This window comes from Mesorhizobium sp. M0062 (genome assembly GCF_040323125.1).
Lineage (GTDB): Bacteria > Pseudomonadota > Alphaproteobacteria > Rhizobiales > Rhizobiaceae > Mesorhizobium.
This window is the reverse complement of the sequence record NZ_JAMYUO010000009.1, coordinates 113,241-169,289: the sequence shown is the minus strand read 5'-3', so window position 1 is coordinate 169,289 and position 56,049 is coordinate 113,241. Positions and strand designations below refer to the sequence as shown.

Here is a 56,049-nt window from a genome sequence, read left to right as displayed (position 1 = left end):
CGCCGCTGACGCTCGCCAAGCAGGCCGGCATCTTCGAGAAGCATGGCCTCGACGTGACCCTGAAGAAGGTGCCGCAGGCCAGCCGGCCGCTCGCCATCGCCAGCGGCGATCTGCAATGCGCCGCCACCACGGTCGAGACCTGGCTGGTGTGGAACGCCTCAGGGTGACCACCAAGCAGATCTTCCAGCTCGACAAATCCTATGGCGCCGACGGCATTGTCGTGCGCAACGACATCAAGACCGTCGCCGACCTCAAGGGCAAGAATGTCGCGTCCTCGGCGCCGGGCACGTCGCCCTATTTCATGCTGGCCTGGGTGCTGAACAAGAACGGCCTGTCGACCAAGGATGTGACCGTCGTCAACCTGGAACCGGATGCGGCGGCGCAAGCCTTCCTCGCCGGCCAGAACGATGCGGCGGTCACCTATGAGCCGTTCATCTCGGCGGTGCGCGACAAGTCCGATCAGGGCCACATATTGGGGACCACGCTCGACTACCCGATGGTGCTCGACACGGTCGGCTGCACGCCTGAATTCCTCACCGCCAATCCCGACGCCGCCAAGGCGCTGGCCGACAGCTATTTCGAAGCGCTCGACCTGATCAAGAGCGATCCGCAGAGATCCTACGAGATCATGGGCGCCGACGTGAAGCAGTCTGCGAAAGAATTCGAGGATTCGGCGAAATACCTGAAATGGGCCGACAAGGCGGAGAACAAGCAGTTCTTCACCAAGGAATTCCAGGACTTTTCCAAGACCGCCGGCGAGCTTCTGCTGCAGATGGGGTTGATCAAGGAAGCGCCAGACGTTGCCACGCTGGCCGACACCAGCGCGGTGGCGAACTGACAGGCCTCGCCTTTGACCATTGTGCGGCGGCGCCTAGGGCCGCCGCTCTCTCCTGGACAAGTGATGATTTGACGATGCGGACGATCTGAAGATGCGCCCCTTGCATCCGGTGTCGCCGGGCATTCGAACCGTGCTTGGCATTTCCTTCTTCGTGCTGTTCGTCGCCTTCTGGGCGTGGATCACGCTTGGCGGCCACGTCAACCGCATCTTCCTCGCCGACCCGCTGTCGATGCTGCGGGATGGTTGGCGGCTGCTGGTCGAGGACCGCTTCTGGCTCGACATATTGATCACCATCTGGCGGGTCTTCGGCGGGTTCCTGCTGGCGTCGATCGTCGCCGTGCCGATCGGCATCGCCATGGGCGCCTGGAAACCAATAGAGGCGTTTCTGGAGCCGTTCGTCTCCTTCGCCCGCTACCTCCCGGCTTCGGCCTTCATTCCGCTGCTCATCCTGTGGGCCGGCATTGGCGAGCTGGAAAAGCTGCTGGTCATCTTCGTCGGCTCGGTGTTCCAGATCATCCTGATCGTCGCGGTCAAGGTGGGCTCGACGCGGCGCGACCTGGTCGAGGCGGCCTATACGCTGGGCTCGACCAACAGCGGTATCGTCAAACGGGTCATCATGCCGGCCAATGCGCCCGAGATTGCCGAGACGCTGCGGCTGGTGCTCGGCTGGGCTTGGACCTATGTCATCGTCGCCGAGCTGATCGGTTCGTCCTCAGGCATCGGCTACATGATCATCAACAGCCAGTCGCGGCTGGCGACAGGGCAGATCATCTTCGGCATCATCGTCATCGGGCTGATCGGACTGTTGTCCGACTTCGCCTTCAAGGCGTTCAATCGCTGGCTCTTTCCCTGGAGTCTGGCATGAGCAAGTTGCTTATCGAAGGCGTCTCGCGAACCTTCGCCGGCGTGCGCGGCGGGCAGCCGGTCAAGGCGCTGATGCCGGTCGACCTTGCGGTCGCGGCCAACGACTTCATCACCATTCTGGGGCCGTCCGGCTGCGGGAAGTCGACGCTGCTCAGGATCGTTGCCGGCCTGGAAGCGCCGAGCGAAGGCCGTGTGCTGCTCGACGGCAAGGCGGTGACGCGGCCGGGACCGGATCGCGGCATGGTGTTCCAGTCCTACACGCTGTTTCCGTGGCTAACGGTGGCGCAGAATATCGCCTTCGGCCTGCGCGAACGTGGCATGGCCGAAAAGGAGCGAGACGGGATCGTCGCTTCCTATGTCGACCTCGTCGGGCTCAAGGGCTTCGAGAACCATTGGCCAAAGCAGCTGTCCGGCGGCATGCAGCAGCGCACGGCGATCGCCCGGGCGCTGGCCAACGACCCCGAAATCCTGTTGCTGGACGAGCCGTTCGGTGCGCTCGACAACCAGACGCGCGGACTGATGCAGGAACTGCTGCTCGGCATCTGGGAGCGGCGCAAGAAGACAGTGCTGTTCGTCACCCACGACATCGAGGAGGCGATCTTCATGGCTTCGCGGGTGATCGTGATGAGCGCGCGGCCAGGCCGCATCAAGTCGGATGTCGCCATCGACCTGCCGCATCCGCGTCACTATACGCTGAAGACCAGCCGGGAGTTCTCGGCGCTCAAGGCGCGGCTGACCGAGGATATCCGCGTCGAGGCGATGCGCACAGTACAGGCGCAGCCCGCCGAAGCCTGAGTGCGTTTTCGGATCAGGCCGCCAGCAATTGCTTGCGGTCGACGCGCTCCTGCTGCGGCGAGCGGGCATAGAGTTCGCGGTAGCATTTGGAGAAATGCGACGCCGAGACGAAGCCGCAGGCGACCGCTACCTCGACCACCGGCATCGAGGACTGGATCAGCAGGTGCCGGGCGCGGTCGAGGCGGATTTCCAAGTAGTAGCGGGCAGGGGATCTGCCCATCTCGGTGCGGAACAGGCGCTCGATCTGGCGGCGCGACAGGTCGACATGGTCGGCGATCTCGATCAGCGACAGCGGTTCGGAGAGATTGCCTTCCATCAGTTCGATGATGGTCAGCACCTTGGAATTCTGCACGCCGAGGCGGGCGCGCAGCGGCAGGCGCTGGCGGTCGGTGGGGCTGCGCACGCGGTCGGTCAGCACCTGCTCGCACACGCGGTTGACCAGATTGTCGTCGAAATCGTCGCCGATCAGCTTGAGCATCATGTCGAGGGCGGCGGTGCCGCCGGCGCAGGTGTAGATGTTCTGGTCGATCTCGAAGAGGTCGGCAAAGACGTTGGCCTTGGGAAAGGCCTCGGAAAAGCCCGGCAGGTTTTCCCAATGGATGGCGCAGCGCTTGTTGGAGAGCAGGCCGGCGGCGGCAAGGATATGCGCGCCGGTGCACAGGCCGCCGACGGCGACGCCTCTGTTGTATTCCTCGCGCAGCCAGGCGAAGGCCGACCTATTCTGGTAGCGCTCGACATTCATGCCGCTGCAGACGATGGCCATGTTCGGCCGATCCGGCCCGGCCATTTTCTTGCGCTCTTCCTCGAGCGAGGTGTTGACGGCGCATTCGACGCCGTTGGAGGCGCGCACCGGCTTGCCGTCGATGCTGGCGAGGCGCCAGCGATAGGCCTCATAGCCGAGCATGCGGTTGGCCGAGCGCAGCGGGTCGAGCGCCGTCGCAAAGGCGATCATGGTGAAGTCCGGGACAAGGAAGAATACAAACGATCGCTTGATCGGATGCTTTACGGCGTTCAAGGGAACCTCACGCGGCCATGGCGCGAACAGGATGTCGCGAACAGCACAGCGACATCAGGAAAAACCATTCCTGTCAATCGGCTAGGGGGCTAAGCGGAAACTATATTTGCGACATGGGTCGCAAATGAGCAATCGTCCGGGATGACAGGCACGGGCTGCCGACGGATTGGGCATGGTGGCGGCGGCATAGGTGCCAAAAATGAGAAACGCCGCTTCGGTCAAGCCGAAGCGGCGCTGTTATCGACTATCGGCAGCGGCAGGGAAGCGCTGAGCGCTAGCCGTTATCTCAGGCAACGAAACCGAGGCGCACCGCATTCATGGCACCGGTCTGGCCGGGCATGGTATTGGCAAGGCGCTGGCGCTCGAGAGCGGTCGTCAGGTTCATTTCGCGGCGGGCAAAGAGGCGGGCAAAAAGCTTCATCATCATCTCCTATCGGTTGCTCAGACGGGTCGCCTTCGCTTGATGGAGTGGGGCAGCTCGTTTGCTGACGGTGATATAGGCCTGCGTGAGCAGAAACTAAATCGCAAATGCGAAGCGCTTGAATGGAAATGCGACATCGTTTGCGACATTATTGGGCATGGTGCCCAAAATTTACGATTACTTACAGTGTGTTACCGGCGACATTGAGGCGCCATGCAAGTGACGCATATGCGCCATGCAGCGGCGACACGGCTCTGAAAATCATTTGAGTGCAAATAAGTTGGAGAAAGCCTGCAGGGCCAATAGAGAAGGCCTGCCGGGCTGGTCTGCGCGGCAGGCCTTCAGCACAAGGTACACAATGGTTTACTTTGCTCCAGCCCAGGATCCGACGCCGTGGCGTGCACCGGTCTTGGTGTCGGCAGCTTCAGGCCAGCCGATATCCTTCTGCAGTTCGATCGGCAGCGAGCGGATCGCACGTTCGGTCTGGAAGCGGGCGCGGGCCGCGCTCAATTCGGTCGCAAGCCGACCGATGGATGACAGGATAGACATTTCATTCTCCTTTGGTTGTGGCACGTCCCGCATGAACGCGTTCCGTCGCCTGGATATTCCGCATCGAGTGCAATTCCGTGTCAGGAGCGTTGGAGCCATGGCACGTCCTGCCTTCGATGGAGTTGACTATCCTCCCAATCTGATGTTCAATCAAACGAAATGGAATGATGCTTCACATCAGAAAAATTGAAGGTCGATCCCGATGAACGCCCCACTCAATCATCCGCTGCCGCTGCTCGATCTCGACGTTTTGCGCACCTTCGTGGCCATTGCAGAGACCGGCAGTTTCACCACGGCGGCCAATGCGGTGTTCCGCACGCCGTCGGCGGTCTCCATGCAGATCAAGAAGCTCGAGGACATTCTCGGGCGGTCTGTTTTCGCGCGGGATGCGCGCTCGGTGACGCTGACCACGGATGGCGAGATGCTGCTCGGTTATGCCCGCCGGCTGTTGTCGATCAACCGCGAGGTGGTGTCGAAGTTCATCATCCCCGAGATCGTCGGCGTGGTGCGGCTCGGCTCGCCGGACGACTATGGCGAGCGCGTGTTGCCGCATGTGCTGAAGCGTTTCGCGCAGTCGCATCCGTCGATTGCCGTCGACGTCACCATCGACCAGAGCAGCAATCTGCGCCGCCGCATGGACGACCGGGCGCTCGACATCACGCTGCTGACCAATTCCTACAAGACCAGCGCACTCGGCGCCGAGGTGCTGCTCACCGAGCCGATCGTCTGGGCCGGCGCCAAGGGCGGCAGCGCGCATCTGCGCGAGCCTTTGCCGGTGTCGCTGTGGGAAGAGGGCTGCGCCTGGCGGGCCGGCGCGCTCGATGCGCTGAGCCGTGAAGGCCGCAATTACCGCATCGCCTATATGAGCGCCCACACGGCAGGCCAGCGCGCCGCCATCATGTCGGATCTCGCGGTTGCACCGTTGCCGAAGTCGTTCCTGGGCAACGACATGGTCGAGCTTTGCCCGAAGGACGGCATGCCCGATATCGGCACCTACAATCTGGCGATGGTGGTGTCGCCGGACGCCAGCGCGCCGGTCAAGGCCGTCGCCGACCATATCCGTGCGACGTTCGAGCTTTTCCGCGAAACCGGCAAGTTCTAGAGCGGTTCACCGTTTCACGGAAACGGCGAGCCGCTCTAACTCCTTGTTTTGACTCAATTCCCAAGGGAAAGCGCTACACGCTTTCCCGGGAAAACCGTTTTACACTTTTCCTGGAATTGCTCTGCTATTCCGCTGCTTGGGCGGGGCGCGCCGCGAGAGCGGGTCGCGCCGTGCGCCGCGCAGTTGCGCGCCGCTTGGTGGGCTCACCTTCAAGGAAGGCGACGATGCTGTCCCTGGCGCGACGCGCCTCCGGCATCTCGATCAGCGGCCAGACGTGGAACATGCCTTCCTCATAGACGACGTCGATATCGACGCCGGCAGCGCGTGCCTTTTTGGCGAAGATCAGATTGTCGGGGCTGAGCAGGTCGTGCGAGCCGGTCAGAAGCAGGGTCTGCGGCAGCACCGAGAGGTCGCCATAGAGCGGACTGATATGCCAGTCCCTGCGATCGATGCCGGCACTGTACATGCGGATCGCTTCCAGCCCGCCGGAAATGCCGAGCCACGGATCGTTGCGTTCCGCCTCGAACACTTCGGGGTTGGACAGCGACATGTCGAGGCCGGGTGAAATCAGCACGTGGCGCGACGGCAAGGGCAGGCCTTCCTCAGCCGCCATCATGGTCAGCACGACGGCCATGTTGCCGCCCGCGGAATCGCCCATGAAGACGATGTCTTCAGCGTCGGTCTCATCCAGCATCTGCCGGTAGACGTCGCCGACCATGCCGAACATGGCGTAGAAATCATGCTCCGGCGCGATGGGATAGATCGGCACGGTGATGCCGAAACCCAAGCGCTCGGCCACCTCGGCGATCAACCCCCAATGATAGGATGTGATCTGGAAGACATAGGCGCCGCCATGCATGTAGAGGATGCGCCTGCGTTCGCCGGCCTTCGGCGCGATTTCATAGACAGGGAAGCCATCGACGCTGCGCTCGGTGATATCGAGCTGCTCCCGCAGCAATGCCGGGGGATGATGATCCTCGGTCTTGCGGGCATAGGCGATCCAGCGCTGCAGGTTTTCCGGGCTGGCAAATGCCTTCTTGCGGCTGTGCCGGAGGATGAAGGAAACGAGGTGGCTTTTGAAACTGGGCATTCGCGTACACAAGCTCGGCCGCAGCCGACTAAGAGAATTCCCCCACTGTCTCGAAGATCGTACCTCCAGCCGAAATGTCAAGATTCTGGCCCAAGCCAACACGGTTGTTTGATCAGCCAGGTCCGCTGTTTTGCGCAGCGCGGCTCAGCGCCGGGGCAGCAGCGCGGCGCGCAGCTTGACGTCGGTCGCAGCCGGGACCATGCGGCGGCCCCGGCGCTTGGTCAGCAATTTGCACTTGTCGGCGAAGGTCATCAGCGGCCCGAGCCCAGGATCAGACGCGACAGGTTGGTCTGGGCGTCGATGCGCGGCGACACGGGCCAGCCGATGTCCTTCTGGATTTCGGGTGGCAGGTTGTTCATGGCGCGCACGGCCTGTGCATTCTTCATGGCCGCACGAAAACGGCCCAGGGTCTCGAACATCTCTATTCTCCTTTGGAGCGTTGTGGCGGCGGAATAGTCCGGTCCGCCATTCGATGTCCGTTAAATGCTTCACGTCTGTATCGGACGGATTGCGCCAAAACAGCGTTTCGGTTTCCAGATCGGTGCGATCTGGAAACATTTGCATACAAATGAAATTGGGCGAATTGGCGGCCTTCGTAAGGCGGCTTATTCCCGGCTGCGCCTGGCGGCATGGCCTTCGCGCGAACGCCGGCGCGGGGCGGCGTCGCCGGCGACGCCATCCTCGCTGACGGTCTTGCGTGGCGGCAATTTCACCGCCGCCGACAGTTTCGGGAACGGATCGACCTTGTTGGGAAGCGCCATGGCGTAGACGAAATGCTCCTGGAATTTCGGCTCCAGTGCGGTCTCGATCTTCTCGATGTGGCTGACCGTGTCCTCGATCTCGCGGCGATAGCCGCGGTTGAGCAGCGCCATCCGCGCACCGGCGCCGGCGGCGTTGCCGACGGCCGAGACCTTGTCGAGGTCGCAGTCCGGGATCAGGCCGAGCACCATGGCGTATTTCGGATCGATGAACGAGCCGAAGGCGCCGGCGAAATGGATGCGGTCGACGTGTTCGGTGTTCTGCTTTTCCATCAGAAGCTTGGTGCCGGCATAGAGCGCCGCCTTGGCAAGCTGGATGGCGCGCACGTCGGTCTGCGTGATGGTGATCTTGGGTTCGCCTTCCTTCAAGACATAAGAGAAGGTGCGGCCGTTGACCGTGACGCGCGGCGACCGCTCGGCCAGCGACCCGTCGATGACGCCATCCTCGGAGATGATGCCGGCGAGGTACATTTCGGCCACGATCTCGATGATGCCGGAGCCGCAAATGCCGGTGACGCCGGTCGCCTGCACGCTATCCAGGAAGCCGGGGTCGTCGGACCAGAGTTCAGAGCCGATGACGCGGTATTTCGGCTCCAGCGTATCGGGGTCGATGCGCACGCGCTCGATTGCGCCGGGGGCAGCGCGCTGGCCGCCGGAGATTTCCGCGCCCTCGAAGGCGGGACCGGTGGGCGAGGAGGCTGCGACCACCCGCTTGCGGTTGCCAAGCACGATCTCGGCATTGGTGCCGACGTCGACGATCAGCATCATCTCGTCCTGGCGATGCGGGCCTTCCGACAGCGTCACGGCTGCGGCGTCGGCGCCGACATGGCCGGCAATGCAAGGCAGCATATAGAGGCGGGCGCCCTGGTTGAGCTTCAGGCCGATATCGGAGGCCTTGATGCGCACCGTGCCCGAGACGGCGAGTGCGAAGGGCGCGCCGCCGAGTTCGGTCGGATCGATGCCGAGGAACAGATGGTGCATGATCGGATTGCCGACAAAGACGGAATCCAGGATGTCGTTGCGCTGGACATTGCCTTCCGCGCAGACCTTGTCGACCAGGCCCGAGATCGCCTCGCGTACGGCGACCGTCATGCCTTCGCGGCCGTCCGGGTTCATCATCACATAGGAGACGCGGCTCATCAGATCCTCGCCGAAGCGGATCTGCGGGTTGGAGGTGCCCGACGAAGCGGCGACGCGGCCCGACAGCAACGACACCAGATGCATGGCGATGGTGGTCGAGCCGATGTCGCAGGCCAGTCCATAGGCCTCGTTCTTGAGGCCGGGCCAGAGTGCTATGACGCGGGCGATGTCGCTTTCGGCATCCTTGTGGATGGCCGCGGTCGCGGTCCAGTTACCCTTGCGCAGTATGCCTTGCACCTGCGGCATCAGGTAGAAGTCGAATTCGAGGTTTTTAAAGCCCCAATCCTTCATCAAGGCGATCTTGAGGCGGTCGAGATCGCCCAGCGGCTTGTGCATGTCGGGCTCTTCGATCTCGACATAGCACATGCGGATTGCCGCATCGCGGGCGATGACGCGCGTGTCGGCATCCTTGCGGATGGTCTGGGCGTTGATGACCGTGTCCTGCGGCACGTCGATGACGAGGTCGCCGAGGATCTGCGCCGAGCAGGACAGGCGCCGCCGCTCGGGCAGGCCGCGGACGCGCTCATATCGCTCTTCCTTGGCGCCCTTGGGCGAGATGTGGTCGTTGGACGAGACGATCTTGTGCTTGGCGAAATTGCCTTCCTGCACTTCGATCTGGCAGCGACCGCAGGTGGCGCGGCCACCGCAGACGCTCTCGACATAGACGCCGAGCTGACGCGCGGCATCGAGCACCGGTGTGCCGACGGGAAAGCGCCCGCGCTTGCCTGACGGCATGAACAGCACGAGCGGATCAGTAATGTTTGCAGGCGAGTTCACGATTGCGCGCTTATCCCCTGGCCATGCGGGCTTCACGGCCGCCGCGCCGGCGACCGCCATTGCCGCCGCCTTCGCCCGGAGCGTTAACGGCGGTGGGCGCTGCGACCGCCTGGCCGCCTTCGGCCGGTTTGTAATCCTTGTAGGTGCGGATCCAGTTGGTGCAGTTCTCGTCGGTGCCGTTGAGCACATTGGCGCCGCGCACGGCTTCCATTTCCTGCGGGCGAACCGGGTTCATGATAGCGCTAGTCATGCCGGCGCCGATCACCATCGGGATGAAGGCGGCGTTGATGCCGTGGCGGTGCGGCAGGCCGAACGAAATGTTGGACAGGCCGCAAGTGGTGTTGACCTTGAGCTCTTCGCGCAGACGGCGCAGCAACGCGAAGACCTGGCGGCCGGCATCGCCGAGCGCGCCGATCGGCATCACCAGCGGGTCAACGACGACGTCATGCGCAGGAATGCCGAAATCGGCGCAGCGCTGCACGATCTTCTTGGCGACGGCGAAGCGCACATCCGGATCCATCGAAATGCCGGTCTCGTCGTTGGAGATGGCGACGACCGGAACGTTGTACTTCTTGACCAGCGGCAGGATGGCTTCGAGCTTTTCCTCTTCGCCGGTCACGGAGTTGACCAGCGGCCGGCCCTTGGCGACCTTGAGCGCTGCCTCGATGGCGGCGGTCACCGACGAGTCGATCGACAACGGCAAGTCGACAAGGCCCTGGACGATCTCCAGCGTCTGCACGAGCAGGCCGGGTTCGGTTTCGTTCGGATTAACGGAGGTGACGCCGGCATTGACGTCGAGCATGGTGGCGCCGCAGGCGGCCTGTTCCAGCGCATCCTTGACGACGGTCTCGAAATTGCCGGCGATCATCTCGGCGGCCAGCTTCTTGCGGCCGGTCGGGTTGATGCGCTCGCCGATGACGCAGAAAGGCTGGTCGAAGCCGATGATGATCTCTCGTGTCGCCGAGGCGACGATGGTCCGGGTCATGAAGTCTCTCCGCCTGATATAAAGATTTCTTTATATCGTTGTCTGGTTTCATTCAAGCGAATGGCTGGCCGTCCGCGCTGTCAGTGCGCGGTCTTCACCATATCCACCTGCGTTTCGGTAATGTCGTCGTGCAGTATGCTCTCGAGCCGGTCGGCGACCATCTGATCGTCGTGGCGGATCTCGCGTTTCCATGGCTGGCGGCCTTTCAGCACACCCGATTCATCGACGATCTCGGCGACATATTCCTCCTGGCGGTAGGCCATCACATGGATGCCGGAGACACCAGGAATTTCCTTCACCTCGTTGATGATGTCGGTGCAGAGCTGCTTGCCTTCCTTCTTCTGGTCCTGCGCACCTTCCAGCCGCTTGATGATGGCGTCGGGAATATGAATGCCCGGCACGTTGGAGCGGATCCATTTGGCCGTCTTGGCCGAAGCCAGCGGGCCGACGCCGCACAGGATGAAAACTTTTTCCGTATGCCCCAAGTCCCGCGCCCTCTGCATGAAGGTTCTGAACATCGGCACGTCGAAGCAGTATTGCGTCTGCACGAATTGCGCGCCGGCGGCGATCTTTTTGCCGAGATGGATCGGGCGGAAATCGAAGGGTGGCGCGAAGGGGTTGACGGCGGCGCCAAGGAAAATTTGCGGCGGCGTCGTCAACTTGCGGCCGGACAGGAACTTGCCGTTGTCGCGCATAATGCGGCAGGTTTCCAGCAACGACATGGAATCGAGGTCGAAGACAGGCTTGGCGCCGGGCTGGTCGCCGGCCTGGACGCCGTCGCCGGTGAGGCACAGCATGTTGGCGACCCCCATGGCGGCACCGCCCAGCACGTCGCCCTGGATGGCGATGCGGTTCCTGTCGCGGCAGGCGATCTGCATGATCGGCGCGTAGCCCATGCGGGTGAGCAGCGCGCAAATGCCGACCGACGACATGTGGCAGTTGGCGCCGGAGGCATCGACGGCATTGATGGCGTCGACCCAGCCGTCGAAGATTTTCGCCCTGTTGTAGACGTCTTCGGGATCGGCGCTGTCGGGCGGGTTGAGCTCGGTGGTAACGGCGAATTCGCCGCGTCGCAGCACGCGCTCCAGTCGGCCACGCGAGGAGTGGCCGGGCAGGGGATCTAGCGGCAGATGGATGCCGGCCGGGTTTTCATCGCGCTGACGGCCGATCACGCGCCCGCTCCAGTGTTGGCTTTGGCCGCTGCTTCACGGGCCGCTGCCGACTGGGCCGTCACCCGCAGCCAGGCCGAGGTTTCGCGCAGCGACTGGTCGACCGGCTTCTGCACGGTCAGGATCCTGTCGCCATGCTCCATGTTCCGCGAGCCTTCCCAGGCCTTGACCCAGACGCAAGGCATATCGGGCTCGACCTCGCAATTGCCGTTGGCGCGCACACCGCCGCAAGGGCCGTTGCGCAGCTGCTTGGGGCAGTTCATCGGGCACGACATGCCGGTCGAGGACAGGATGCACTGGCCGCACATGCGGCAGTCGAACATGAAGCCCTTGACGCGTTTTTCAACGAACTTGATCGGCGCTTCGACGCGGCCGTAGCCAAGGCCTTTCCACAGCGGATGGAGCAGCAGGAACATGTCTGCGAACCTGGAGTAGAACCATTCGAGCAATCGCGAATGGCGGATCGACCACAGCCTGATCGCAAACGAGCGCTGCACGCGCCGCTGCGGCGATACGTCGGCCGGCTTGTAGTCGGATTTCGGCGCTGCTTTCTTGACCTGAGTGGCCTGGGTAACCGGCTGGGTAACCCTTGGCCCCTCTTTGGCAGGAGTGGTTTCAGACATTTTCTTTCCCGCCCGCCTTGACCAGAGCGACCAGCCGCTCGCGGTCGTATTTCGCGTCGATGTCGCTGAATGCCTTCTCGACCTCGGCTTCGAGGTCGTCGCCGACGGGGATCGGATCGGCCTTGCGCCATTCGGCGAGGTAATCGTCGGTGCCGCCGGCGCCGGTGCGCATGGCGCACATGTCGATCGCCTCGGTGAAGCGCAGCGGCAGTTCGCGCTTGGCGTTCTGCCGGCCCTTCTTGACGATGACCTGGGCGGGGATGTCGCGCCAATAGACGACAATCAGATCGGCCATGAATTCTCTCACTCCCTGTAGAGCGCCGTGCGTCCATGAGGGAAACGACGCTCCACCACTTTGTCCAGCAGGTGCGAGCATTGCCGGATGCGCAGTGGGGCTGCTTGTTATGGGACGACGCGCGCGCATTCAAAAGCGACGCTATTGGACGTCGCAAAAAGAAAGGCAAGAATCTTTGACTTTGTTACGGGCTGAGATGGCCTGAGGCGAGGGTAAGAGGGTGCGTACAAACCGCCTGGCAGGGTGAACATCGCCGCTTTTCCAACAGCGTCGTCATTCGTCCTCGAAGCCGTTTTGTTTCAAATCCGCGATCCGAACAATCATGCTGCGTTTTGGGTCGAATGGGAGATCTTCAAAGTCGAAGGCGAGATAGAAGCCTCTTACATCATCATCGAGCGGATGCGTCAGGACACCGAAGCAGCCTATTTCCCTTGAGAACCGCACCGCTGTTCTCAAGGCGAAAAGGAGAAGCGAACGTCCACAGCCATGACCTTGATACCGCCGGTCCACGGCAAGCTGGCCGAGCAAGATAACTGGAATGGGATCGGGGCGGTTGCGTTGCGCCGATTTTGGCAGATGGGCGCGCTCGATTTGACCCGTGCTTAAGGTGACATAGGCGGCGATAGCCCCGGTCGCGAGATCACAAATGATGCTGGTGCGCGAGGTCCCATCCTGTTGATTGCGCCAGGCATGGCGGCGAAGCCAGTTGTTGAGCGACTCGCGACCGCAATCGAAGGCCTCTCTGTCGTCATCCGCCGCAAGAGGCCGGGGAGGCGTTAGTCCTGCCATACAGGTCGTGAGGCAGCGAGCCTCCGCAGCCCAGGACGGGTTTTCGCGGGAGACTTCGCCCACGCCTCGAACTTTTCCCAATCGGCGGCCGGAATCGTCACGATACGTCCGTCCAGTACCTCCATTTCGGCGGCTTCGACCGCCTTGCGCCTGATAAAGTCGCTGAGATTGGTGTTTGCCTGACTGGCGGCGGCTTCAAGAATGTCACGTTCATCAGAGGTGACGCGGACACTGAGGGGGGCCATATTTGACATCGGCAAACTCGCTTTCTGTATGACAATAGCGTACAAGCCGTCAGATTGACAGTGCCTTACCACACACCCCGGCGCACACCGGTCCAGAGATGGAACCAGATCGTCGGGTGGTACCATTGTTTCGACGGCAGGCCGGGGTCGATCGTGACAAGCTTGCCGTCCAAGGCACCGCGGACCGCCTCGACGCAGATGTCGCGCGAGAACGCCGCCTGGCGCAACCCATAGCTCGAAATTGTGGCGCGGGGCGCCGGGTTGCCGCGCGCCTGTTAAACCCCGCCGCGGGGGTCCACGCGGGCGTCGACCAGATGCACGGTGGTGCCGAAATTCTGGAGATCGCCGGAGGCCAGCGCCCAGTAGCCGCCATTCATGCCGCGGTATTTGGGCGCGATGCCGGCGTGGTAGTTGAGCACCGGGCAGGGCATTTGCGCCAGCGTCTGCCGGGACAAAATCCGGCAGCCGGCGAGCAGCACCACGCCCGGGCGGATGTCGGCGACCGCCTGCAGGCAATCGGGCCCGTCGGCGGAGGAGACGTGGATGATCTTTTGTCCCGGCCTCGGCTCTGTCTGCAGTTTTGCGCTGCGATCAGCCGCTCCGCGTGCCCGGCGAAGAGGCGTTTGCCGAGCCTGGTCAGCACCATCGTGCCAAGCTGGCCGATGGCCGAAAACAAGCCCTGGCGGCGCGCCCGGCCGAGCAGCAATTGTTTTTTGGATTCAGGGCTTTCGAGGATGACGCTGACAGGACCGAACTGGTCGGCGATGGCGTTGACGATGGCCCAGATGTGCGGCCCGCCTTCGGTGACGATGACGATCGCAGCACTTTTTTCAACCGCTGATGCCATGGCGCGCTTTCTTGCCGGCGCGCAGCCATTTGCCGTGCGCTGCCCGGCTCAATTCTGTGCCGGGCGAGGTTAAATCTTGATGACCGCCCGGCCAGCGAGAGACCAACGGATCAGCGCTTGAACTCGATGATGTCGAGTTTCGATTCGTAGTAGGGCGCCGGGAATTCGATGCGCCATTCATTGGCGCTGGTGCGGAAGGCATAGCCGACCTGGTCGCTTTCCGGGCCGCTGCCATAGGGTTTTGGCTTGTTGTCATTGACATAGCCGGAGCCGAGATAGATCGCGCGTTTTTCGCTATCGTCGAAGAAACGGCCCTTGGTGCGTTGCGAGCCGCTGACCTTTTCCAGCTGCCAACCGGAGCCATCGTCCGTGACCTTGCACTTGAACCAGCCATAGATGACCAGCGGGCCGGTCAGGCCCACCTTGATGGTTCGGCATTGCCAGTTGCCGCTCAGGTCCTTGTCGGAAAAGGCCACTATCGGCTTTGCCAGCAGCGCGTCGAGTTGGCTGACCTCAGCCGGGTCTCCCGCTTTTGCCTCGGCCAGCGCCGCCTTGCGGGTCTCGCCATATTTGTCGAGGCGAACCTTGTCGGCAGGCGTGATGATCTTCTGCACCTCGCCGTCGGCGCGAGCGGGCAAGACGAGGCAGAGGAGGCCAAGGGCGGCGAGCAGGACGCGAGGGGTCATCGGGACGTTCCGTGTTCGGATGGCTGAATCAGCCTGTTTGCTTATGGCTCACAACTTAACCATTCGCGGCGGCCTGTCATCTGTTCTCGACAGCGTCCCGGCTCAAGAACCGCTTCAGGCGTGGGCGGCGGCCTGCGCCAGCCCGGCCGTCAGGTCGCCATAGCCCGTCGAGCGGCGCTCATAGGCGAGGCCAAGCATCTTCGCGGCCTTCTCGGCGACCTTGTCGAGTTCCGGATCGTCGGTCTGGGCGATGTAGATCAGCTTCTGGTAGTTGCCGAAATAGTCCTTGATCAGCTCCGGGTGCTTGTCGAGGCCGAGCGGCTTCATGAAGAAGGCGTCGAACTGGCGGCACAGGAAATCGGTCATGTAGAACGACATCATGTCGGCGTCGGCGACCTTCGCATAGGCGTCCATGCCCTGGTAGAAGGCAAAGCAGTGCGGCCCGGCCATGCGTTCGACGCCGTGCTTCTCCAGAACCCGGTCGAGCATGCCGCCGGTACCGCAATCGGCATAGCCAACGAAGATGTTGCTATAGCCTTCCGCCTTGGCCTTTTCGATCGCCTTGTCCATCGCCGGTGCGATGCGGTCGGGGTAGAAATGGAACTCCGCCGGCAGGCAGGTCAGGTCGAGATGGTCGAGCTTGAGCTGCTCCTTGACGGCCAAAACTTCGCGCGCAATCATTCCACAGGCGATGACCAGCAGCCTGTCGTCCTGATTCGGTTTCGTTTTTTGCATTCTGGCCATGGAACCCGGTCGAAGCGGCCTTCGTTGCTGTGGGGCGAATCTATCGAGAGAGGGATAAACCGTCCATGAAACTGTTACGCGTTGCGCCGATTGCAATCCTTGCCTGCGTCCTGGCGCTTACGGCCTGTGCCAACACCGTCCGTGGTGTCGGCCGGGATATCAAATCGACTGCGAAAGCCGTCGACGACACCGTCACCAAACCCTGACGCAGCCATCCGTTCCAATAGCTGGGAACAAAAAAGCCGCGCTGCAAGGCGCGGCTTTCGATTGTGGGCCAGACGCCTTGCGGAAGAGATCAGGCTGAAGCGCGCATATTATGCTTGCGCTTCATGAAGTCCTTGGCGGTCTCGACCGCCACAGCCGCGTCGCGGCAATAGGCATCGGCGCCGACGGCCTTGCCGAATTCCTCGTTGAGCGGCGCGCCGCCGACCAGGACGACATAGTCGTCGCGGATGCCCTTTTCCTTCATCGTGTCGATGACGACCTTCATGTAGGGCATGGTCGTGGTCAAAAGCGCCGACATGCCGATAATGTCGGGCTGGTGCTGCTCGATGGCGTCGAGGTATTTTTCCACCGCATTGTTGATGCCGAGATCGATGACGTCGAAGCCGGCACCTTCCATCATCATGCCGACGAGGTTCTTGCCGATGTCGTGGATGTCGCCCTTGACGGTGCCGATCACCATCTTGCCCTGCTTCGGCGCGCCGGTGGCGGCCAGCAGCGGGCGCAGGATGAACATGCCGGCCTTCATGGCGTTGGCCGACAGCAGCACCTCGGGAACGAACAGGATGCCGTCGCGAAAGTCCTCGCCGACGATGCGCATGCCTTCGACCAGAGCTTCGGTCAGCACCTTGTAGGGCGCCCAGCCGCGCTCGAGCAGGATGTTGGTGCCTTCCTCGATCTCTTCCTTCAGCCCGTCATAGAGATCGTCGTGCATCTGCTGCACCAACTCGTCGTCGGAAAGCTCGGAGAGGATGATCTCGTCGTCGGCCATTTTTTCTCGGGCTCCTTGCCGCGCGGATGCGATCACGGCGGCTTAAAATAATCGCGTCAATACCTAACCCGGCAGGGGCAGGTATCCATAGCTGATTTGCGACTTCCCGCAAAAGGAAAGCGACCGCAAATCTATTGGAATTCTTGTCGATTTTGCGACAGGCGTTGGCGCTGGCGGGCCGTTTCGAATAGGGTGCATGACTACGATCCGGGCGAGAAGCCGCCATACGCGGCCGCAAACGGTTTTTAGGGAAAAAACGATCATGAGTGAAAACGCGTCAGTCGACCAGGAAGCGTCCAATGCGCGACGTGGACGTGCTGCCAGCGGCGGCGCGGCTGCAAGGCGGGCGGCGCGCTCGGGCGGCGGACCGGGCACCCAGCTCACCTATATCAAGCGCAAGATCAACATCTATGAGGTCCTCAACGAGGAAGGCCTGGCGATTATCGAAAACAACACCGATACGGTGCTGGAAGAGATCGGCATCATCTTTCGCGACGACGCCGAGGCGCTGCAGCTTTGGAAAGAGGCGGGCGCCGACGTCAAGGGCGAGCGCGTGCATTTTCCCAAGGGCCTCTGCCGCTCGCTGCTGAAGACCGCGCCGCCCATCTACACCCAGCATGCGCGCAACGCCGAACGTTCGGTGCAGATCGGCGGCAACGCCACCGTCTTCGCGCCGGTCTATGGTCCGCCCTTCGTGCGCGATCTCGACGGTGTCAGGCGCTACGCGACGATCGAGGATTTCCGGAATTTCGTGAAGCTCGCCTATATGGCGCCGTCGATTCACCATTCGGGCGGCACGGTTTGCGAGCCGGTCGACGTGCCGGTCAACAAACGCCATCTCGACATGATCTACAGCCACATCAAATATTCGGACAAACCGTTCATGGGTTCGGTGACGGCGCCAGAGCGGGCCGAAGACACCGTCGCCATGGCCAAGATCGTGTTCGGCGACGATTTCGTCGAAAACAACACCGTGCTGACCAGCCTGATCAACGCCAATTCGCCGATGGTGTTCGACGAAACCATGCTGGGCGCGCTGAAGGTTTATTCGCGTCACAACCAGGCTTGCATCGTCACGCCGTTCATCCTTGCCGGCGCGATGAGCCCGGTCACGGTGGCCGGCACGCTGACGCAGGTTCTGGCAGAGGTGCTGGCCGGCGCCTCTTTCACGCAGTTGATCCGTCCCGGCGCGCCGGTGCTGTTCGGCACCTTCGCCTCGTCGATCTCCATGCAGTCTGGTGCGCCGACCTTCGGCACACCGGAGCCGTCGCTGGTTTCCTACGGCGCCGCACAGCTTGCCCGCCGGCTCGGTCTGCCGTTCCGCACCGGCGGCTCGCTCTGCGCCTCCAAGGTTCCGGATGCGCAGGCCGCCTACGAGAGCGCCAACACGCTCAACTCGACCATTCTTGCCGGCACCAATTTCGTCCTGCATTCGGCCGGCTGGCTCGAAGGCGGACTGGCGTCCTGCTACGAAAAATTCATGATGGACATCGATCAGCTCGGCATGACGCAAAAGTTTTCCGAAGGCGTCGACCTCTCGGAAAACGGCCAGGCGATGGACGCCATCCGCCAGGTCGGCCCGGGCAGCCACTATCTCGGCTGCGACCACACCCAGGCCAATTTCCAGACCGCCTTCTACCGCTCCAGCATCGCCGACAACAATTCCTACGAGCAGTGGCTGGCCGAGGGCGAGAAGACAGCGCCGCAGCGCGCCAACGAACTCGCCCGCCGCTGGCTGGAGACCTATGAGGCGCCGTATCTCGATCCGGGCATCGACGACGGGCTGAAGGACTACATCGCGACGAAGAAGGCGTCGATGGCTGACGCCTTCACCTGAAAGGAGCCCGAGTCAGGCGGGGCTAAAGTCGCCAACATCATCCACAAGGAAGTCTGGCGGAGCGCTTTCTCCGACCCGGACAAGAAGGGATGATTGCGCGGCGCCGGGCTGACGAGATAGCGGCCGCGCTTTCCGCCGACGGCCTCATCCTGCGCGGCGGCTTCAATTTCGCAACAAGCGAAACGCCGCCGCATGGCCCTTCAGTTGCCCCCGCCAAATCCGTGCTGTTGGTGGGGCAGGCGGGAGCGGCACCCTGGCCGCATTTCCTGCGCTGGCGCGACCGGCAACCGCAAACCATTGCTAATCCGCTCGACACATGGTCGCGCGCAGTGATCGGTGCGGTGGCGGAGAAATTCGGCGCGCGCGCCGTTTCGCCTTCGGACAGACCTTATCTGCCGTTCCAGCAATGGGCGATGCGAGCGGAGGGGCTGAGACCGTCGCCGCTGGGCATCCTGATGCATCCGCAGTACGGGCTCTGGCATGCCTATCGCGGCGCGTTGCTGTTCGAGGATGAGATCGCGCTTCCTGAACGTCGCGAAGCGATTCACCTTTGCGACGCCTGTGTTGCAAAACCTTGCCTGAAATCCTGTCCGGTTGACGCCTATTCCGCGGATGGTTTCGCTCATCAGGCTTGCCTGGCGCATGTGCGGGGATCGAAGGGCGAACCATGCCGCGGCGGCGGCTGCCTCGACCGCAACGCCTGTCCGTATGGCACGGCCCATCGCTATCCGCCTGAGGTTCAGGCCTTTCACATGACGGCGTTTGCCGGCCTGTAGCCGGGTCGAAAGCCCGCACAAAGTGTTGAACGGGATTGTCAGGGAACGGCTTGCCCTGACGGTGCCTGCTTATATGTATCGCACGACATTTAACGGAGCGGGCCATGGCGAAGCAGGACATTGAGATCAAGACCGGGGACGGCGTGGCGAAAGCCGGGCTGTTCCGCTCGGCGACCGCTTCCTCGTCCAGGGCCGGCATCATTCTCTATATGGACGCTTTCGGTCCGCGACCGGCGCTCGACGCAATGGCGGAACGGCTGGCAGGCGAGGGCTATGCCGTGCTGGTGCCGGATCTTTTCTATCGCAAAGCACCCTACGGGCCGTTCGAGCCCAAGACCGCTTTCGTCGTCGAGGAGACCAAGGTCGCGCTGACGGCGTTGGTCCACGGCACGACACAGGACATGACCATCCGCGACAGCAGGGCGTTCCTCGACACGCTTACCGCTGAAGGTGTCACCGGACCGGTCGGTGTCGTCGGTTACTGCATGGGCGGGGCGCGGGCTTTGAATGCGGCTGCAACCTATCCCGATCGCATCGTGGCGGCGGCGAGCTTCCATGGCGGCAATCTGGCCAGCGATGCCGCCGACAGCCCGCACCGCAAGGCCGCAATGATCAAGGCGCGCGTCTATGTCGGGACATCGGGCGTCGACCGCAGCTTTCCGCCGGAGCAGTCGGCGCGGCTGGTCGAGGCGCTGCGCGTGGCGGAGGTCGACCACGCCATCGAAAACTATGCCGGCATGGCGCATGGCTGGTGCGTGTCGGACCACTGCGTCTTCAACGCGGCCGGCGCCGAACGTCATTGGAAGCGACTGACGACGCTGTTCGCCGAGACGCTGATCTAACGAGGCGTTGCCTGAAGTCGCAACGAACGGGTAGAGACTGCACGATTGGCGCGGCCTGTTAAAACAGCGCCAGTCGAGCGGGAACGAACAGCCTGATGCAATCCTATGATGTCGTGGTGATCGGCGCCGGTGCGGCCGGAATGATGTGCGCCATCGAGGCGGGCAAGCGCGGCCGCTCGGTCCTGGTGCTCGATCACGCGGCAAAGCCCGGCGAGAAGATCCGCATCTCCGGCGGTGGCCGCTGCAATTTCACCAACATCCACACCAGCCCGAAGAATTTCATCTCCGGCAATCCGCATTTCTGCATTTCGGCGCTCAGCCGCTACACGCAAGGCGACTTCATCGCGCTCGTCGAACGCCATGGCATTGCCTATCACGAGAAGACGCTGGGACAGCTGTTTTGCGACGGCTCGGCGCGCCAGGTCATCGACATGCTGGTTTCCGACATGCAGGATTGGGGTGTGGAACTGGCGTTGTCGACCGAGGTGAGGAACGTCAGCAAGACCGCGGACGGGTTTGTGCTGACGCTCTCCGCTGGCAGCGTCGCTTGCAGCTCGTTAGTCGTGGCTTGCGGGGGCAAGTCGATCCCCAAAATGGGCGCGTCCGGTTTCGGCTACGAGCTTGCGGCGCAATTCGGCCTTCCGGTGGTGGAAACACGGCCGGCGCTGGTGCCGCTTACCTTCGACGCAAGAACGCTGGAGCGGCTGGCGCCTTTGGCCGGCAATGCCGTCGATGCCGAAGTCGCCTGCGGCAAGACGCGGTTTTCAGAAGCGATGCTGTTTACGCATCGCGGCTTGAGCGGGCCTTCCATCCTGCAAATATCGTCCTATTGGCGCGAGGGCGACGAGATCCGCATCGCCATGCTGCCGGGGAGGGATGTGGCGGAACTGCTTCGCGCCGCCCGGCGCGTCAACGGCAGGCAAGCGGTGCAGACGGTGCTTGCAAACCATTTGCCGAAGCGCCTTGCGCAAGCAGTCGCCGAGCGCAGTGGGATCGATGGCAATCTCGCTGATTTGACAGACCTGCAAATGAAAACCGTCGAAGCCGCCGTCAACGACTGGCGCATCAAGCCGGCCGGCTCCGAGGGTTACCGCACGGCGGAAGTGACGCTTGGCGGTGTCGATACCAACGGGCTCGATCAGAAGACGATGCAGGCGAAATCCGTGCCGGGGCTGTTTTTCATCGGCGAAGTCGTCGATGTCACGGGCTGGCTGGGCGGCTATAATTTTCAGTGGGCTTGGTCGTCCGGCTGGGCCTCGGGCCAGGTGTGCTGATATTCAGGTGAGGCCGGCCTGCAAACGACGGCTTTCAGTGCTTCCGGTGCTCGCGTACCAAAAGTACGCTCCACTCCGGTTCTCGAAATCCATCGTTTTCGGCTCGGCCTCACCTGAATCTCAGCGCACCTGTTGCGCGTGCATCCGTCGCCTCGGAAAAAAATCTTTCCATAACCCCAAGGATTGGCCATTAGCCTTCGTCCAACAGGCAAATGATGGCGATGATGCTGGATGAAAGCGAAGCCTCCGACGCCGAATTGATCGGGCGGGCGAAGGGCGGAGACAGGGGTGCCTTCGGCAAGTTGCTGGAGCGGCACTACGACTTCGTCTATCGCGCCGCCTATCGCTGGTGCGGAAAGAAGGCCGATGCCGAAGACATCGCCCAGGAGGTCTGTGTCCGTCTCGGCAAGGCGATCCGCGACTACCGCGGCGGCGGCGCGTTTACGACATGGCTCTATTCCGTGACGCTGAACGCGGCGCGCGACATGATGCGCAAGACGACGCGCGAAAACGTCAAGACCGAGGCTTTCGGCGCCTACAGCATGATATCGGGAGAGGCATCCGCCGAGCCCGAAGATCCGACTGAGGCGCTCTGGGCAGCGGTGCGGCAACTGCCGGACAAGCAGCGCGATGCAGTACTTCTGGTCTATGGCGAAGGGTTGAGCCATGCGGCCGCCGCCGAGGCGATGGCAATCTCGGAGACGACGGTTTCCTGGCACATCCATGAAGCGAAGAAACGGCTGAAGACGTTGATTCGTTCAGCCGGGGAAGTGTGACCATGGTCGACGACAACGAACTCAACAGGCTGCGCGATGCAGCAGTACCTGCGCCGGGCGAGAGCGCGAAGACACGCGCCTTCGAAGCCGCCATGCGCGCCTATGATCAGGAAAATATTTCTGCCGTCACCCAAGGATCGGTCGGCGGGCTTCGTCTCACAGAGCGAGCACAAAAGCTCTGGAGCGAGATCATGCAAAAGAAACTCATCGCCACGCCAGCCATTGCCGGGCTCGTCGCCCTGCCGATCGCCGGATACGCCACCTTCCACATGCTGAGGGAACAGCCGTTGCCGTTCGGTAGCGACGAGAAGATCACCGAGACGCTGGCCGACAAGCCGGCAACCAATGGGCCGGCGATCAACGCGCCGGTAAAAGAAAAGCAGGCGCCTGAAGGCGACAAGAAGGCCGACGCCGATGTGCGAAGCCGCGACACCACTACGCCGCTTACGCCACCCGCGTCGCCGAAGCCCGAATCGACCGTTGCTGTCGCCCCGGCGCAGCAGGATGCGCTGGGACGCGGCGTGTTGGCCGAGCCTGCGCCAGTTGAGAGCCGCGAGTTGTCGCTTGACGGCACCGCTGCCCCGGCCGGCGGCGCGCGGGTCGACCGCATGGCCGGCGCGACCGAATCCAAGTACCTGGCGCAGCCTTCGACGATGCCGGCCGACCAGATAGCGCCGCAGGAGCCAAACCGCGACCGCGTCGAGGATTTCAAGACCAATCCTGTGCATGCAGCGCTTCAGGATCCGGTCTCGACCTTCTCGATCGACGTCGACACCGCTTCCTATTCCTTCGTCCGCGGCTCGCTGAAGCAGGGCTACCTGCCGCAGGCCGACACGGTGCGCGTCGAGGAGATGGTCAATTACTTCCCCTATGACTGGAAGGGGCCGGACTCGGCTTCGACGCCGTTCAATTCGACCGTCAGCGTCATGCCGACGCCGTGGAACGGGCACACCAAGCTGATGCACGTCGCCATCAAGGGCTTCGACATCAAGCCGGTCGAGCAGCCGAAGGCCAATCTGGTGTTCCTGATCGACGTCTCGGGTTCGATGGATGAGCCGGACAAGCTGCCGCTGCTCAAGTCGGCTTTCCGGCTGCTGGTCAGCAAGCTCAAGGCGGACGACACCATCTCGATCGTCACCTATGCCGGTGACGCCGGCACCGTGCTGATGCCGACCAAGGTCACCGAGAAGGACAAGATCCTCAACGCTATCGACAATCTGCAGCCGGGCGGCTCGACGGCCGGCGAGGCGGGTATCAAGGAAGCCTACAAGCTTGCCCAGCAGTCCTTCGTCAAGGACGGCATCAACCGTGTGATGCTGGCCACGGACGGCGACTTCAATGTCGGCCAGACCGATGACGACGATCTGAAGCGACTGATCGAGCAGGAGCGCAAGACCGGCGTCTTCCTGTCGGTGTTCGGCTTTGGACGCGGCAATCTGAACGACCAGATGATGCAGACCATCGCCCAGAACGGCAACGGCACCGCCGCCTATATCGACACGCTGGCCGAGGCCGAGAAGGTTCTGGTCGAGGATGCTTCCTCGACGCTGTTCACCATCGCCAAGGACGTCAAGGTCCAGGTCGAGTTCAATCCGGACAAGGTCTCGGAGTACCGGCTGATCGGCTATGAAACCCGCGCCTTGAACCGCGAGGACTTCAACAATGACGGCGTCGATGCCGGCGATATCGGCTCCGGTCATTCGGTGACCGCCATCTACGAGATCACGCCGAAGGGCAGTGGCGGCGAGCAGATGGATCCGCTGCGCTACGGCCAGGCCGCGGTCGACAATGGCGGCGTCGCCAACGCCGACGAATATGCCTTCGTGAAAATCCGCTACAAGCTGCCGAACGAAGACGTCTCGAAGCTGATCACCACGCCGGTGACGTCGGCCAACGAGGTCGCGTCCTTCGACCAGGCCAGCACCGACCAGCGTTTCTCCGTCGCTGTCGCCGCCTTCGGCCAGAAGCTGCGCGACGAGGATGCGACCGCGAAGTTCGGCTACGACAAGATCATGGAGATTGCCACCGCCGCCCGAGGAGCCGACCCGTTTGGGTACAGGTCCGAGTTCCTTTCGCTTGTGCGCCTTGCCTCGGCGCTCGGCGGTAACCGGTAGTGGCAATACAGCCGGTTCCTTTCAGACGGGGGTCGTTCTGATACGGGGAACCGGCTACGGGCGGGTGAGGCAGGCCGGCGGGGGAAACCCTGCCGGCCTTTTTTCGGATCGATTGATCCGAAGCGCACAGATGATCCGCCTGATCGTTAAATTGCGCAGCTTTTCCGGAACGTCATCGCAATGCCCTGCTATTATTGCATGGGGTCGGGACTGGGCTTGGGGAGCCGGGAATTGCAGATCATGAACATTGGAAACACGACGCCGGCGGTGAGACACACGCAGGCGTCGGGAACGCTGTCGCCAGAATCCAGGCGCATCATGGATGACGTCGACGCAGCCCGGAATACCGCAAAGTCGGCGCTGACCAATGACCGCTTTCGCGTCATGCTGGAGCAGATCGGCAATCCGCAGTCGTCGGGTGACCTGGTGACGATGAATGAAAGCGCCGACAGCACCGCCCTGGATTTCAAGACGGCGCTATCGCGTTACGCTGAAAACAGCGAATAAGTTCGATATCAGGCCCGGGTGCGGCGGCGTTCGCGGCGGGCTTCGCTGGTCTCGGCGGTGTTTTCCGTCGCCACCTTGTTGCGCATCGGACCGATGCGCTCGACGATCGCCGCGACGGTCGGGCGTTCGGATTTGGTGTGCGCGTCGAGCGCCTTGCGCATGGCGGCAAGGTGCTGGAACGACGTGCCGCAGCAGCCACCGATGATCTTCGCGCCGCCATCCACCGCCAGCCGGACATAGTCGGCCATCAGCTCCGGCGTGCCGGAATAATGGATCTCGGTGCCACGAAATTCGGGAATGCCGCAATTGCCCTTGACGATCACCGTCGCTTCCGGCTTCGCCTCGGTCATGTCGAGCAGCGAGGCCAGGATGTCGGAGGCGCCGACACCGCAATTGGCGCCGACACCGAGCGGTGTCTCTGAAAGTCCGTCGACGACGCCGTGGATATCCCTGGGCAGCAGGCCCATCATGGTGCGGCCGGCAGTGTCGAACGAACCGGTATAGGTGTAGGGCAGGCCGACGCGGATGGCGGCCTCCGCCGCGGCGCGGATTTCGTCCGGCGCAGACATGGTCTCGATCCAGGCGACTTCGGCGCCGCCTTCCTTGAGACCCTCGATCTGCTCGGCAAAAGCCTCGACTGCTTCGTCATAGGTCATGGCGCCGAGCGGCACCAGCAACTCGCCGGTCGGACCGACCGAGCCGGCGACGATGACTTTCCTGTCGGCCTTGTCGGCGACCGCGCGGGCAATCTCTGCGGCGCGCTTGTTCAACGCATGCACGCGGTCCTGCGCATGATGCAGCTTCAGCCGGTGGCGGGTGCCGCCGAACGAGTTGGTGAGGATGATATCGGCGCCGGCGTCGACGAAATTCTGGTGCAGGCTGGTGATGGTGTCGGGCGCTGTCTCGTTCAGCAACTCGGGCGCTTCGCCGGCCTCCAGACCCATGGCGAACAGATTGGTGCCGGTGGCGCCATCGGCGAGCAGCACGCCCTTTTCGGCCAGCAGAGCATCGATGGGATTGTTCGCGGTCATCGGATCGACTTTCAGATATTTGAATGGAATAAGGATATAAAGAAGTCTTTATGTCCAGTCAATGTGTTTGCGACCGGCAATGCCGCGCGGCGCACCTTTCCGGGGCGTTGGGGATCAGGCAGAACCCGATGGAAATGACGCGCCGGCCAGATTGCGCGCGTAGGCGGCGGCCTCATGCGGGTTGATGTCGGCGGCCCGGATCAGATTGTCGAAATGCTGGGTCAGCGCTTGGACCGGCTGGGTGGCGTTCAGCACGACATACATGTCGCCGACATAGATGGCGGCGCGGTAGGGACCGAAGATTGTCAGCGGGATCGAATAGCGCATGCGGCCGTCATAGAGGAACAGGCGGAAGGTGGGGTAGAGATCGTCAAGCAGCGTCGCCATATGGGCAAGCTGCTGCCGGCGGTCAGCCTCGGGAAAGCGGTCCCAGACGCCCAGGCCGCGGGCGAAAATCTCCAGCGTGTGGCGCGGCATGCAGACCTCCATATCGGTCTCAGGGCGCCGGTTGTACTCGATGCGGTACTGCGTCTCGCTGGCCTGCGCCAGACGGCTGCGGTTGGTGATGTTGGCTTCGTAGTCGACCAGCTGGCGTGTGCGCAGGAGATCGGGAATGCCGGCCGGCACATAGCGGATCTTGGTGCCTGCGGCTTCCGCGAACCATTTGGCGAGCAGCGTGCGGTCGAAGCCGTCGGGCGCCTCTTCGATCTCCAGGCTTTCGCGGATTTCGCCGGTGACGCCTTCGTCTTGGGAGAGGCCGAGCAGCCAGTCCAGCGAGATCTTGAATTCGGCGGCGATGTTGAGCAGCGTTTCGGCGCGTGGCAGGCGCGTCGAGGCGCCGGACATCAGTTGCGACAGCGCCGACCGGTCGATGCCGACTGCTGACGCGAAAGCTGACTGGTTGAGATCGGACCGTGTCAGGAGCAGCTTCAGGCGCTCCCGGAAGATTGCCGAAAGGTCCCGTTTGTCCACTGTTCGTTCTCCGCACTCTCTTAGGAAAAATTTGCGCCCGAGCCGTCGAATCAGCACTTCCAGCGTAAATGAATCCGTAGGGTTGTTTACAATGTATAACATCTGCGGTCGAAAATGCGCAATCGCAACATTTTGTACACTTTGTCTCGTTGAGCGGAATCGCTTCTCCTGACACTATGCTGTCAGGAACCAATTCCGGCGACTGAGGGACAGTGGTCGATAGCATGACAGGCAAGCGCATCAAGCGACGCGACGCAGCCGCCATCGAGTGGCCGACCGTGGTGCTCGCTTTCTTCTGTTACGGAATGTGGCTCGCTGCCGGGCTCCTGCTCTGGCCCTCTTATCCGATCCCGGCACTTCTTCTCCTCGGCTTCATCCTGGCCTTGCAGTCGTCGATCATGCACGAAGTGCTGCATGGCCATCCGACGCGCAGCGCGCTCATCAACGAAGCCTTCGTCTTCCTGCCGATCGGCCTGGTCTGGCCGTTCCGTCGCTTCAAGACGCTCCATTTGCGCCACCACGCCGACGAGCGCCTGACCGATCCGCTCGACGATCCCGAGAGCTATTACCAGGCGTTGTGGATGCATGACGATCTGCCGCCGACGATGAAATTCCTGCTCAAGATCAACAACACCATGGCCGGCCGTTTCTTTCTCGGCCCCTGGCTGTCCTGCATCGGTTTCTTCGTCGACGACGCCAGGCATGTGATTGCCGGCGATAAGGTGATCGGCAAGGCATGGCTGCTGCATGCGATCGGCCTCGGCATCGTGGTGCCGATCGTGCAGTTCGGCTTCGGCATTCCGGTATGGCTCTACATTCTGGTGCCGGTCTGGCTCGGCCAGTCGCTGATCGCGGTCCGGACTTTCGCCGAACATCAGTGGTCCGAGCACCCTGAAGGACGCACGGTGATCATCGAGCGCTCGCCGCTGTCGTTCCTGTTCCTCAACAACAATCTGCACTTCGTTCACCACAAGACCCCGACCGTTGCCTGGTACAGGCTGCCAAAAGTGTTTGCCGACCGCCGCGACGAGTGGCTGCGGATGAACAATGGCTACGCCTATCCGAACTATTTCGCACTGATCAAAGCCTACGCCTTCAAGGCCAAGGAGCCGATCGTGCACCCGGTGCTGCGCCGCCAGCCCGAGCCGGGCAGGGCGTTCAAGCCGCGCATCAGGGCGCGCAGCATCAGCGGGCTTGGCAGCGCGCCGGTTCCGGCCGAGCCGCCGAAGGAATAATCCCCGGACTTCCCGAACCCGTGTCGGCCAATTCTGATTGGACGCCGCGTTTTTGCGATCCTTTCCCGAGCCATGATGATTGAGTGTCGGCATGAGTGATTTGGTTGCGGCATTGCCGATGTATGACTGGCCCGAAGTGCGCGACGAGGTCGACGCGCAATGGGCAGCGTTGCGCGATGCTTTTCGGCACAAGGGCGTCGATGGGCCGCAGACAATCGTGCGCCGCAATGGCGACCTGCCGCCGGTGCCGGGCGGTATCCACGACGCCGAGGGCAGACTGATCGCGCCCGATCCGGCGATACTGCCGCCGGACGAACTCGACCATCACCAGCTTTGGCTGCATCCGGCGCTGCTGTTCGCGCAGACCTGCTGGGGGCCGATGGAACTCGGCCTGAGCAAGCATGTGCAGGTGGTCGGCCAGCCGAGCTACGACGCTTACGAGGGCGGCGAAGGCGAACTCTATTCGAGCGCGCTGGTGATGCGGACGGGCGAGGGACCGGAGGTTCGCTCGCCCGCGGATGGCAAAGCCTCGCTGCCGCTCGATCTGATGCGCGGCAAGAGTTTTACCTACAACAGCCTCGATTCGATGTCGGGCATCATTGCACTGGCGCGCGATCTGCAGGCCGCCGGCGAAAGCCTGGATATCTTTTCCTCGCGCAGCGAAAGCGGTGGCCATCGCGGCTCGATCGTCGCGGTCGCCGAGGGCAAGGCGGATATAGCTGCCATCGACTGTGAGAGCTGGGCGCTGGCGCAGCGTTTCGAACCTGCGGCAAACGCCGTGAAGGTCGTCGGCTGGACGGCAAGGCGCAAAGGCCTGCCCTACATCACCGCCAGGACGACGCCGGAAAAGACGCTCAAGGCTCTGCGCGAGGCGCTTGCCGGATCAGCCGAGCAACCTCGCATCCAGCTTGTAGGTTGAAAGCTGCTCGTTACCGGTCGCGGTGATCAGGATCTGTTCCTCGATCTTGACGCCCTCATGGCCGCCGAGACGGCCGATATAGCTTTCCACGCACAGCACCATTCCCGGCTCCAGCGCGCCGTCGGGCGTGTCCGGCGTCCAGTCGCTTGCATGCGGCAGGGTCGGGTACTCGTCGGCCAGGCCGACGCCGTGATAGAGCACGCCGTAGCGTGTCGGGAAGCAATCTCCCGGCGGCACCACGGAGCGTTCGACCAGGTCGCGAAAGGATATGCCGGGCTGCATCAATTGCGTGTTCTGGGCGATCTGGTCGGCGGCGATGCGGAACAGGTCGCGCTGCTCGTTCGACGGCCTGGCGTCACCGCAAAGCCAGGTGCGGGAGAGATCGGCGCAGAAGCCGTAGGGACCGATCAGGTCGGTGTCGAAGGCGACGAGGTCGCCTTCCTCGATCACCCGCGACGAGCATTCCTGGAACCACGGATTGGTGCGCGGCCCCGAGGCAAGCAGCCGGGTTTCGATCCATTCGCCGCCGCGCGCAATGTTGCCGCGGTGGAGTTCGGCCCACAATTCGTTTTCGGAAATGCCCGGCGTCAGCGCCTTCTCCATTTCACCCATCGCCGCTTCGCAAGCGACGATTGCGCGGCGCATGGCGAGGATCTCGTCCGGCGATTTGATCAGCCGCGCATTTTCCATCACCGCTTCGCCATTGCCGATCGAAATGCCGAGCCGGGCGAGTTCCTCGACGCCTTCCGGGTTGATGTGGTCGACCGCAATGCGGCTGTTGCCGCCGCCATGCTCCTTGACCAGATCGGCGATGCCGGCCGCCCAGCGGCGGACTTTGTGCTCGGTCAGCTCGCCGCCATAGAGATACATCCACGACACTGCCGGCCGCACCTCGTCGACGACGCCGGAATGATCGGACAGATGCTCGCAGGAGAAATAGTCGAACAGCACCACGGGTCCCTCAGTGGCGACGAAGCAGTGGCGGGTCGGATTGTGCGCGACCCACAGCTGCATGTTGGTCGAATCGGTGGCGTAGCGGATGTTGACGGGGTCGTAGAGCAGCGCGCCGGCGTAGTTTCGGCGCCTCAGTTCGGCGCGGAGGCGCTCGAGCCGGTATTTGCGCATCGCGGCAAGATCGGGCGCGGCGATGCCTGCCGCTTGCCATTCGGCTTCAGCCAGCGCGCCATAGCCCAGCACATGCTGGTTCAGCGACGCCGCCTTCTGGCGCGATGTTTCGCGCAAGGCTTCGACGGAGCCGGGCTCGAACGGCATGATCTTGCGATGACGACCGAACCCTTGTTTCTCCACCCGACGCCTCCCTGCCGACTTACTGTGGCGCTGCGCCCGCGGCCGCTTTCTTCAGCCGCGTGACCGTCAGCGTGCGGGTGGGCGGCTCGCTGTCGAACAGCATCGGAACGACCAACTGCTGCGGCGAGCCGTCAGCGACATAGCCGGCCTCGCTCAAGGCCCGCAGGATGCCCTCGGGAGGTTCCTTGTCATTGGCCATCACGAGCACCGCCGGCTCGATCAGCAAATGGCCGAAGTCCGGCATCTCGTCGTCGAGCACGACCAGATCGGGATCGACAAGACGCAGATTTCCCACCCAGTGCCAGCTCGATATCGCCGTGCGAACCGGACCGTTTGCCGTCAGCTGGCCATAGAGCGACTGGTAGTCGACACGCACGATGCTGCCGCGGCTGTCGCCGCCATTGAGGTGCGTGTACCAGGTCACCGGCAGCACGAGGATGGCAAGCGTTGCGCCGACAAAGACGACGACGTCCTGCACCTTCCTTCCCTTGTCGCCTCTGGCATCCATCCGCAAGGCCAGCGCGACCGGCAGCAACACAAGAATGGGAAGCATCCAGCGATCGCGAAATTGCGTCGTCCCGCTCGCCAGGACGAGCACGATGGTCATCGCCAGGGCAAAAGCGATGGTGCGCCACACCAGTTTCTCGGTCCATGGCGCCGGTTGCAGAGCCGGCGCCGGCTTTTTCCATGCGATGAGCAAAGCCGCGACGAATATGCCGGCCGGCAACACGGCGAAATACAGGATAGCCTTGCCCAGTCCGCGCATTCCGTAGAATGCGGTTTGTATGGCGCTTTCTCCTCTGCCCATGCCGAAGCCGCCGCTGTGCGACAGCAGCTGGTCGGTGTAGGTCAGGTTCCAGTAGAGCGTCGGCAGGCAAAGCAGCACCGCCACGACAAGGCTGATCGAAAACCGGCGGTTGAGGATGACGCCGCGCGTTTCGCGCAGCGACAGGGTGGACAGGATCAGCGCGCCGAGAAAGATCGCGTTGTTGTATTTCGACAGGATGGCGGCGGCCATCGCCACGCCAAACAGCACATAGGTGGCCAGGGAACGCCGCTGCACCAGTTCGACGAGCGCAAGAAACAGCACCACTGAAAAACAGAAAGCGGCGATCGAGTGGGTGAGGGCGTGCTGCATCTCCCACACCATCTGCGGAAACAACAGCAGGCCGAACAATGCGGCGGCGCCAGCGCGGCTGGAATAGCCCAGGCGGCGGACAGCGATGAAAACCGACGCCAGCGCCGCTCCGATCAGTAGGTACTTCACGATCTTGAGCGCGAGGATGTTCGTTCCGACCACGGCGGCGACGAGGCGGGCGAGCCAGGTGTAGAGCGGCGGCTGCGAGCCGCCATAGCCAGCCCAGAGGTAGCGCATGTACATCAGCTGTTCGGAATCGTCGACGCCGACACCGGTTCCCACGACATGGGACAGCAGCGCCATCACCACGATCTGGACGACGCAATAGACCGCGACGCAGACCAGTGCGGCGTTGAAGGGACCGACCTTGCCTTCGCCGAGCCAGTCCGTCCATTTCTCTAGATACTGCAAGGGGATCGTCTTCTCATCGAGGGAAATGCCTGCGGCCAACTGCCGAAGGCCCCTTACACGATCTCACGCTCCCTGTCGCCTTTTCAGGTCCGCATCTTCTCGCCGCTGGGGTCGAAGGGCGCCTCGACATTGATACGCGCCGGACGCCGGTGGCCGAGGATCTCGATCTCGAACAGTCCGGCACTTTCGTCCTCGGCGAGTGCCGCCGGCACATAGCCCTGCGCCATCGATTTCTGCACATAGTGCGCGTAACCGCCCGAGGTGACCCAGCCGACCACGCGCCAGTCGCCGTCGACGATGCCGCGCACGGCGGAAGCGCCTTCGGCAGCCTTCGAGCCACGCACTTCCTTGCCCGCCATGTCGAAGCGCGGCGCGCCATAGCCATGCGGCTTTTCCACCGTGCCATAGTCCTTGCCGACCTTGGCCCAGATCGGCTCGTCGCCCATGACATCGGCGTCGGCCGCATCGATGATGAAGGAGACACGGCGCAGTTTCGGTCCTTCCGCCTGTTCCTTGGCGGCGGCCTCGCGGCCGATGAAGTCGTTCTTCTCCAGCTTGATGAAGCGGTCCATCCCGCCTTCGAACGGGCCGTAGATCGGCCGCAGCTCGCGGTACCAGGTCGGGAAGTTCTTCTCCAGGCGCATGGAGAGCAAAGCGCGCATGCCGAAATCGACGAGGCCGAACTCCTCGCCGGCGTCCTTGATGGCCTTGTAGACCAGACGCTCATAGGCCGGCGCCATCCAGATTTCATAGCCGAGATCACCGGTATAGGTGATGCGGTTGACCATGCAGGGCGCGCCCCCGACCGCCATTTCGCGGAAATCCATGAAGCGAAACGCCTTGGTCGAGATGTCGACATCGACCAGCTTCTGCAAGAGATCGCGCGATTTCGGCCCGGCGATCGACAGGCCGACGAGCGTCTGATCGAAGCGGTGGATGCGCACCGAACCATCCTTCGGCAGGTGCTTTTCGAACCAGCGCATGTGGTACTTCTGCGCGGCGGACGAACCCCAGATCATAAATCTGTCTTCGCCTGCCTTGGCGATGGTGAAGTCGCCGATCAGCTTGCCGAACTCGTTGATCATCGGCGTCAGCACGATGCGGCCGATCTTCGGCATGCGGTTGGTCATCAGCCGGTTGAGGAAATCCTCAGCCGCAGGTCCCGACACTTCGTATTTGGCGAAGTTGGCGATTTCGGTGACGCCGACGCGTTCGCGCGTGGCGCGCACTTCCTCGCCGATAGGACCGAAATCGTTTGAGCGGTGGAAGGAGACGACGTCCTTCGGCTCCTTGCCCTTCGGCGCGAACCACAGCGGGGTCTCCAGGCCCCAGCTATCGCCCATTACGGCGTTGTTGGCGAGCATCGTGTCATAGAGCGGGGTGGTTTGTGCAGGGCGCGCAGCCGGCAGCTCTTCATTGGGGAAGCGGATGGAGAAGCGGCGCGAATAGTTTTCGCGCACCTTTGCGTTGGTGTAGCGCAGGCCGGCCCACTCGCCGAAGCGGGCGACATCCATGCCCCAGACGTCGAAGCCGGGATCGCCATGCACCATCCAGTTGGACAGCGCGAGGCCGACGCCGCCGCCCTGGCTGAAGCCGGCCATGACGGCGCAGGCGCACCAGAAATTGGTCAGGCCCTGCACCGGCCCGACCAGCGGATTTCCGTCGAGCGCGAAGGTGAAGGGGCCGTTGATGATCTGCTTGATGCCGGCTTTCTCGATGCCGGGGAAATGCTTGAAGCCGATCTCCAGCGACGGCGCGATGCGGTCGAGGTCGGGCGGCAGCAGTTCATGGCCGAAATCCCACGGCGTATTGACCGGCGACCAGGGTTTGCAGGCATTTTCATAGGTGCCGAGCAGGATGCCGTTGCGCTCTTGGCGGGTGTAGATCTCGCCCTTGAAGTCGAGCACGCCGATCATCTCGCGGCCGGTCGATTTGTTGAATTCCTCGACCTCGGGCATCGGCTCGGTGAGCAGGTACATGTGCTCCATGGCCAGCACCGGCAGTTCGACGCCGACCATGCGGCCGATCTCGCGCGCCCACAGGCCGCCGCAGTTGACGACATGCTCGGCGTGGACGGTGCCCTGTTCGGTGACGACGTTCCAGGTGCCGTCAACTTCCTGCGTCAAGTCGACGACGCGGTTGCGCAGCACGATCTCGGCGCCCAGCTTCTTGGCCGCCTTGGAGTAGGCGATCGTCGTGCCGGAGGGATCGAGATGGCCTTCGACCGGATCCCACATGGCGCCGACGAAATTGGTCTCGTCCATCAGCGGGAACATCGCCTTGGCTTCGGAGGGCGTGATCAGCTCGGTGTCCATGCCGAGATAGCGGCCCTTGGCGTGGGCCAGGCGCAGAAAATCCATGCGCTCGGGCGTATCGGCCATCATCACGCCGCCGGTCAGATGCAGCGAGCAGGACTGGCCGGAGATTTCCTCGATCTCCTTGTAGAGCTGCACCGTATAGGCCTGCAGTTTGGCGACGTTGGGATCGCCGTTCAGCGTGTGGAAGCCGCCGGCTGCGTGCCAGGACGAGCCGGAGGTGAGCTCGGACCGCTCGATCAGCATGATGTCGGTCCAGCCGGCCTTGGCCAGGTGATAGAGCACCGAGCAGCCAACGACGCCGCCGCCAATGACAACCGCTTTTACATGAGATTTCATGAGAGATAGGTCCGTTTTTGCGTAAATTGAATCAGGTGTGTCGGTTGGCGGGATGCCGCCAGTTGCTTGCCGATCAAAAATCGGTCGGCGCGCCGCCTTCGGCCGTGCGCTTTTCGACGAAGTCGTTGAGCTCTTCACGGATCGCCGGGTCCATATAGGGTTCCTCGTAGGATGCCAGCCGCTCCTTCCAGACCTTGTTGGCCTTTTCCAGCGCGGTCGGCGATCCGGCTTCGGCCCAGGTCTCGAAATTGCGCCAGTCGGAGAGGATGGGCGAGTAGAAGGCTGTCTTGTAGCGGTCCTGCGTGTGCTGGGTGCCGAAGAAATGGCCGCCGGGGCCGACCGACTGGATGGCGTCGAAGCCGAGCGCTTCGTCGGACAGGTCGAGCGGGGTGAGGAACTCGGCCACCATCTGCAACAGGTCGATGTCCAGCATGGTCTTCTCGTAGGAACAGCGCAGGCCGCCTTCGAGCCAGCCGGCCCCGTGCATCATCAGATTGCCGCCGCCCTGGATGGCGCCCCACAGCGAGAACACACTTTCATAGGCTGCCTGCGCGTCGACGGTGTTGGCGGCGCAGGTATTGGAGGTGCGGTAGGGGATCTTGTAACGGCGGGCAAGCTGGCCGCCGACAAGCTGCGCCTTCATATATTCAGGCGTGCCGAAGGCCGGCGAGCCCGACTTCATGTCGACATTCGAGGTGAAGCCGCCATAGCCAACCGGCGCGCCCTTTCTCACCATCTGGGCAAAGGCGATGCCGGACAGCGCCTCGGCATTTTGCTGCACCAGCGCACCGGCGATGGTCACCGGCGCCATCGCGCCGGACAGGGTGAAGGGCGTGATGACGACGACCTGACCCTTGCTCGACATCTGGATGATGCCTTCCATCATCGGCACATCCAGTTTCAGCGGCGAATTGGTGTTGATGATGGTGAAGACGGACGGCTCTTCGAGCATCTGCTCATGGCTGATGCCGCGGGCGATCCTGGCGATCTCGATGCCGTCGACATTGCGCTCCTTGCCGAGCGAATAGATGTGGAACACCTTGTCGGTCAGCGTGGCGAGGTCGCGGATGCATTCAAGGTGGCGCACGGAAGGATGGATGTCGGTCGGCTCGACCGGATAACCGCCGGTGCAGTTCAGGATGTTGTGCATCTGCGCCAGACGCAGGAAGTTGCGGTAGTCCTGCTGGTTGCCCGGACGGCGGCCGCGATCGAGGTCGGAGCAGTTCGGTGCCGACGCCATCATCGACAGGATCACATTGTTGCCGCCGAAGCGCACATTGTGCGCCGGGTTGCGGGCATGGAGCGTGAATTCCGACGGGCAGTTGGAGATGAGATCGAGGATCATGTCGCTGTCAAAGCGCACGCGCTCGCTGCCCTCGCGGACATCGGCGCCGTTTTCCTTCATCATGCGGCGCGCTTCGTCATGCAGCACGTCGACGCCTATTTCCCTCAAGACGCGCAGCGAGGCGAGGTGGATCGATTCCAGCTCGTCGTCAGAGACCAGCTTGGTCGGCGTCAGCGGATTTCTCAGTTGCCGAAAAGCCGGCTGTTCGAAGGCGGCCGAGCCGCCGGCGCGCTTGCCCGCACGGCCACCGCGACGGGCACGGTCGGTTGCCAAAGGCGGTTCGGCTGGATGCAGGGCGGCGGTCATGATGGTCCTCGTACGATGCTGGTAGCGGGCGGCATAATGGACCGGCGGCTGTCCGACCATTGCGGAGGCGGCGACCACTAGGACGAGGGAAGCGACATGCCCGAACGGCAGTCCGATAGCTGACAACCTTGCCGGGGATTGGCGGACAGGACGCGCCCACTGCGGCTCTTGGCGCAAGGGGATTTCAGGCGCGGCCCTTCCTTTCCCTAAATCGAACCGCTAGCTCAGTGGTTTGCCGCTGGATGGGCCGGCAATTCATGTGGAAGGCATCATGGCTGCGACCGGTTCGAGCGATGGCGAAGCGGGGACGCAATGGGCGGCGCTTGCCGGCGTAACTGCCGCCCTCGCGATGTTCGGTGCGGCGCAAGGGCTGAGCTCGCCGCTGTTTACGCTGCTGATGCAGAAGCAAGGCATGTCGCCGGCGCTGATCGGCTTGTCGGCAGCGATGATGCCGCTTGGCCTGATCCTTTCGGCCTCGTTCGTGCCGGCAGCCATTCGGCTGGTCGGCGCGCGCAACCTGGCTGTGGGTTGCTCATTGATTGGGGCGCTGTGCTTCCTCGGCATCGGCTACCTGCAGGACTGGGTGGGCTGGTTCGTCATCCGCTTCATCATCGGTATCGTCATCAACCCGCTCTATATACTGGGCGAAGTATGGGCGCTGTCGCTGGCGCCGCCGTCGCGCCGCGGCAGGGTGATGGGGGCATTCAACACCGTGCTGGGCGCTGGCTATGCTGCGGGGCCTTTGGTCCTGACCGCGGCAGGGATATCGGGCTGGGTTCCTTTCCTGGTCGGCATGGCCGGCTTCATCCTGTGCGCCGCGATCCTTCGTGCTGTTTCGTCAAGCCTCGCCGGCTTCGAGGATGACGGCCAATTGCCCGGCGGCTTTTTCGGTTTCGCCAGGCTGGCGCCGGCGCTGTTGTTTGCCGTGCTGGTTTCGGCGGCGGTCCAGCAGGGCACCTACGCTTTGATGCCGGTCTTCGGTGCCGCCTATGGCCTGCCCGAAAGGACGCTGGCGGCCCTGGTGATGGCACTGTCGCTGGGAAACATCTTCCTGCAGATCCCGCTCGGCCTGCTGGCCGAGCGTTTCGGCGGGCGGGCGATGATCATCTTCTGTGCGTTGGCGACAACGACCTGCGCGGTTTTGCTGCCGTTGCTGATCACGACGCCGGCGATCTGGCTCGTCCTTCTCGTCATGGGCGCTGTTGGCTACGGCGTCTACACCATGGCGCTGGTGGAGCTCGGCAGCCGCTTCAGGGGAACCGTGCTGGTCGCCGGCAACGCCGCCTTCGCATTGATGTGGGGCGCCGGCGGCATTGTCGGCCCGCCTGGCGCCGGTGCCTTGATGCAGACCATCGGTCCGCTCGGTCTGCCGGTGGTGATCGCCGGACTCGACGCGCTGCTGGTGAGCTTCGCGCTTTACCGATCGTTCAAGCGCCAAACTCCTGACAGGCCCAAAAACTCCTGACAGGCCCAAACTCATGACAGGCCTTCTCTGGAGCAAACGGTTTTTCCCGGGGCGGGGCTTACCCGCGTCGGACAGAAAAGCTAGTCCTGAATCTGGTTTAGGTCCCAATGATGAACCTGGCGGAAGCTGACAACGAGAAGATGCAGTGGGCGGCGATCAGCGGCGTGATCGCGACCGTCTCGGTGTTCGCCATCGCGCAAGGCCTGTCCTATCCGCTGCTGAGCTTCATCCTGCAACGCCAGGGCGTTTCGCCGGCCATCATCGGGCTCTCGGCGGCAATGACGCCGATCGGCTTCATTGTCTCGTCGCCGCTGATCCCGGCACTGGCGCGCCGGTTCGGGGCAGGGCGCACCGCGCTTACCTGCGCGGCGTTTTCGGCTATTGTGCTTGCGCTGATCGGCTGGACGCAGAATGTCTATCTGTGGTTTCCGCTGCGCTTCTTGATCGGGGTGGTGACCAATCCGCTCTATGTCTTGAGCGAAATCTGGGTCATTGCACTGGCGCCGCCATCGCGCCGCGGTCGCGTCATGGGTGTCTATTCAACCATCATCTCGGCCGGCTTCGCTGCCGGGCCGCTCTGCCTGCTCGCTGTCGGCACCGTGGGATGGCCGCCATTCCTGGTGGGGATCGCCGCCTTCATCTTTTGCGGCGCCTGCCTCGCGCTGGTGCTGCCGCGAATGCCGAAGGTCGACGAAGCTGGGCGCCGGGTTTCGGTCATGGGCTTCGTGCCACTGGCATGGCTACTGCTGTCGGCGGTGGTCGTTGCCGCCGGTTTCGAACAGGGCGTGCTGGCGCTGCTGCCGGTCTACGGCACGCACTATGGCATCGCGGAAGCGCGCATGTCGGCGCTGCTGTCGGTGATGATCGCAGGCAACATCGCCATGCAGGTGCCGCTCGGCTTGCTGGCGGAACGGCTGACGGCGCGGCTGGTGCGATTCGTCTGCGTCGTGGTGACTGTGCTGGGCTGCGTGCTGCTGCCGCTGCTGATCGAGACGCCGTTGATCTGGCCTTGCGTCTTTATCTGGGGCGCGGTCTCCTATGGCATCTACACCATGTCGATCATCGAGCTCGGCGAGCGCTTTACCGGCTCGGCGCTGGTCGCCGGCAATGCCGCCTTCTCCCTGATGTGGGGCATCGGCGGCATCGTGGTGCCGCCGCTGGCGGGTGGCGTCATGGATGTGATCGGCGCCTCCGGCCTGCCGATCACGCTGGGCACAATTTGTCTGGCACTGGCTGTGGCCACGGTCCTGCGCCGGCGGATGGTTTGAGGCCGCATTCCCCCGATGACCTGACGTCACCATCTTGAATAAAACCGCTTGCAACGCGATGTAGGCAGGGCTGCCCGCCACTAGCCTGGAGACCATGCGTGACCCAATCGATGACAAAACGCCAGACGGATGCCACCGCGGAGGACAAGTTCCTCTGGCTGGAGGACCGGACCAGCAAGGAATCGCTCGACTGGGTGCATCGCCAGAACGAGATCACCGTGGCCGAACTACAGGGCGATCCGTCCTACCAGGCGGCCTTCGAGACGGCGCTCGACCTGATGACGGCCGAGGACAACATTGCGGCCGGTGCCGCGCTCAACGGCCAAGTCTATAATTTCTGGCAGGACAAGACCAATGTGCTCGGCCTCTGGCGCCGCACGACGGTTGCTTCCTACAAGACCGAGAAGCCTGCGTGGGAGACGATCATCGACTTCGACGTGCTGTCGGCCAAGGAGGGGGTGAAGTGGGTGTTCAGCGGCGCCAGCCGCCTTTACCCCGATTTCAACCTTTGCCTGGTGGCGATGTCGCCGGATGGCGGCGATGCCAGCGAGATGCGCGAATTCGACATCGAGACCAAATCATTCATCGAGGGCGGCTTCCGCGCTCCCGCCTCGAAATCCGGCTTTTCCTGGCTGGACAAGGACACGGTCATTGTCTCGGCTGCCTTCAATGAAGACGACAAGACCCAGTCCGGTTATCCGCGCGTCGTCAAGCTGTGGAAGCGCGGCACCCGGTTGGAGGAGGCGACGCCGATCTTCGAGGCCGAGAAGCAGGATCTCGCGGCCGGCGCGGGGGTCGAGCATGATGGCGACAGGCAGTATTTGTTTCTGGCCCGCACGATCGCCTTCTTCTCCTCGCACAGTTTTCTGCGCCTGCCGTCGGGCGAAAACCGGCGCATCCCGCTGCCGGACGATGTCACCGACACCGCGCTGTTCAAGGGCCGGTTCGTGTTCGGGGTGCGCAGCCCATGGACGGCGCCGGGCGGCACTGAGTGCTTGCCGGACGGCCTCTATTCCTTCGATTTCGAACACTGGATGGACACCGGCGACCTGGGCCCTGTTGAAACCATGCTCGCGCCAGCGCACCGTGTTTCGGTCGCCGGCATTGCCCGCACTCAGGACCGGCTGTTCATCAATCTGATGGACAATGTGCGCGGCAAGGTCGTTGTCGCCGAGCGCAGCGGCGACCGCTGGTCGCTGAAGCCGGTGGCGCTGCCCGAGAACGGCAATGTCGGCATCGCGCATGCTGAGCATTTCGGTTCCAGCGTCTCCTTCTCCTTCACCGATTTCCTGACGCCGAGTTCGATCATCTGGTCGGATGATAACGGGGCGACGCTGGCCACCGTGAAATCGCAGCCGGCTCGGTTCGACGCCGCGCCGCTGGTCTCCGAACAGTTCGAGGCGCGCTCGAAGGACGGCACAATGGTCCCGTATTTCGTCGTCAGGCGGCGCGACCAGAAGGGTCCGGTGCCGACGCTGCTCTACGGCTATGGCGGCTTCGAAATACCGCTGCTGCCCGGCTATGCCGGCGTGCGCGGCAGGCTGTGGCTGGAAAAGGGCAACGCCTATGTGCAGGCCTGCATCCGCGGTGGCGGCGAGTTCGGGCCGGCCTGGCATCAGGCCGCGCTGAAGGGCAATCGCCAGACTGCCTTCGACGATTTCGCCGCGGTGGCTGAGGACGTCGTCAGGCGCGGCATAGCCACGGCTGCTTCCCTCGGCATCCAGGGCGGCTCGAATGGCGGCCTGCTTACCGGCGTTTCCCTGACGCAGCATCCCGAACTGTTCGGCGCCGTCATCATCGAGGTGCCGCTGCTCGACATGCTGCGCTACACCGAACTGCCGCCAGGCGCCTCGTGGATCGGCGAATATGGCGATCCGGCAAAACCGGAAGAAGCCAAGTGGCTCGCCGCCTATTCGCCGTACCATCATGTCTCGGCCGATGCCGACTATCCCCCGGTGCTGCTCACGACATCGACCGCCGACGACCGCGTCCATCCCGGCCATGCCCGCAAGATGGCCGCGAAGCTGCAGGAAGCAGGTCACGGCAAGACGTTGTTCTTCGAGGAGACGGAAGGCGGCCATGGCGGGCGCGGCGACCGCCGGCCGCAAGCGGCGCAAACCGCCATGAAATACGTGTTCCTGCAAAGGGTATTGAGCGGCACCGCTTGAATTCCGGGCCTCGGGCGGCATAGACTGCCGCCATGGTCTACATGAGCACATCCGGCGCCTTCGGGGTCGCGGTGACACCGTCGCCGCGCACGCTGCGCGCCGAACTGCTCAGGCTGTGCGCCCGCATCGGCTATTCGCCGCCCGCCGTCCTCTGACGAAGTCGCCCCGGCAGCTTGCCGGTTTGATTCCAGAGGAAAGAGCAAACCCATGACTTACCAGAACTATTCGCTGAAGCAGCTTCAGCAGATTGACGCCGCGCATCATCTGCATCCCTTCACCGACCACAAGGAATTGCGCGAGACCGGCTCGCGCATCATCACCCACGCCAACGGCCCGTTCATCTACGATGCCGACGGCACCGAAATACTCGACGGCATGGCCGGGCTGTGGTGCGTCAATGTCGGCTATGGCCGCGACGAGCTGGCCGACGCCGCTTACGCGCAGATGAAGGAATTGCCCTACTACAATTCCTTCTTCAAATGCTCGACGCCGACGCCCGTGCTGCTGTCGAAGAAGCTGGCCGAGCTGGCGCCCAAGGGCATCAGCCAGGTTTTCTACGGCTCCTCCGGCTCGGAGGCCAACGACACGGCGCTGCGGCTCGTGCGCCACTATTGGGTGCTGGAAGGCAAGCCGGAGAAGAACCGCATCATCTCGCGCAAGTCGGCCTATCACGGCTCGACCGTCGCCGGGACGTCGCTGGGCGGCATGGATTTGATGCACAAGCAGCTCGGCGGGGCGGTTCCCAACATCGTCCATGTCATGATGCCCTATGCTTATGAGTTGGCGCTGCCCGGCGAAAGCGACCATGATTTCGGCCTGCGCGCGGCCAAGGCCGTCGAGGACGCCATCCTCGAAGCCGGTGCCGACAAGGTGGCGGCCTTCATCGGCGAGCCGGTGATGGGCGCGGGCGGGGTGAAAATACCGCCGATGAGCTATTGGCCGGAAGTGCAGCGCATCTGCCGCAAATACGATGTGCTTTTGATGCTGGACGAGGTCATCACCGGCTATGGCCGCACCGGCGAATGGTTTGCGGCGCAGACCTTCGGCGTCGAGGCTGACACCATCACCACGGCCAAGGCACTGACCTCGGGCTATCAGCCGCTGTCGGCGCTGCTGGTCGGCGACCGTATCGCGGCGACGCTGGTCGAAAAGGGCGGCGAATTCTACCACGGCTATACCTATTCGGGTCACCCGGTGGCCTGCGCGGTGGCGCTGAAGAATCTCGAGATCATGGAGCGCGAAGGCTTGGTCGACAGGGTCAGGAACGACACCGGACCTTACTTCGCCCAGGCGCTGCAAGAGCGCATTGCCGGCCACGAACTGGTCGGCGAGGTGCGATCGATCGGGCTGATGGGCGCGATCGAGATCGTCAAGGACAAGGCGACCAAGGAGCGCTTCCTGCCGGCGGGCAGTGCCGCCGTCACCGTCCGCGACCACGCCATCGCGCAAGGCCTTATGCTGCGCGCCACCGGCGACACGATGATCCTGTCGCCGCCGCTGATCTGGACCCGCGCGACGATCGACATGGCTTGCGATCGCATCGCCAAAGCGCTGGATCTGGCGCAAGCGGATTTGCGAAAGAAGTAGATGGAACGAGCGCCGGGCGCCTTGCAAACAGGGCGCCCGGACTGTGCGCCTGCTTATCGTCAGGGTCGACGGGGTCAGCGCACCGATCGTGCTGGTCAATAAAGGCCATGAGACAATTCCGAACGCTGCAATCGGAATAATAATTCAGACCGAGCAGTATAGTACTGCAAAACGCAAAAACCGCGCTCCATAGGAACGCGGCTTTGCCAGATACGCATGGCATTTCGCCAACAATACACTTGCGAAACTTACGGGCTCCGGTACGCGAGACCTGATCCGGAGCGCCGGGCGGATGCGATATGTCCGCCTCGCCATCCGTTATATAGGCACATCGTTACCGCCGGGTTATCGAGAGCTTAAGCAAATCTAAATTTGCAATTTTTCCGGGCAATAAAAATCGAGAAAAGCGCTGCCAAATTCGAAACTTATAGAGAACTGCCGCGAAGGAAATTTATGATGCCGGAAAAATCCGATCCGCCATTTCCCTGGGCGTTGAACAGCGCATAAAGCTGGGCCGCTTCGGCCCCCATTGGCGTCACCGCGCCGGCGCTTTGGGCCGCCTCCTGCGCCAGTTTCAGGTCCTTCAGCATGAGTGCTGCGGCAAAGCCCGGTTTGTAGTCGCGGTTGGCGGGTGAGGCCGGCACGGGACCCGGCACCGGGCAATAGGTGGTCAGCGACCAGCACTGGCCCGACGAGGTCGAGGCAACGTCGAACAGGGCCTGATGCGAGAGGCCGAGCTTTTCGGCCAGCACGAAGGCCTCTGCGACGCCGATCATCGAAATGCCGAGCATCATGTTATTGCAGATTTTGGCTGCCTGACCGGCGCCGTCGTCACCGCAATGGACGATGCGGCCTGCCATCGGCCTCAGGACCGGTTCGGCCTTGGCGAAGGCATCCTTGGCGCCGCCGGCCATGAAGGTCAGCGTTCCCGCAGCAGCACCGCCGGTGCCGCCGGAGACGGGGGCGTCGATCGAATGCAGCCCGTGCTTCCTTGCTACGGCATGCGCCTTGCGGGCCGACTCGACATCGATGGTCGAGGAATCAATGAACAGGGCGCCTGGTTTGGCCTTGGGTGCGATGTCCTCGTAGACCGAGAGCACGTGCTTGCCGGCGGGAAGCATGGTGATCACGACATCGGCGTCTTTCACCGCCGCCACGGCATTCGCCGTGACAATGACGCCATGCTCGTGGGCGACGGTGAGGTTCTCCGGCATCAGGTCAAAGCCGTGCACCGCGTGCCCCGCCTTGACGAGATTGGCAGCCATCGGGTTGCCCATATTGCCGAGACCAATGAAGGCGATGGTGGTCATCAATCTCTCCTGAATTGTTGCCGTCAGCGTCCGATCAACGCCCGCGCGATAATCACGCGCATAATCTCGTTGGTGCCTTCGAGGATCTGGTGGACGCGCAGGTCGCGCACCAGTTTTTCGATGCCGTAATCATGGAGATAGCCGTAGCCGCCATGCAGCTGCAGCGCCTCGTTCGCGACGTTGAAGCCGATGTCGGTGACGAAGCGCTTGGCCATGGCCGACCATTTGCCGGCATCCGGCGCCTTGCGGTCGAGTTTCGAGGCGGCGGCGTAGAGAAAGATCCGCGCTGCCTGCAATTCGGTCTCCATGTCGGCCAACCTGAACTGCAGCGCCTGGAACTGGTTGATCTTCGAGCCGAAAGCCTTGCGCTCGGCGGTATAGGACAGCGCCTTGTCGAGCGCCGATTGCGCGCCGCCGAGCGAGCATGCCGCAATGTTGAGGCGGCCGCCGTCAAGGCCGGCCATGGCGATGCCGAAACCTGCGCCTTCCCCCGACAGCAGGGTTGCAGCCGGCACCTTGCAGTCCTCGAAGATCACCTGGCGGGTCGACTGCATGTGCCAGCCCATCTTGTGCTCGTTGGCGCCGAAGGACAGGCCGGGCGCATCCTTCGGCACGACGAAGGTGGAAATGCCCTTCGGCCCGTCGGCGCCGGTGCGCGCCATGACGACATAGAGGTCGCTGTCGCCGGCCCCGGAGATGAACTGCTTGGCGCCGTTAAGCACATAGTCGTCGCCGCTCTTCACCGCGCGCGTCTTCAGCGCCGCGGCATCCGAGCCTGAGCCCGGCTCGGTCAGGCAGTAGCTCGCCAGCCATTCCATCGAGGTCAGCTTCGGCAGGAAGCGTTGGCGCTGCTCGTCGTCGCCGAAGCGGTCGATCATCGACGCCGCCATATTGTGGATCGAGATGAAGGAGGAAAACGCCGGATCGGCGTGCGACAGTGCCTCGAAGATCAGCACGGCGTCGAGCCGGCCGAGCGCCGAGCCGCCGACATCGTCCCTGACATAGATGCCGCCAAGGCCAAGCGGGCCGGTCTCGCGGATTACATCGGCGGGAAAGTGTCTTGCCCGGTCCCATTCGAGCGCATTGGGCGCAACGCGATCGGCGGCGAAGGCCTGTGCCATCTCCTGGATGGCGCGCTGCTCCTCATTGAGTTCGAACTGGCTGGTGCTCGCATCGACCGCGGCGTCCATGGCGTGCTCCCTGTGTTTCCCCAGCTGGGGTTGGCTTGCTGGCCTGTTGTTTTTGGCTTTGCGCGCCGCTCAATCTAGACCAATGATGCCGCCGCGCAACCCGGCTCGCCGCGCAGCCGCTGTGCATGAATGGATCAACGGAGCATTGCGTGCCGACATATTTCGACGAATTGCTCGACCGCTTCCATGCCTATCTCCGGGGCGTGGACAACGCGCTGGTGCGGGACGCCGTGACCCGGATCGGCTGGAATATGACGGCGCGCGTGCTCGAAGCGCATCCGCTGCCTTGCCTTGGTCTGCTCGACCGCATTGTCGAACTGGCGCCGCCGGACCCGCAGCCTCTGGTGCAACTGCTGGCGGAGCGTCGTGACGATCTGTGCTGGGGGCAGACCTACAACGCGAGCGATTTTGGTGAAGCGTTCTTGCAAAAATACGGCTGGCTGGAGGTGTTTGGCACGCGCGGCCATTTCGCCAATGAAGAGGTCGCGGCCGGATTGCTGATCCTGGGACCCGGCATCACCTATCCCGACCATCATCACATTGCCGAGGAGATCTACATTCCGCTGACCGGCGGCACCGAATGGCGCATGGGCGAGGGCGGCTTTCACATCCGCCAGGCGGGCGAAATTATCCATCACGCCTCCAATGTCAGCCATGCCATGCGCACCGGCAGCGAACCGTTGCTGGCGCTCTACATCTGGCGCGGCGGGCCGCTGTCGCAGAAGTCGACCGTTTCCGGCGCGCAGGGCAGGGGCTGAGCATGGCCAAGGCGATCATGCTGCAAGGCACGGGTTCGGATGTCGGCAAGACGGTGCTGGTGGCGGGGCTCTGCCGCGCGGCCAGGAATCGCGGGCTGAAAGTCAGGCCGTTCAAGCCGCAGAACATGTCGAACAATGCCGCCGTCGCCGACATTCCGGGCGACAACCGCCCCGGCGGCGGCGAGATTGGCCGTGGGCAATGGCTGCAAGCGCTGGCGTGTGGTGTTCAGCCGACCGTGCATATGAATCCGGTGCTGCTCAAACCCCAGAGCGATATCGGTTCGCAGGTGATCGTGCAGGGCAAGGTGTTCGGCGAGGCGCGAGCGCGCGACTACCAGACAATGAAAGCGGGGCTGATGGACGCCGTGCTGGAGTCCTGGACGAAGGTCGGTGAGGGCGCCGATCTGGTCGTCGTCGAGGGCGCCGGATCGCCGGCCGAAATCAACCTGCGCAGCCGCGACATCGCCAATATGGGCTTTGCCACGCGCGCCGACGTGCCGGTCATCCTGGTCGGCGACATCGACCGCGGTGGCGTCATCGCTTCGGTCGCCGGCACGCATCTGATCCTGCCGGAGGAAGACAGGCGCATGATCGTCGGCTACCTCATCAATAAGTTCCGCGGCGATGTCTCGCTGTTCGACGACGGCATCCGGTCGATCGAAAGCTTCACCGGCTGGCGCTGCTTTGGCGTCGTGCCGTGGCTGAAGGCGGCGGCGCGATTGCCTTCGGAGGATTCGGTCGTGCTCGAACGCCTGGCATCGGGCGAGAAGCGGGCGTTGAAGGTCGCCGTGCCGATGCTTGGCCGCATCGCCAATTTCGACGACCTCGACCCGCTCAAGGCCGAGCCGCAGGTCGAAGTGGTGTTCGTGCCGCCAGGGCAGCGCTTGCCGGAGGATGCCGGCCTGGTGGTCATTCCCGGTTCCAAATCGACGATCGGGGATCTCATGAAATTCCGCGAGAATGGCTGGGATCGCGATCTCCTCGCGCACCGCAAACGCGGCGGCCATATCGTCGGCATTTGCGGCGGTTTCCAGATGCTCGGCCGCCTGGTGCGCGATCCCGATGGCATCGAGGGCAGCGTCACCGAGGCGGAAGGTCTTGGTCTGCTCGACATCGAGACGGTGATGGAACCGGAAAAGACGGTGCGCAATGTCAGCGCGCGCTCGGTGCCGTTCGGCTTGGCGCTCGAGGGCTACGAAATCCATCTCGGCCGCACCACCGGGCCGGACATGGCGCGGCCGTCGGCTGTGATCAACGGCATCGACGACGGTGCCATTTCCGCCGATGGCAAGGTTTTTGGCAGCTATCTGCACGGCCTGTTTTCCGCCGACGCTTTCCGGGCGAGATTCCTGGAAAGCCTCGGCGTGAAAGGCGGCGGCGTCGACTATCGGGCGGACGTGGAAAACGCTCTGGACGAGATCGCAGCCGAACTGGAGCGCCATCTCGATTGCGATGCGATTTTTGGGTTAGCGAGGTAGGGCCGCCCATCGTTTCGTCATCCTCGGGTCTGCGCGTCCGCTTTGCTTCATGGTCATCCTTCCGCGCGGAAGAGCCTAACAGACCATGCATCCAAAGCAAAAGCGCCCGGCTTTGACCGGGCGCTTCGAATGCAGAAGTCGCGGGTGCCTAGGCGCCGCGCATCAGGCAGGCGGCGGCAAGCACGATGTATGCGATGAGGACAATCCACACCGCAGCCAGAGGAATGAACGCAAGAACGCCAAGCGCGGCGAGCACGCCGATGATGGCGATAACTAGGGATATGATGAAAACAAGCTGAGTGGGTGCACTAAGATTCATGTGTGGTCCCTCCAACATGATTCGTACAACGGCACTCTATCAGGCGTGAGGCTTATACACCAATCAGCTGGCGCAATGGGTTCGCCGGGTCGGCCAGCAGCTTCACCGCCAGCGACAGGCAGATGATCACCAGCAGCGGCTTGATCAGCCGGGCGCCGATGCGGATGGCAAGGCTGGCGCCGAGCCGGGCGCCGAGGAACTGGGCGACGCCCATCATCAGCCCGATCTTCCAGTAGACGACGCCGGCGACGGCAAAGACGATGAAGCCGCCAATGTTGGAGGCGAAATTGAGCAGCTTGGTGTGTGCCGTCGCCTTGAGCACGCCGAAGCCGGCAAGGCTGACGAAGGCCAGCATATAGAAGGAGCCGGCTCCCGGCCCGAACAGCCCGTCATAGAAGCCGACCAAAGGGGCGATGACCAGCCCGAACAGGAAGTGCGACAGGCGCTCGGCGCGGTCGACATCGTTCATGTTGGGTTTCACGGCGAAGTAGATCGCGATGGCGATCAAAAGCAGCGGCAGCAGCGCTCGCAGGAGATCACCCGGCACGAATGCCGCCAGCAAGGCGCCGACGGCACTGCCGGCAAGGGCCAGAAGCGCCGATGGCAGCTGTCGGCGCAGATCGACATGGCCATTCATGGCGTAGTGGATGGTCGCCGAAGCGGTGCCGAAAATGCCCTGCAGCTTGTTGGTTCCAAGTGCTGCGACCGGCGGGAAGCCGGCAAGCAGCAGGGCCGGGATGGTGATCAGCCCGCCGCCGCCGGCTATCGAATCGACAAAGCCGGCTGCAAAAGCGGCCAAGGCAAGCATGATGACGGTCTGGGTGGCGAGGTCGAGCATCGGGATTTTCTGAACATTCCGGCGGGAAAGGTGGTGCCGCGCCTTCTCATGGCCATCCGGTTTGCGCAAGGCCGATTCCGCGCTACGTCCATCCAAGCGCGTTGCGCTTGGATTTCCTGTGGTGCATGTCATTATCTCAGTACCGCTGCGCAGTTTTGGGTCATGTGCGCTGGGCGGGCTCGGGAAAGGGACACTGTTGGCGATGGCATTGCTCGACCAGATACGCTCGATCTTCGATGGTGACCCCGGCGTGCGCAAGGTTGCCGACGACCCTGTGCTGTCGGCGGAGCTCTTGATGCTGTTTCGCATGATCCTGGCCGACGGCTCGGTTTCGGAGAGCGAGATGGTCGCCTTCCGGCGCATCTGCAAGGACGCCTTCGGCATCCCGGAAACCAGCATCGACGCGGTCATCGAATATCTCAATGATTTCGGCTACGAGACCAACGGTTCGCAAGCCATTGCGCTGTTCCGCGATCTCGATGTCGAACGGCGCAAGTTGCTGGCGCTCCACATGGCGGAGATCGCCAAAGCCGATTCCAAACTGGCCGAGAGCGAAGTGCGGCTGTTGCGCCGCACGCTCGATTTGCTCGACATCAGCCCGGTCGATGTGGTGAAGCCGGAGGAGTGAGGCAGACCAGGGGCAACGGCCGCCCAGCCGGGTCCCCGCTGCTTCGCAGCGTCCCAGCGTTTGTGACCTTTCATCGTGCCACTGGCACGATGAATTCGCTGCGCGAACCGGTCACTTACCCCTGTTCCTGCATACGGTGAGCGATCGCCCGATGCAGATCGGGCGCAGCCGCGACCAGCGCCCTGGCCGCCTCCGACTGCGGATGATCGAGCACGTCACCGGTCTTGCCGCGCTCGACGATCCTGCCGTCATGCATGACCAGCACCTCATCGGTGATGGCGCGGGCGACGGTCAAATCGTGGGTGATGAAGAGATAGCCGATGCCGAGCTTCTGGTTGAGCTCTGCGAACAGGTCGAGGATCTGGGCGCGGATCGAGACGTCGAGCGCCGAGACCGGCTCGTCGGCGACGACCAGCTTCGGCCTAGTGATGATGGCGCGGGCGATCGACAGGCGCTGGCGCTGGCCGCCGGAAAACTCATGCGGATATTTGTCCATGTCGCTGGTGCCGAGGCCGACCTCGTGCAGCGCATGCGCCACCATCTCGCGCCGCTCAGCCGGTGTCGGCTTCGTCTCCAGTACATGCAGCGGCTCGGCGACCAGTTTTACGACCTTCTGGCGCGGGTCGAAAGAGCCGTAGGGATCCTGGAACACGACCTGCATGTCGCGCCGCGCGGCTTTGAGCTCCGCCTCGCTTTTGCCGGTTATGGTCTCGCCGCGAAAGCGGATCGTTCCCGATGTCGATTTGTCGAGCGCCAGGATCATGCGGGCAAGCGTTGACTTGCCGCAGCCGGAGCGGCCGACCAGCGCCACCGATTGGCCCGGCGCCAGCGACAAGGACACGTCGTCGACGGCGCGGATCGGAGCCGCTGACTTGAACAGGGAGGTGCGCCGGCCCGGATAGTCCCGTGTCACGCCTTCGACCTCAAGCAGCGGTTTGCCCTGGCCGGCGGCGTGAACCTTGGCGCGCGCGGGCACGTGCATGGAGGCCAGCGCCAGCTGGCGCGTGTAGGGATGCAGCTGTTCCGACAGCGTGCGTGCGGTGTCGCCGGCTTCCATCACCTCGCCATGGCGCAGAATGGTGATGCGGTCGGCCATTTCGGTGACGACCGCGAGATCGTGCGAGATCAACAGCAGGCCCATTCGGTTTTCGCTGACAAGGCCGCGCAAGAGGTCGAGGATCTGCGCCTGCAGCACCACGTCGAGCGCCGTGGTCGGCTCGTCGGCGATGAGCAGCTTGGGTTTCAATGCGCAGGCAATGGCGATGACGACGCGCTGGCGCTGGCCGCCCGACAGTTCGTGCGGATAGCGCGACAGCGGGAATTTGGCCTCCGGCAGGCCAACGCGGTCGAGCATTTTGCGCGCGCGGTCTTCGGCGTCGGCACGGCTTGCCCTAGTGTGCCAGCGTATGCCTTCGGCGACCTGCTCGCCGATGGTCTTGACGGGGTTGAGCGCCGTCATCGGCTCCTGGAACACCATGCCGATGTCGTCGCCGCGCAGCGCGCACATCTGGTCCTCGGTTGCGGCCAGAATATCGATGCCGTCGAAGGTCACGCGGCCGGTGGCGCGCGCCGCATGCGGCAGAAGCTGCATGATGGTCAGCGCCGTCATCGATTTGCCGGAACCGGATTCACCGACCAGGCCCATCACCTCGCCGGGCGCGACGGAGAGCTCGACCCCTTTCAGGATCGGCGTGTCGCCGACGGCCAGCGACAGGTTCTCGATCTGCAGCAGGCTCATCGCTGCCGCCGCGATTTCGGGTCGAGTATGTCGGCGATGCCGTCGCCGAGCAGATTGAGCCCAAGCACGGTGACGACAATGGCCATGCCGGGGAAGATGGCCATCCACGGCGCCACCACCATGCGCGTCTGAGCGTCGAACAGCATGCGGCCCCAGCTCGGCATTGGCGGCTGGGCGCCGAGGCCGACATAGGAGAGGCCGGCTTCGGCCAAAATGCCAAGCGCGAACTGGATGGTGCCTTGCACCAGAAGCAGCGTGGCGATGTTGGGCAGCACGTGCTCGGTTGTAATCTGCGCTTTGCTCTTGCCGGCGGCGCGGGCGGCGAGGATGAATTCGCGCGGCCAGATCGCCAGCGCGCCGGCGCGGGCGACGCGCGCAAACACCGGGATGTTGAAGATGCCGATGGCGATGATGGCGTTGATTGCGCCCGGTCCGAAGATGGCGGTGATCATGATCGCCGACAGCAGCGCCGGGAAGGCGAAGACGAGGTCGGTCAGCCGCATCAGCGCCTCGTCGACCAACCCGCCGCGCGCCGCGGCGAAGGCGCCGAGCGGCACGCCGACGCCCATGCCGATGCCGACCGCGACCAGCGCCACGGCAATCGAGTTGCGGGCGCCGACCATGATCATCGACAGGATGTCGCGGCCGAAATGATCGGTGCCGAACCAGTGCGCCGCAGAGGGCGCCAGCGTCTTGTCCGAGATCACCAGTTTGGTCACGTCGTAGGGCGTCCAGACGTAGGAGATGACCGCTATTGCAGCCACCAGCACCGTGATGGCGAAGCCGATGAGGAAGGAGCGGTTGCGGAAGGCCTTGGCCAGAATGCTGCCCAACGTCTCCTGCGGGATGTCGATGTGCAGCGTCATTGCCGGCCTCGAAGGCGCGGATCGACGATGGCGTAGGAGACGTCGACGACGAGGTTGACCGCAATGACGGCGACGACCAGCAGCATGACGATGCTTTCGACGACGATCAGGTCGCGCTGAGTGATCGCCTGGAACACCAGCCGTCCGAGGCCGGGGAGATAAAAGACGTTCTCGATGATGATGGTGCCGGCGAGCAGGAAGGCGAATTGCAGGCCCAGAATGGTCAGAACCGGGATCATCGCGTTGCGCAGCGCGTGCCGCCACAGCACGGCGCGATAGGGCAGGCCCTTGGCGCGGGCGGTGCGGATATAGTCCTCGTTCAGCACCTCGATCAGCGCCGAGCGGGCAACGCGCGCCAGGATCGCCGCCTGCGGCAGAGCGAGGGCGATGGCCGGCAGCAGCAGCGATTTCAGCGCCGGCCAGGCGCCGGCGCTCCAGCCGGGAAAGCCGCCGGCCGGCACCAGCCGCAGCCAGACGGCAAAGAGGTAGATCAGCATCAGCGCGAACCAGAAGTTCGGGATGGCGACGCCGAGCTGGGCGGCGCCCATGGCGATCGTATCACCGGCCCGCCCGCGCCGGCTGGCGGAATAGAGCCCGACCGGGATGGCAATGATGGTGGACAGCGCCAGCGCGATCAGCGCCAGCGGCAGGGAAACCGCCATGCGCTCGCGGACAAGGTCGATGACCGGCACTGAATAAGTGTAGGAGCGGCCGAAATCGAGGCTGAGCAGACCGCCGACCCAGTGGAGGTAGCGCAGGAGAAGCGGCGCGTTGAGGCCCATCTGGTTGCGCAGGAGTTCGACCTGCTCGGCGCTGGCGTTGAGGCCAAGCATCAGCCGCGCCGGATCGCCGGGCAGGATTTCGAGCACGGCGAAGACGACCATCGAGGCCAGGATCAAGGTTGCGATGGCGATTGCGAGGCGTTTGAGGAGGTAGGCGGTCATGGTGGAGGGGCGCCCGGTGCGGCTGCGCCTTGAAAGTCGAGTTCCCGCCCACCCCCCTCTGTCCTGCCGGACATCTCCCCCGCAAGGGGGGAGATCAGCAGGTTCTGTGTCGTCGACCAGCGTTCAACGTTCGCGATAGGCGAAAGCGGAGATGATAGCCCGATCTCCCCCCTTGCGGGGGAGATGCCCGGCAGGGCAGAGGGGGGTGTGACGGAGCGCAAACGCCGCCCTTTGGCCCGCCGCCTCAATCCGTCCACTTCACCTTGGTCAGATCATTCGCCTGGATCGGCGCATTCTCCCACAGGCCCTGCAGCTTGACGTCCCAGACGCCGACCTTCGGCAGTTCATAGAGGAACCCCACCACGGCGTCGTCGGCCAGGATCTTCTGTGCTTCGCCGAGCAGCGTGTTGCGCTTGGCGTCGTCGGAGGTGAGGTTCAGCTCGGCGATGATCTTGTCGAAGGCGGGGTTGTCGTAGTTGAAGTAGTAGTCCTTGCGCGAGTAGATATCGATGTCGTTGGGCTCGGTGTGGGAGACGATGGTCAGGTCGTAATCCTTCTTGGTGAACACCTGATCCAGCCACTGCGCCCATTCGACTGGAATGATTTCCAGGTCGATGCCGACATCGCGCAGCTGCGAGGCGATGATCTCGCCGCCAAGCCGTGCATAGGAAGGCGGCGGCAGCTTCAGCGTCGCCTTAATGCCGTTTTCGAAGCCGGCTTGCTTCAGCAGCTCCTTGGCCTTGTCGACATTGTGCGGGTACAGGCCGGTGAGGTCGACATAGGCCTTGCTGGCGGGCGACATGTGCGAGCCGATCGGCACGCCGAGGCCGGCCGAGGCGCCGTCGATGATCGCCTTGCGGTCGAGCGCGAAGGCAATTGCCTGCCGCACCTCGAGCTTGTCGAAAGGCGGCTTCTTGTTGTTGATCGCCAGAATGGTCTCGCCCTCAGTCGAGCCGATCACCACCTTGAAGCGCGGATCGTCCTTGACCTGCGCGACGCTGTCGGGATCGAAGAAAGGGAAAGCCTGGATGTCGCCGGAGAGCAGCGCCGGCACGGCGGCGGCGGCGTCGGGAACGATGCGGAACTCGGCCTTGTCGAGGAACACCGGGGCGCCCCAGTAAGTGTCCGATTTCACCAGCGTGATCGACGAGCCCTTGGCCCAGCTCTGGAATTTGAACGGGCCGGTGCCGATGGGCTTTTCCTTGTTGGTGTCGGCGCTCTCGGGCGCCACAATCACCGCGTCGCCCCAGCCCAGATTGTAGAGGAACGACCCCTGCGGGTTCTTCAGCGTCACCTTGACCGTCGTCGGATCGACGACTTCGACCGTATCGATGGAGGCGAACAGGGCTTTTTGCGCGTTGACCGAATTGTCGGCGCGGGCGCGGTCGAGCGAGAACTTCACGTCGCCGGCGTCGAAATCGCTGCCGTCATGGAATTTGACGCCGGTGTGCAGCTTGAAGGTGTAGACCTTGCCATCGTCGGAAATGGCCCAGCTCTCGGCAAGGTCGGGCAGCACTTCGCCATTCGGACCGATGCGGGTCAGGCCCTCGAAGACGTTGGCGTAGAGCACTTCGTCGATCGCCGCGGCAGCACCGGCGGTCGGATCGAGATGTGGCGGCTCGAGCGTAATGCCGATCACCAGGTCGGTGCGTGCGGCAAATGCCTGACTGCCGGCCAGTGCCAGCACCGCGGCGGCAAGAATGGTTTTCCACAATTTCATCGTGCAACTCCCAAATGCTCGAACCCTGGTGCGATAGAAGCGTGATTTCGAGGTGGAGTAAATTGCGTTTCGTGCTCCGCAGCGGCGCGGGGAGGAATGTTTTTTCAGCGAAGTCGATGGTTCAGTCCGCGGCCGTGCCCCTAAGCAGCACATTCAGCCCGATCGCCATCACCTTGGCCGACTCCACCATATCAGAGATACCGACCCATTCGTCGGGCCGGTGGGCGAGGTCCAAAATGCCCGGGCCATAGGCGATGCAATCATAGATGTGGCCGATGCGGGCGATGTGCTTCTGGTCGTAAGTGCCTGGTGAAATGACATAATCCGGCTCACGGTCGAAGATCGCCATGATGCCTTGCGCCACCGCCTTGACCACCGGCGCGTCGCGCTCGGTCATCAGCGGCAGCACCTCCATCAGGTCGCGAATCTCGTAGTCGAACTTTTTGCGCTCGCGCTTCAGCCGGTCGAGGATATCGGTCACCTCGCTCTTGACCGTGGCAAGGTCCTCCTCGAGCAGGAAGCGGCGGTCGATGGTCAGCCGGCAGGCGTCGGGCACGTTGGGTGAGGGCAGGCCGGGGCGGAAATCCTCGGTCTGGCCGCCATGGATCGAGTTGATGTTCATGGTCGAGCGCTTTGCGCCTTGGGGCACGACAGGCATGCGCGTCACCTTGCGGTCGAGCGCCGGAAACAGTTCATCCTCGAAGGCCTGCAGCACGGCGCCCATGTGGCGCACCGCATTGTCGCCGAGGAACGGCATCGAGCCATGCGCGATCTCGCCCTTGGTCTCGATCTCCGCCCACCAGACGCCGCGATGGCCAAGACAGATGCGGTCCTTGTTCAGCGGCTCCGGGATGATGACGTGGTCGACCTTGGGTTTCGAGAAATAGCCAAGCTTCGCCAGATGGGCGACGCCGCCGAAGCCGCCGGACTCCTCATCGACCGTGCCCGAAATTTCGATGGCGCCGGGAAAGTCGGGGAATACCTCCATGAAGGCTTCCGCCGCGATGATCGAGGCGGCCATGCCCCCTTTCATGTCGCAGGCGCCGCGGCCGTAGACCTTGCCGTCCTTCACCACCCCGGCAAAGGGATCGACGCTCCAGCCTTCGCCGGCTTCGACCACATCGATGTGCGAGTTGAAATGGACACAGGCTCCAGGCGAGCGGCCGTCGAAGCGGGCGACGACATTGACGCGGGGATAGCGGTCGGTGTCGCCGGGCGTGCCTTCGGCGCGGATGAATTCGGTTTCGAAGCCAAGCCTGCCTAGGCGCGCACCGATATATTCGGCGCAGGGGCGATAGGCTTCGCCAGGCGGGTTGATGGTCGGGAAGCGGATCAGGTCGGCGGTCAGTGCGACCAGGTCATCAACACGGGCGTCTATCGCTTTGAAGAGTCGTTTGTTCATTCCCGGATTTGAGCAGGCAAGGGGGTGGTTTTGCAAGCATCGCGCCACTGGCGCCGAAACTTCGTGTCGCAGCGGCAACTATGGCGGAAAATCGTTCAAATTCGCTGCTTTAGATTGGCGAATTTATCAAGGAGTGTGTGTTAGATCACTCACCTGTCGTTAAAAAGATGAAAAACCGCGTGATGACAGGGCAGGCAAG

General features: G+C 63.2%; 51 protein-coding genes and 2 pseudogenes (1 of these 53 cut by a window edge). 22 read left to right on the top strand and 31 right to left on the bottom strand.

The features are described 5' to 3' along the window. From NKJ64_RS13825 to NKJ64_RS13815, 3 genes and pseudogenes are all read left to right on the top strand, one after another. Positions 1 to 838: pseudogene (locus NKJ64_RS13825) on the top strand (ABC transporter substrate-binding protein) (it extends 112 nt beyond the left edge of the window). A gap of 91 nt (positions 839 to 929) precedes the next feature. After that, positions 930 to 1,703 (top strand): ABC transporter permease, encoded by a 774-nt coding sequence (locus NKJ64_RS13820; protein WP_023688107.1) that lies wholly within the window; start codon positions 930 to 932, stop codon positions 1,701 to 1,703. Further along, positions 1,700 to 2,497 carry an ABC transporter ATP-binding protein gene (locus NKJ64_RS13815; protein ID WP_023696446.1) on the top strand — a complete coding sequence of 266 codons (798 nt, stop codon included), beginning with the start codon at positions 1,700 to 1,702 and terminating at the stop codon, positions 2,495 to 2,497. The genes NKJ64_RS13820 and NKJ64_RS13815 overlap by 4 nt, the downstream gene beginning before the upstream one ends. A gap of 13 nt (positions 2,498 to 2,510) precedes the next feature. On the opposite strand, the gene NKJ64_RS13810 is transcribed toward NKJ64_RS13815, so the two are convergent. From NKJ64_RS13810 to NKJ64_RS13800, 3 genes are all read right to left on the bottom strand, one after another. Next, positions 2,511 to 3,449, bottom strand: a complete 939-nt coding sequence (locus NKJ64_RS13810; protein ID WP_348524244.1) for a GlxA family transcriptional regulator — start codon at positions 3,447 to 3,449, stop codon at positions 2,511 to 2,513. 349 nt (positions 3,450 to 3,798) lie between these two features. Further along, positions 3,799 to 3,933, bottom strand: coding sequence for a hypothetical protein (locus NKJ64_RS13805; protein WP_023681787.1), 135 nt, complete (start codon positions 3,931 to 3,933; stop codon positions 3,799 to 3,801). Positions 3,934 to 4,296: 363 nt separating this feature from the next. After that, on the bottom strand, positions 4,297 to 4,482 hold the full coding sequence (locus NKJ64_RS13800; RefSeq protein WP_023681786.1) for a hypothetical protein: 186 nt from the start codon (positions 4,480 to 4,482) through the stop codon (positions 4,297 to 4,299). 202 nt (positions 4,483 to 4,684) lie between these two features. Here NKJ64_RS13800 and NKJ64_RS13795 point away from each other — a divergent pair, with 202 nt between their 5' ends. Continuing rightward, entirely contained in the window at positions 4,685 to 5,584 is a 900-nt protein-coding gene (locus NKJ64_RS13795; protein WP_023670389.1) for a LysR substrate-binding domain-containing protein, read from the top strand. Positions 5,585 to 5,708: 124 nt separating this feature from the next. On the opposite strand, the gene NKJ64_RS13790 is transcribed toward NKJ64_RS13795, so the two are convergent. The 12 genes and pseudogenes from NKJ64_RS13790 to NKJ64_RS13735 form a co-directional block, all read right to left on the bottom strand. After that, the gene (locus tag NKJ64_RS13790; RefSeq protein WP_352462775.1) at positions 5,709 to 6,674 is read right to left on the bottom strand and encodes an alpha/beta hydrolase; all 966 of its coding nucleotides are present in this window, start codon (positions 6,672 to 6,674) and stop codon (positions 5,709 to 5,711) included. Between the two features lie 251 nt (positions 6,675 to 6,925). Further along, complete coding sequence (locus NKJ64_RS13785; RefSeq protein ID WP_196813564.1) at positions 6,926 to 7,093, bottom strand: hypothetical protein; 168 nt, start codon at positions 7,091 to 7,093, stop codon at positions 6,926 to 6,928. 186 nt (positions 7,094 to 7,279) lie between these two features. After that, positions 7,280 to 9,409, bottom strand: coding sequence for an ASKHA domain-containing protein (locus NKJ64_RS13780; RefSeq protein WP_032895446.1), 2,130 nt, complete (start codon positions 9,407 to 9,409; stop codon positions 7,280 to 7,282). Further along, complete coding sequence (locus NKJ64_RS13775; protein WP_023681781.1) at positions 9,360 to 10,334, bottom strand: methyltetrahydrofolate cobalamin methyltransferase; 975 nt, start codon at positions 10,332 to 10,334, stop codon at positions 9,360 to 9,362. The genes NKJ64_RS13780 and NKJ64_RS13775 overlap by 50 nt, the downstream gene beginning before the upstream one ends. Positions 10,335 to 10,414: 80 nt before the next feature. After that, positions 10,415 to 11,506, bottom strand: a complete 1,092-nt coding sequence (locus tag NKJ64_RS13770) for a methylenetetrahydrofolate reductase (RefSeq protein ID WP_023681780.1) — start codon at positions 11,504 to 11,506, stop codon at positions 10,415 to 10,417. Beyond that, positions 11,503 to 12,126 carry a methylenetetrahydrofolate reductase C-terminal domain-containing protein gene (locus tag NKJ64_RS13765; RefSeq protein ID WP_023829394.1) on the bottom strand — a complete coding sequence of 208 codons (624 nt, stop codon included), beginning with the start codon at positions 12,124 to 12,126 and terminating at the stop codon, positions 11,503 to 11,505. The genes NKJ64_RS13770 and NKJ64_RS13765 overlap by 4 nt, the downstream gene beginning before the upstream one ends. Further along, the gene (locus tag NKJ64_RS13760; protein ID WP_023670397.1) at positions 12,119 to 12,421 is read right to left on the bottom strand and encodes a virulence factor; all 303 of its coding nucleotides are present in this window, start codon (positions 12,419 to 12,421) and stop codon (positions 12,119 to 12,121) included. Before NKJ64_RS13760 ends, NKJ64_RS13765 begins: the two co-directional genes overlap by 8 nt. 273 nt (positions 12,422 to 12,694) lie before the next feature. Further along, the gene (locus NKJ64_RS13755; RefSeq protein ID WP_081731010.1) at positions 12,695 to 13,210 is read right to left on the bottom strand and encodes a GNAT family N-acetyltransferase; all 516 of its coding nucleotides are present in this window, start codon (positions 13,208 to 13,210) and stop codon (positions 12,695 to 12,697) included. Continuing rightward, the gene (locus tag NKJ64_RS13750) at positions 13,198 to 13,464 is read right to left on the bottom strand and encodes a type II toxin-antitoxin system TacA family antitoxin (RefSeq protein ID WP_023735234.1); all 267 of its coding nucleotides are present in this window, start codon (positions 13,462 to 13,464) and stop codon (positions 13,198 to 13,200) included. Before NKJ64_RS13750 ends, NKJ64_RS13755 begins: the two co-directional genes overlap by 13 nt. 56 nt (positions 13,465 to 13,520) lie before the next feature. After that, positions 13,521 to 14,302: pseudogene (locus NKJ64_RS13745) on the bottom strand (formyl transferase). A 110-nt stretch (positions 14,303 to 14,412) separates the two neighbouring features. Further along, positions 14,413 to 14,988, bottom strand: a complete 576-nt coding sequence (locus NKJ64_RS13740) for a DUF4893 domain-containing protein (protein WP_023670399.1) — start codon at positions 14,986 to 14,988, stop codon at positions 14,413 to 14,415. A 114-nt stretch (positions 14,989 to 15,102) separates the two neighbouring features. Next, positions 15,103 to 15,732: a DUF1638 domain-containing protein gene (locus NKJ64_RS13735; RefSeq protein WP_023753434.1), complete on the bottom strand. Its 630-nt coding sequence runs from the start codon at positions 15,730 to 15,732 to the stop codon at positions 15,103 to 15,105. 65 nt (positions 15,733 to 15,797) lie between these two features. Here NKJ64_RS13735 and NKJ64_RS13730 point away from each other — a divergent pair, with 65 nt between their 5' ends. After that, a complete protein-coding gene (locus NKJ64_RS13730; protein ID WP_023670401.1) occupies positions 15,798 to 15,938 on the top strand; it encodes an entericidin A/B family lipoprotein in 141 nt (46 codons plus the stop codon). An 89-nt stretch (positions 15,939 to 16,027) separates the two neighbouring features. Here the strand turns inward: NKJ64_RS13730 and NKJ64_RS13725 are convergent, their stop codons facing one another. Beyond that, on the bottom strand, positions 16,028 to 16,726 hold the full coding sequence (locus NKJ64_RS13725) for a cobalamin B12-binding domain-containing protein (protein WP_023753433.1): 699 nt from the start codon (positions 16,724 to 16,726) through the stop codon (positions 16,028 to 16,030). A gap of 262 nt (positions 16,727 to 16,988) precedes the next feature. On the opposite strand from NKJ64_RS13725, the gene NKJ64_RS13720 reads away from it, so the two are divergent. From NKJ64_RS13720 to NKJ64_RS13690, 7 genes are all read left to right on the top strand, one after another. Continuing rightward, positions 16,989 to 18,563, top strand: coding sequence for a trimethylamine methyltransferase family protein (locus tag NKJ64_RS13720; RefSeq protein ID WP_023670403.1), 1,575 nt, complete (start codon positions 16,989 to 16,991; stop codon positions 18,561 to 18,563). A gap of 89 nt (positions 18,564 to 18,652) precedes the next feature. Next, on the top strand, positions 18,653 to 19,339 hold the full coding sequence (locus NKJ64_RS13715; protein WP_023691016.1) for a hypothetical protein: 687 nt from the start codon (positions 18,653 to 18,655) through the stop codon (positions 19,337 to 19,339). Between the two features lie 104 nt (positions 19,340 to 19,443). Beyond that, positions 19,444 to 20,181, top strand: coding sequence for a dienelactone hydrolase family protein (locus NKJ64_RS13710; RefSeq protein ID WP_023753432.1), 738 nt, complete (start codon positions 19,444 to 19,446; stop codon positions 20,179 to 20,181). Between the two features lie 95 nt (positions 20,182 to 20,276). Further along, on the top strand, positions 20,277 to 21,455 hold the full coding sequence (locus NKJ64_RS13705; protein ID WP_023753431.1) for a BaiN/RdsA family NAD(P)/FAD-dependent oxidoreductase: 1,179 nt from the start codon (positions 20,277 to 20,279) through the stop codon (positions 21,453 to 21,455). 215 nt (positions 21,456 to 21,670) lie between these two features. Continuing rightward, a complete protein-coding gene (locus tag NKJ64_RS13700) occupies positions 21,671 to 22,231 on the top strand; it encodes an RNA polymerase sigma factor (protein WP_023688122.1) in 561 nt (186 codons plus the stop codon). 2 nt (positions 22,232 to 22,233) lie between these two features. Next, a complete protein-coding gene (locus tag NKJ64_RS13695; RefSeq protein ID WP_023753430.1) occupies positions 22,234 to 24,345 on the top strand; it encodes a vWA domain-containing protein in 2,112 nt (703 codons plus the stop codon). A gap of 240 nt (positions 24,346 to 24,585) precedes the next feature. Further along, positions 24,586 to 24,852, top strand: a complete 267-nt coding sequence (locus tag NKJ64_RS13690; protein ID WP_023753429.1) for a hypothetical protein — start codon at positions 24,586 to 24,588, stop codon at positions 24,850 to 24,852. A gap of 8 nt (positions 24,853 to 24,860) precedes the next feature. Here NKJ64_RS13690 and bmt read toward each other — a convergent pair whose 3' ends face one another. Further along, positions 24,861 to 25,883, bottom strand: coding sequence for a betaine--homocysteine S-methyltransferase (gene bmt, locus NKJ64_RS13685; protein WP_023725605.1), 1,023 nt, complete (start codon positions 25,881 to 25,883; stop codon positions 24,861 to 24,863). Between the two features lie 114 nt (positions 25,884 to 25,997). After that, positions 25,998 to 26,855 carry a helix-turn-helix domain-containing protein gene (locus NKJ64_RS13680; protein WP_023681768.1) on the bottom strand — a complete coding sequence of 286 codons (858 nt, stop codon included), beginning with the start codon at positions 26,853 to 26,855 and terminating at the stop codon, positions 25,998 to 26,000. Positions 26,856 to 27,079: 224 nt separating this feature from the next. Here NKJ64_RS13680 and NKJ64_RS13675 point away from each other — a divergent pair, with 224 nt between their 5' ends. Together NKJ64_RS13675 and NKJ64_RS13670 are read left to right on the top strand one after the other, a co-directional pair. After that, positions 27,080 to 28,090, top strand: a complete 1,011-nt coding sequence (locus NKJ64_RS13675; RefSeq protein ID WP_031244520.1) for a fatty acid desaturase — start codon at positions 27,080 to 27,082, stop codon at positions 28,088 to 28,090. Between the two features lie 91 nt (positions 28,091 to 28,181). After that, the gene (locus tag NKJ64_RS13670) at positions 28,182 to 29,009 is read left to right on the top strand and encodes a phosphate/phosphite/phosphonate ABC transporter substrate-binding protein (protein WP_023753428.1); all 828 of its coding nucleotides are present in this window, start codon (positions 28,182 to 28,184) and stop codon (positions 29,007 to 29,009) included. Here NKJ64_RS13670 and NKJ64_RS13665 read toward each other — a convergent pair. From NKJ64_RS13665 to NKJ64_RS13650, 4 genes are all read right to left on the bottom strand, one after another. Beyond that, positions 28,974 to 30,281, bottom strand: coding sequence for a M24 family metallopeptidase (locus NKJ64_RS13665; protein WP_023753427.1), 1,308 nt, complete (start codon positions 30,279 to 30,281; stop codon positions 28,974 to 28,976). The two genes, NKJ64_RS13670 and NKJ64_RS13665, sit on opposite strands and share 36 nt — an antisense overlap. 55 nt (positions 30,282 to 30,336) lie before the next feature. Beyond that, complete coding sequence (locus NKJ64_RS13660; protein WP_023753426.1) at positions 30,337 to 31,866, bottom strand: ArnT family glycosyltransferase; 1,530 nt, start codon at positions 31,864 to 31,866, stop codon at positions 30,337 to 30,339. 83 nt (positions 31,867 to 31,949) lie between these two features. After that, positions 31,950 to 34,520, bottom strand: coding sequence for a GcvT family protein (locus NKJ64_RS13655; protein ID WP_352462774.1), 2,571 nt, complete (start codon positions 34,518 to 34,520; stop codon positions 31,950 to 31,952). Positions 34,521 to 34,593: 73 nt separating this feature from the next. Beyond that, positions 34,594 to 36,171 carry a trimethylamine methyltransferase family protein gene (locus NKJ64_RS13650; RefSeq protein WP_023753424.1) on the bottom strand — a complete coding sequence of 526 codons (1,578 nt, stop codon included), beginning with the start codon at positions 36,169 to 36,171 and terminating at the stop codon, positions 34,594 to 34,596. Between the two features lie 271 nt (positions 36,172 to 36,442). Between NKJ64_RS13650 and NKJ64_RS13645 the strand changes: the two genes are divergently transcribed. The 5 genes from NKJ64_RS13645 (at position 36,443) to NKJ64_RS13625 (ending at position 42,659) form a co-directional block, all read left to right on the top strand. Beyond that, entirely contained in the window at positions 36,443 to 37,636 is a 1,194-nt protein-coding gene (locus NKJ64_RS13645) for an MFS transporter (protein WP_352462773.1), read from the top strand. A gap of 107 nt (positions 37,637 to 37,743) precedes the next feature. Further along, the gene (locus NKJ64_RS13640) at positions 37,744 to 38,904 is read left to right on the top strand and encodes an MFS transporter (RefSeq protein WP_502902867.1); all 1,161 of its coding nucleotides are present in this window, start codon (positions 37,744 to 37,746) and stop codon (positions 38,902 to 38,904) included. Between the two features lie 110 nt (positions 38,905 to 39,014). After that, positions 39,015 to 41,072, top strand: a complete 2,058-nt coding sequence (locus tag NKJ64_RS13635) for a prolyl oligopeptidase family serine peptidase (RefSeq protein ID WP_156933746.1) — start codon at positions 39,015 to 39,017, stop codon at positions 41,070 to 41,072. Between the two features lie 32 nt (positions 41,073 to 41,104). Beyond that, positions 41,105 to 41,227 (top strand): hypothetical protein, encoded by a 123-nt coding sequence (locus tag NKJ64_RS13630; protein ID WP_023670422.1) that lies wholly within the window; start codon positions 41,105 to 41,107, stop codon positions 41,225 to 41,227. 52 nt (positions 41,228 to 41,279) lie between these two features. Beyond that, entirely contained in the window at positions 41,280 to 42,659 is a 1,380-nt protein-coding gene (locus NKJ64_RS13625; RefSeq protein WP_023670423.1) for an aspartate aminotransferase family protein, read from the top strand. Positions 42,660 to 43,084: 425 nt separating this feature from the next. Here the strand turns inward: NKJ64_RS13625 and mmsB are convergent, their stop codons facing one another. After that, on the bottom strand, positions 43,085 to 43,969 hold the full coding sequence (gene mmsB, locus NKJ64_RS13620; RefSeq protein WP_023753420.1) for a 3-hydroxyisobutyrate dehydrogenase: 885 nt from the start codon (positions 43,967 to 43,969) through the stop codon (positions 43,085 to 43,087). Between the two features lie 23 nt (positions 43,970 to 43,992). Next, positions 43,993 to 45,159 (bottom strand): isobutyryl-CoA dehydrogenase, encoded by a 1,167-nt coding sequence (locus tag NKJ64_RS13615; protein ID WP_023753419.1) that lies wholly within the window; start codon positions 45,157 to 45,159, stop codon positions 43,993 to 43,995. 149 nt (positions 45,160 to 45,308) lie between these two features. Between NKJ64_RS13615 and NKJ64_RS13610 the strand changes: the two genes are divergently transcribed. After that, complete coding sequence (locus NKJ64_RS13610; protein WP_352459147.1) at positions 45,309 to 45,917, top strand: dimethylsulfonioproprionate lyase family protein; 609 nt, start codon at positions 45,309 to 45,311, stop codon at positions 45,915 to 45,917. Positions 45,918 to 45,919: 2 nt separating this feature from the next. Beyond that, on the top strand, positions 45,920 to 47,395 hold the full coding sequence (locus NKJ64_RS13605) for a cobyric acid synthase (protein WP_352459146.1): 1,476 nt from the start codon (positions 45,920 to 45,922) through the stop codon (positions 47,393 to 47,395). Positions 47,396 to 47,543: 148 nt separating this feature from the next. Here NKJ64_RS13605 and NKJ64_RS13600 read toward each other — a convergent pair whose 3' ends face one another. Continuing rightward, the gene (locus NKJ64_RS13600; RefSeq protein ID WP_023670429.1) at positions 47,544 to 47,714 is read right to left on the bottom strand and encodes a hypothetical protein; all 171 of its coding nucleotides are present in this window, start codon (positions 47,712 to 47,714) and stop codon (positions 47,544 to 47,546) included. Positions 47,715 to 47,766: 52 nt separating this feature from the next. After that, on the bottom strand, positions 47,767 to 48,552 hold the full coding sequence (locus NKJ64_RS13595; RefSeq protein WP_023707858.1) for a TSUP family transporter: 786 nt from the start codon (positions 48,550 to 48,552) through the stop codon (positions 47,767 to 47,769). Between the two features lie 196 nt (positions 48,553 to 48,748). Here NKJ64_RS13595 and NKJ64_RS13590 point away from each other — a divergent pair, with 196 nt between their 5' ends. Further along, positions 48,749 to 49,180, top strand: coding sequence for a TerB family tellurite resistance protein (locus NKJ64_RS13590; RefSeq protein ID WP_023688142.1), 432 nt, complete (start codon positions 48,749 to 48,751; stop codon positions 49,178 to 49,180). A 115-nt stretch (positions 49,181 to 49,295) separates the two neighbouring features. On the opposite strand, the gene NKJ64_RS13585 is transcribed toward NKJ64_RS13590, so the two are convergent. The 5 genes from NKJ64_RS13585 to NKJ64_RS13565 all read right to left on the bottom strand — a co-directional run bounded on the left by NKJ64_RS13585 (position 49,296) and on the right by NKJ64_RS13565 (position 55,850). Then, positions 49,296 to 50,918 carry an ABC transporter ATP-binding protein gene (locus NKJ64_RS13585; RefSeq protein WP_023670432.1) on the bottom strand — a complete coding sequence of 541 codons (1,623 nt, stop codon included), beginning with the start codon at positions 50,916 to 50,918 and terminating at the stop codon, positions 49,296 to 49,298. Then, positions 50,915 to 51,784, bottom strand: coding sequence for an ABC transporter permease (locus NKJ64_RS13580; protein ID WP_023706066.1), 870 nt, complete (start codon positions 51,782 to 51,784; stop codon positions 50,915 to 50,917). The genes NKJ64_RS13585 and NKJ64_RS13580 overlap by 4 nt, the downstream gene beginning before the upstream one ends. Then, entirely contained in the window at positions 51,781 to 52,728 is a 948-nt protein-coding gene (locus NKJ64_RS13575) for an ABC transporter permease (protein WP_023710755.1), read from the bottom strand. Before NKJ64_RS13575 ends, NKJ64_RS13580 begins: the two co-directional genes overlap by 4 nt. A 244-nt stretch (positions 52,729 to 52,972) precedes the next feature. Continuing rightward, a complete protein-coding gene (locus NKJ64_RS13570) occupies positions 52,973 to 54,448 on the bottom strand; it encodes an ABC transporter substrate-binding protein (protein ID WP_023706065.1) in 1,476 nt (491 codons plus the stop codon). Between the two features lie 121 nt (positions 54,449 to 54,569). Next, positions 54,570 to 55,850, bottom strand: a complete 1,281-nt coding sequence (locus NKJ64_RS13565) for an acetylornithine deacetylase/succinyl-diaminopimelate desuccinylase family protein (protein ID WP_023706064.1) — start codon at positions 55,848 to 55,850, stop codon at positions 54,570 to 54,572. Between the last annotated feature and the right edge of the window lie 199 nt (positions 55,851 to 56,049).

What these genes read in the sequence shown, in the direction of transcription:
- NKJ64_RS13820 (WP_023688107.1), top strand. Translation starts at nt 930, where the DNA reads ATGCGCCCCTTGCATCCGGTGTCGCCGGGCATTCGAACCGTGCTTGGC.
- NKJ64_RS13815 (WP_023696446.1), top strand. Translation starts at nt 1,700, where the DNA reads ATGAGCAAGTTGCTTATCGAAGGCGTCTCGCGAACCTTCGCCGGCGTG.
- NKJ64_RS13810 (WP_348524244.1), bottom strand. Translation starts at nt 3,449, where the DNA reads ATGATCGCCTTTGCGACGGCGCTCGACCCGCTGCGCTCGGCCAACCGC.
- NKJ64_RS13805 (WP_023681787.1), bottom strand. Translation starts at nt 3,933, where the DNA reads ATGAAGCTTTTTGCCCGCCTCTTTGCCCGCCGCGAAATGAACCTGACG.
- NKJ64_RS13800 (WP_023681786.1), bottom strand. Translation starts at nt 4,482, where the DNA reads ATGTCTATCCTGTCATCCATCGGTCGGCTTGCGACCGAATTGAGCGCG.
- NKJ64_RS13795 (WP_023670389.1), top strand. Translation starts at nt 4,685, where the DNA reads ATGAACGCCCCACTCAATCATCCGCTGCCGCTGCTCGATCTCGACGTT.
- NKJ64_RS13790 (WP_352462775.1), bottom strand. Translation starts at nt 6,674, where the DNA reads ATGCCCAGTTTCAAAAGCCACCTCGTTTCCTTCATCCTCCGGCACAGC.
- NKJ64_RS13785 (WP_196813564.1), bottom strand. Translation starts at nt 7,093, where the DNA reads ATGTTCGAGACCCTGGGCCGTTTTCGTGCGGCCATGAAGAATGCACAG.
- NKJ64_RS13780 (WP_032895446.1), bottom strand. Translation starts at nt 9,409, where the DNA reads ATGGCGGTCGCCGGCGCGGCGGCCGTGAAGCCCGCATGGCCAGGGGAT.
- NKJ64_RS13775 (WP_023681781.1), bottom strand. Translation starts at nt 10,334, where the DNA reads ATGACCCGGACCATCGTCGCCTCGGCGACACGAGAGATCATCATCGGC.
- NKJ64_RS13765 (WP_023829394.1), bottom strand. Translation starts at nt 12,126, where the DNA reads ATGTCTGAAACCACTCCTGCCAAAGAGGGGCCAAGGGTTACCCAGCCG.
- NKJ64_RS13760 (WP_023670397.1), bottom strand. Translation starts at nt 12,421, where the DNA reads ATGGCCGATCTGATTGTCGTCTATTGGCGCGACATCCCCGCCCAGGTC.
- NKJ64_RS13755 (WP_081731010.1), bottom strand. Translation starts at nt 13,210, where the DNA reads ATGGCAGGACTAACGCCTCCCCGGCCTCTTGCGGCGGATGACGACAGA.
- NKJ64_RS13750 (WP_023735234.1), bottom strand. Translation starts at nt 13,464, where the DNA reads ATGTCAAATATGGCCCCCCTCAGTGTCCGCGTCACCTCTGATGAACGT.
- NKJ64_RS13740 (WP_023670399.1), bottom strand. Translation starts at nt 14,988, where the DNA reads ATGACCCCTCGCGTCCTGCTCGCCGCCCTTGGCCTCCTCTGCCTCGTC.
- NKJ64_RS13735 (WP_023753434.1), bottom strand. Translation starts at nt 15,732, where the DNA reads ATGGCCAGAATGCAAAAAACGAAACCGAATCAGGACGACAGGCTGCTG.
- NKJ64_RS13730 (WP_023670401.1), top strand. Translation starts at nt 15,798, where the DNA reads ATGAAACTGTTACGCGTTGCGCCGATTGCAATCCTTGCCTGCGTCCTG.
- NKJ64_RS13725 (WP_023753433.1), bottom strand. Translation starts at nt 16,726, where the DNA reads ATGGCCGACGACGAGATCATCCTCTCCGAGCTTTCCGACGACGAGTTG.
- NKJ64_RS13720 (WP_023670403.1), top strand. Translation starts at nt 16,989, where the DNA reads ATGAGTGAAAACGCGTCAGTCGACCAGGAAGCGTCCAATGCGCGACGT.
- NKJ64_RS13715 (WP_023691016.1), top strand. Translation starts at nt 18,653, where the DNA reads ATGATTGCGCGGCGCCGGGCTGACGAGATAGCGGCCGCGCTTTCCGCC.
- NKJ64_RS13710 (WP_023753432.1), top strand. Translation starts at nt 19,444, where the DNA reads ATGGCGAAGCAGGACATTGAGATCAAGACCGGGGACGGCGTGGCGAAA.
- NKJ64_RS13705 (WP_023753431.1), top strand. Translation starts at nt 20,277, where the DNA reads ATGCAATCCTATGATGTCGTGGTGATCGGCGCCGGTGCGGCCGGAATG.
- NKJ64_RS13700 (WP_023688122.1), top strand. Translation starts at nt 21,671, where the DNA reads ATGGCGATGATGCTGGATGAAAGCGAAGCCTCCGACGCCGAATTGATC.
- NKJ64_RS13695 (WP_023753430.1), top strand. Translation starts at nt 22,234, where the DNA reads ATGGTCGACGACAACGAACTCAACAGGCTGCGCGATGCAGCAGTACCT.
- NKJ64_RS13690 (WP_023753429.1), top strand. Translation starts at nt 24,586, where the DNA reads ATGAACATTGGAAACACGACGCCGGCGGTGAGACACACGCAGGCGTCG.
- bmt (WP_023725605.1), bottom strand. Translation starts at nt 25,883, where the DNA reads ATGACCGCGAACAATCCCATCGATGCTCTGCTGGCCGAAAAGGGCGTG.
- NKJ64_RS13675 (WP_031244520.1), top strand. Translation starts at nt 27,080, where the DNA reads ATGACAGGCAAGCGCATCAAGCGACGCGACGCAGCCGCCATCGAGTGG.
- NKJ64_RS13670 (WP_023753428.1), top strand. Translation starts at nt 28,182, where the DNA reads ATGAGTGATTTGGTTGCGGCATTGCCGATGTATGACTGGCCCGAAGTG.
- NKJ64_RS13665 (WP_023753427.1), bottom strand. Translation starts at nt 30,281, where the DNA reads ATGCCGTTCGAGCCCGGCTCCGTCGAAGCCTTGCGCGAAACATCGCGC.
- NKJ64_RS13655 (WP_352462774.1), bottom strand. Translation starts at nt 34,520, where the DNA reads ATGAAATCTCATGTAAAAGCGGTTGTCATTGGCGGCGGCGTCGTTGGC.
- NKJ64_RS13650 (WP_023753424.1), bottom strand. Translation starts at nt 36,171, where the DNA reads ATGACCGCCGCCCTGCATCCAGCCGAACCGCCTTTGGCAACCGACCGT.
- NKJ64_RS13645 (WP_352462773.1), top strand. Translation starts at nt 36,443, where the DNA reads ATGGCTGCGACCGGTTCGAGCGATGGCGAAGCGGGGACGCAATGGGCG.
- NKJ64_RS13640 (WP_502902867.1), top strand. Translation starts at nt 37,744, where the DNA reads ATGATGAACCTGGCGGAAGCTGACAACGAGAAGATGCAGTGGGCGGCG.
- NKJ64_RS13635 (WP_156933746.1), top strand. Translation starts at nt 39,015, where the DNA reads ATGACAAAACGCCAGACGGATGCCACCGCGGAGGACAAGTTCCTCTGG.
- NKJ64_RS13630 (WP_023670422.1), top strand. Translation starts at nt 41,105, where the DNA reads ATGGTCTACATGAGCACATCCGGCGCCTTCGGGGTCGCGGTGACACCG.
- NKJ64_RS13625 (WP_023670423.1), top strand. Translation starts at nt 41,280, where the DNA reads ATGACTTACCAGAACTATTCGCTGAAGCAGCTTCAGCAGATTGACGCC.
- mmsB (WP_023753420.1), bottom strand. Translation starts at nt 43,969, where the DNA reads ATGACCACCATCGCCTTCATTGGTCTCGGCAATATGGGCAACCCGATG.
- NKJ64_RS13615 (WP_023753419.1), bottom strand. Translation starts at nt 45,159, where the DNA reads ATGGACGCCGCGGTCGATGCGAGCACCAGCCAGTTCGAACTCAATGAG.
- NKJ64_RS13605 (WP_352459146.1), top strand. Translation starts at nt 45,920, where the DNA reads ATGGCCAAGGCGATCATGCTGCAAGGCACGGGTTCGGATGTCGGCAAG.
- NKJ64_RS13600 (WP_023670429.1), bottom strand. Translation starts at nt 47,714, where the DNA reads ATGAATCTTAGTGCACCCACTCAGCTTGTTTTCATCATATCCCTAGTT.
- NKJ64_RS13595 (WP_023707858.1), bottom strand. Translation starts at nt 48,552, where the DNA reads ATGCTCGACCTCGCCACCCAGACCGTCATCATGCTTGCCTTGGCCGCT.
- NKJ64_RS13585 (WP_023670432.1), bottom strand. Translation starts at nt 50,918, where the DNA reads ATGAGCCTGCTGCAGATCGAGAACCTGTCGCTGGCCGTCGGCGACACG.
- NKJ64_RS13580 (WP_023706066.1), bottom strand. Translation starts at nt 51,784, where the DNA reads ATGACGCTGCACATCGACATCCCGCAGGAGACGTTGGGCAGCATTCTG.
- NKJ64_RS13575 (WP_023710755.1), bottom strand. Translation starts at nt 52,728, where the DNA reads ATGACCGCCTACCTCCTCAAACGCCTCGCAATCGCCATCGCAACCTTG.
- NKJ64_RS13570 (WP_023706065.1), bottom strand. Translation starts at nt 54,448, where the DNA reads ATGAAATTGTGGAAAACCATTCTTGCCGCCGCGGTGCTGGCACTGGCC.
- NKJ64_RS13565 (WP_023706064.1), bottom strand. Translation starts at nt 55,850, where the DNA reads ATGAACAAACGACTCTTCAAAGCGATAGACGCCCGTGTTGATGACCTG.